This window comes from Deinococcus aerius (genome assembly GCF_002897375.1).
Lineage (GTDB): Bacteria > Deinococcota > Deinococci > Deinococcales > Deinococcaceae > Deinococcus > Deinococcus aerius.
In genome coordinates, this window is the sequence record NZ_BFAG01000022.1 from 1 (window position 1) to 56308 (window position 56308).

Annotated in this window: 50 protein-coding genes and 1 pseudogene (1 of these 51 cut by a window edge); 23 read left to right on the plus strand and 28 right to left on the minus strand. The window is 71.7% G+C overall.

Features of this window, described 5'->3' with window-relative positions; all coding sequences use genetic code 11:
* A pseudogene (locus DAERI_RS20685) lies at positions 1–295 on the minus strand (putative bifunctional diguanylate cyclase/phosphodiesterase); the annotation flags it as partial.
* A 535-nt stretch (positions 296–830) separates the two neighbouring features.
* Here DAERI_RS20685 and DAERI_RS20690 point away from each other — a divergent pair.
* Positions 831–1067 carry a hypothetical protein gene (locus tag DAERI_RS20690; protein WP_103131343.1) on the plus strand — a complete coding sequence of 79 codons (237 nt, stop codon included), beginning with the start codon at positions 831–833 and terminating at the stop codon, positions 1065–1067.
* Between the two features lie 43 nt (positions 1068–1110).
* On the opposite strand, the gene DAERI_RS20695 is transcribed toward DAERI_RS20690, so the two are convergent.
* The 3 genes from DAERI_RS20695 to DAERI_RS20705 all read right to left on the minus strand — a co-directional run bounded on the left by DAERI_RS20695 (position 1111) and on the right by DAERI_RS20705 (position 4816).
* The gene (locus tag DAERI_RS20695) at positions 1111–2415 is read right to left on the minus strand and encodes a hemolysin family protein (RefSeq protein WP_103131344.1); all 1305 of its coding nucleotides are present in this window, start codon (positions 2413–2415) and stop codon (positions 1111–1113) included.
* A gap of 75 nt (positions 2416–2490) precedes the next feature.
* Positions 2491–2820 (minus strand): hypothetical protein, encoded by a 330-nt coding sequence (locus tag DAERI_RS20700; protein WP_103131345.1) that lies wholly within the window; start codon positions 2818–2820, stop codon positions 2491–2493.
* A 46-nt stretch (positions 2821–2866) separates the two neighbouring features.
* Positions 2867–4816, minus strand: coding sequence for a glycosyltransferase (locus tag DAERI_RS20705; protein ID WP_103131346.1), 1950 nt, complete (start codon positions 4814–4816; stop codon positions 2867–2869).
* A gap of 121 nt (positions 4817–4937) precedes the next feature.
* Here DAERI_RS20705 and DAERI_RS20710 point away from each other — a divergent pair, with 121 nt between their 5' ends.
* Positions 4938–5987 (plus strand): Kelch repeat-containing protein, encoded by a 1050-nt coding sequence (locus tag DAERI_RS20710; protein ID WP_103131347.1) that lies wholly within the window; start codon positions 4938–4940, stop codon positions 5985–5987.
* A gap of 92 nt (positions 5988–6079) precedes the next feature.
* Here the strand turns inward: DAERI_RS20710 and DAERI_RS20715 are convergent, their stop codons facing one another.
* Together DAERI_RS20715 and DAERI_RS22505 are read right to left on the minus strand one after the other, a co-directional pair.
* Complete coding sequence (locus DAERI_RS20715; RefSeq protein WP_103131348.1) at positions 6080–6907, minus strand: ion transporter; 828 nt, start codon at positions 6905–6907, stop codon at positions 6080–6082.
* Positions 6835–7152 carry a hypothetical protein gene (locus DAERI_RS22505; protein WP_165794314.1) on the minus strand — a complete coding sequence of 106 codons (318 nt, stop codon included), beginning with the start codon at positions 7150–7152 and terminating at the stop codon, positions 6835–6837. The genes DAERI_RS20715 and DAERI_RS22505 overlap by 73 nt, the downstream gene beginning before the upstream one ends.
* A 454-nt stretch (positions 7153–7606) precedes the next feature.
* Here DAERI_RS22505 and DAERI_RS20720 point away from each other — a divergent pair, with 454 nt between their 5' ends.
* The gene (locus DAERI_RS20720) at positions 7607–8476 is read left to right on the plus strand and encodes a GNAT family N-acetyltransferase (RefSeq protein ID WP_268806667.1); all 870 of its coding nucleotides are present in this window, start codon (positions 7607–7609) and stop codon (positions 8474–8476) included.
* Here the strand turns inward: DAERI_RS20720 and DAERI_RS20725 are convergent.
* Positions 8454–8945 (minus strand): ATP-binding protein, encoded by a 492-nt coding sequence (locus tag DAERI_RS20725; RefSeq protein ID WP_114149468.1) that lies wholly within the window; start codon positions 8943–8945, stop codon positions 8454–8456. The two genes, DAERI_RS20720 and DAERI_RS20725, sit on opposite strands and share 23 nt — an antisense overlap.
* Before the next feature lie 517 nt (positions 8946–9462).
* Here DAERI_RS20725 and DAERI_RS20730 point away from each other — a divergent pair.
* On the plus strand, positions 9463–10350 hold the full coding sequence (locus tag DAERI_RS20730) for a lysophospholipid acyltransferase family protein (RefSeq protein ID WP_103131350.1): 888 nt from the start codon (positions 9463–9465) through the stop codon (positions 10348–10350).
* Between the two features lie 304 nt (positions 10351–10654).
* Here the strand turns inward: DAERI_RS20730 and DAERI_RS20735 are convergent, their stop codons facing one another.
* The gene (locus DAERI_RS20735) at positions 10655–11902 is read right to left on the minus strand and encodes an MFS transporter (RefSeq protein ID WP_103131351.1); all 1248 of its coding nucleotides are present in this window, start codon (positions 11900–11902) and stop codon (positions 10655–10657) included.
* A gap of 30 nt (positions 11903–11932) precedes the next feature.
* On the opposite strand from DAERI_RS20735, the gene DAERI_RS20740 reads away from it, so the two are divergent.
* The 3 genes from DAERI_RS20740 to DAERI_RS22515 all read left to right on the plus strand — a co-directional run bounded on the left by DAERI_RS20740 (position 11933) and on the right by DAERI_RS22515 (position 13018).
* On the plus strand, positions 11933–12580 hold the full coding sequence (locus DAERI_RS20740) for a winged helix-turn-helix domain-containing protein (protein WP_103131352.1): 648 nt from the start codon (positions 11933–11935) through the stop codon (positions 12578–12580).
* A 115-nt stretch (positions 12581–12695) separates the two neighbouring features.
* Entirely contained in the window at positions 12696–12860 is a 165-nt protein-coding gene (locus DAERI_RS22510; RefSeq protein ID WP_165794315.1) for a hypothetical protein, read from the plus strand.
* Positions 12857–13018 carry a hypothetical protein gene (locus DAERI_RS22515; RefSeq protein ID WP_165794316.1) on the plus strand — a complete coding sequence of 54 codons (162 nt, stop codon included), beginning with the start codon at positions 12857–12859 and terminating at the stop codon, positions 13016–13018. Before DAERI_RS22510 ends, DAERI_RS22515 begins: the two co-directional genes overlap by 4 nt.
* A 75-nt stretch (positions 13019–13093) precedes the next feature.
* On the opposite strand, the gene DAERI_RS20745 is transcribed toward DAERI_RS22515, so the two are convergent.
* The gene (locus DAERI_RS20745) at positions 13094–13906 is read right to left on the minus strand and encodes an SDR family NAD(P)-dependent oxidoreductase (protein ID WP_103131353.1); all 813 of its coding nucleotides are present in this window, start codon (positions 13904–13906) and stop codon (positions 13094–13096) included.
* A 146-nt stretch (positions 13907–14052) separates the two neighbouring features.
* On the opposite strand from DAERI_RS20745, the gene DAERI_RS20750 reads away from it, so the two are divergent.
* From DAERI_RS20750 to DAERI_RS20785, 8 genes are all read left to right on the plus strand, one after another.
* A complete protein-coding gene (locus DAERI_RS20750) occupies positions 14053–14718 on the plus strand; it encodes a TetR/AcrR family transcriptional regulator (protein WP_103131354.1) in 666 nt (221 codons plus the stop codon).
* The gene (locus DAERI_RS20755) at positions 14715–16025 is read left to right on the plus strand and encodes an FAD-binding protein (RefSeq protein WP_103131355.1); all 1311 of its coding nucleotides are present in this window, start codon (positions 14715–14717) and stop codon (positions 16023–16025) included. Before DAERI_RS20750 ends, DAERI_RS20755 begins: the two co-directional genes overlap by 4 nt.
* 107 nt (positions 16026–16132) lie before the next feature.
* Positions 16133–16756, plus strand: a complete 624-nt coding sequence (locus DAERI_RS20760; protein ID WP_103131356.1) for an MBL fold metallo-hydrolase — start codon at positions 16133–16135, stop codon at positions 16754–16756.
* A gap of 156 nt (positions 16757–16912) precedes the next feature.
* On the plus strand, positions 16913–18166 hold the full coding sequence (locus DAERI_RS20765) for an ABC transporter substrate-binding protein (RefSeq protein WP_103131357.1): 1254 nt from the start codon (positions 16913–16915) through the stop codon (positions 18164–18166).
* A 73-nt stretch (positions 18167–18239) separates the two neighbouring features.
* On the plus strand, positions 18240–19196 hold the full coding sequence (locus tag DAERI_RS20770) for a carbohydrate ABC transporter permease (protein ID WP_201262807.1): 957 nt from the start codon (positions 18240–18242) through the stop codon (positions 19194–19196).
* Positions 19193–20038, plus strand: coding sequence for a carbohydrate ABC transporter permease (locus DAERI_RS20775; RefSeq protein ID WP_103131358.1), 846 nt, complete (start codon positions 19193–19195; stop codon positions 20036–20038). Before DAERI_RS20770 ends, DAERI_RS20775 begins: the two co-directional genes overlap by 4 nt.
* A complete protein-coding gene (locus DAERI_RS20780) occupies positions 20035–21012 on the plus strand; it encodes a Gfo/Idh/MocA family protein (protein WP_103131359.1) in 978 nt (325 codons plus the stop codon). Before DAERI_RS20775 ends, DAERI_RS20780 begins: the two co-directional genes overlap by 4 nt.
* Complete coding sequence (locus tag DAERI_RS20785) at positions 21009–22010, plus strand: Gfo/Idh/MocA family protein (protein WP_103131360.1); 1002 nt, start codon at positions 21009–21011, stop codon at positions 22008–22010. Before DAERI_RS20780 ends, DAERI_RS20785 begins: the two co-directional genes overlap by 4 nt.
* Here DAERI_RS20785 and DAERI_RS20790 read toward each other — a convergent pair.
* From DAERI_RS20790 to DAERI_RS20820, 7 genes are all read right to left on the minus strand, one after another.
* Complete coding sequence (locus DAERI_RS20790; RefSeq protein ID WP_103131361.1) at positions 22007–22459, minus strand: hypothetical protein; 453 nt, start codon at positions 22457–22459, stop codon at positions 22007–22009. The two genes, DAERI_RS20785 and DAERI_RS20790, sit on opposite strands and share 4 nt — an antisense overlap.
* 461 nt (positions 22460–22920) lie before the next feature.
* Positions 22921–25332: a putative bifunctional diguanylate cyclase/phosphodiesterase gene (locus DAERI_RS20795; protein ID WP_133162090.1), complete on the minus strand. Its 2412-nt coding sequence runs from the start codon at positions 25330–25332 to the stop codon at positions 22921–22923.
* On the minus strand, positions 25322–26143 hold the full coding sequence (locus tag DAERI_RS20800) for an MBL fold metallo-hydrolase (RefSeq protein ID WP_103131363.1): 822 nt from the start codon (positions 26141–26143) through the stop codon (positions 25322–25324). Before DAERI_RS20800 ends, DAERI_RS20795 begins: the two co-directional genes overlap by 11 nt.
* A gap of 237 nt (positions 26144–26380) precedes the next feature.
* Entirely contained in the window at positions 26381–27175 is a 795-nt protein-coding gene (locus DAERI_RS20805) for an MOSC domain-containing protein (protein WP_103131364.1), read from the minus strand.
* Between the two features lie 19 nt (positions 27176–27194).
* Positions 27195–28196: an N-acetylglucosamine kinase gene (locus DAERI_RS20810; RefSeq protein WP_235610497.1), complete on the minus strand. Its 1002-nt coding sequence runs from the start codon at positions 28194–28196 to the stop codon at positions 27195–27197.
* Positions 28193–28912, minus strand: a complete 720-nt coding sequence (locus DAERI_RS20815) for a glucosamine-6-phosphate deaminase (protein ID WP_103131365.1) — start codon at positions 28910–28912, stop codon at positions 28193–28195. The genes DAERI_RS20810 and DAERI_RS20815 overlap by 4 nt, the downstream gene beginning before the upstream one ends.
* Positions 28906–30186: a family 4 glycosyl hydrolase gene (locus DAERI_RS20820; RefSeq protein WP_103131366.1), complete on the minus strand. Its 1281-nt coding sequence runs from the start codon at positions 30184–30186 to the stop codon at positions 28906–28908. The genes DAERI_RS20815 and DAERI_RS20820 overlap by 7 nt, the downstream gene beginning before the upstream one ends.
* A 194-nt stretch (positions 30187–30380) precedes the next feature.
* On the opposite strand from DAERI_RS20820, the gene DAERI_RS20825 reads away from it, so the two are divergent.
* The 5 genes from DAERI_RS20825 (at position 30381) to DAERI_RS20845 (ending at position 37562) form a co-directional block, all read left to right on the plus strand.
* Positions 30381–31421 (plus strand): LacI family DNA-binding transcriptional regulator, encoded by a 1041-nt coding sequence (locus DAERI_RS20825; protein WP_103131367.1) that lies wholly within the window; start codon positions 30381–30383, stop codon positions 31419–31421.
* Positions 31422–31479: 58 nt separating this feature from the next.
* Positions 31480–33123 carry an ABC transporter substrate-binding protein gene (locus DAERI_RS20830; protein WP_165794317.1) on the plus strand — a complete coding sequence of 548 codons (1644 nt, stop codon included), beginning with the start codon at positions 31480–31482 and terminating at the stop codon, positions 33121–33123.
* 300 nt (positions 33124–33423) lie between these two features.
* A complete protein-coding gene (locus DAERI_RS20835) occupies positions 33424–34410 on the plus strand; it encodes an ABC transporter permease (protein ID WP_103131369.1) in 987 nt (328 codons plus the stop codon).
* A gap of 196 nt (positions 34411–34606) precedes the next feature.
* The gene (locus DAERI_RS20840) at positions 34607–36544 is read left to right on the plus strand and encodes a dipeptide/oligopeptide/nickel ABC transporter permease/ATP-binding protein (protein WP_103131370.1); all 1938 of its coding nucleotides are present in this window, start codon (positions 34607–34609) and stop codon (positions 36542–36544) included.
* Positions 36525–37562: an ABC transporter ATP-binding protein gene (locus DAERI_RS20845; RefSeq protein WP_103131371.1), complete on the plus strand. Its 1038-nt coding sequence runs from the start codon at positions 36525–36527 to the stop codon at positions 37560–37562. Before DAERI_RS20840 ends, DAERI_RS20845 begins: the two co-directional genes overlap by 20 nt.
* Positions 37563–37912: 350 nt before the next feature.
* On the opposite strand, the gene DAERI_RS20850 is transcribed toward DAERI_RS20845, so the two are convergent.
* On the minus strand, positions 37913–38491 hold the full coding sequence (locus tag DAERI_RS20850; protein WP_103131372.1) for a Rad52/Rad22 family DNA repair protein: 579 nt from the start codon (positions 38489–38491) through the stop codon (positions 37913–37915).
* A gap of 104 nt (positions 38492–38595) precedes the next feature.
* Here DAERI_RS20850 and DAERI_RS20855 point away from each other — a divergent pair, with 104 nt between their 5' ends.
* Entirely contained in the window at positions 38596–39348 is a 753-nt protein-coding gene (locus tag DAERI_RS20855) for an MBL fold metallo-hydrolase (RefSeq protein ID WP_103131373.1), read from the plus strand.
* A gap of 34 nt (positions 39349–39382) precedes the next feature.
* Here DAERI_RS20855 and DAERI_RS20860 read toward each other — a convergent pair whose 3' ends face one another.
* The 7 genes from DAERI_RS20860 to DAERI_RS20890 all read right to left on the minus strand — a co-directional run bounded on the left by DAERI_RS20860 (position 39383) and on the right by DAERI_RS20890 (position 47471).
* On the minus strand, positions 39383–40669 hold the full coding sequence (locus DAERI_RS20860) for a glycoside hydrolase family 125 protein (RefSeq protein ID WP_165794318.1): 1287 nt from the start codon (positions 40667–40669) through the stop codon (positions 39383–39385).
* Positions 40666–41547, minus strand: coding sequence for a carbohydrate ABC transporter permease (locus DAERI_RS20865; protein ID WP_103131374.1), 882 nt, complete (start codon positions 41545–41547; stop codon positions 40666–40668). The genes DAERI_RS20860 and DAERI_RS20865 overlap by 4 nt, the downstream gene beginning before the upstream one ends.
* Complete coding sequence (locus DAERI_RS20870) at positions 41547–42479, minus strand: carbohydrate ABC transporter permease (protein WP_103131375.1); 933 nt, start codon at positions 42477–42479, stop codon at positions 41547–41549. Before DAERI_RS20870 ends, DAERI_RS20865 begins: the two co-directional genes overlap by 1 nt.
* Complete coding sequence (locus DAERI_RS20875; RefSeq protein ID WP_201262808.1) at positions 42476–43630, minus strand: substrate-binding domain-containing protein; 1155 nt, start codon at positions 43628–43630, stop codon at positions 42476–42478. The genes DAERI_RS20870 and DAERI_RS20875 overlap by 4 nt, the downstream gene beginning before the upstream one ends.
* 9 nt (positions 43631–43639) lie before the next feature.
* On the minus strand, positions 43640–44677 hold the full coding sequence (locus DAERI_RS20880; RefSeq protein WP_165794319.1) for a glycoside hydrolase family 76 protein: 1038 nt from the start codon (positions 44675–44677) through the stop codon (positions 43640–43642).
* On the minus strand, positions 44674–46158 hold the full coding sequence (locus DAERI_RS20885; RefSeq protein WP_103131377.1) for a glycoside hydrolase family 76 protein: 1485 nt from the start codon (positions 46156–46158) through the stop codon (positions 44674–44676). Before DAERI_RS20885 ends, DAERI_RS20880 begins: the two co-directional genes overlap by 4 nt.
* 65 nt (positions 46159–46223) lie before the next feature.
* Complete coding sequence (locus DAERI_RS20890; protein WP_103131378.1) at positions 46224–47471, minus strand: ABC transporter substrate-binding protein; 1248 nt, start codon at positions 47469–47471, stop codon at positions 46224–46226.
* A gap of 375 nt (positions 47472–47846) precedes the next feature.
* Between DAERI_RS20890 and DAERI_RS20895 the strand changes: the two genes are divergently transcribed.
* Complete coding sequence (locus tag DAERI_RS20895) at positions 47847–48092, plus strand: hypothetical protein (protein WP_103131379.1); 246 nt, start codon at positions 47847–47849, stop codon at positions 48090–48092.
* A 22-nt stretch (positions 48093–48114) separates the two neighbouring features.
* On the opposite strand, the gene DAERI_RS20900 is transcribed toward DAERI_RS20895, so the two are convergent.
* A complete protein-coding gene (locus tag DAERI_RS20900; RefSeq protein WP_103131380.1) occupies positions 48115–51255 on the minus strand; it encodes an alpha-mannosidase in 3141 nt (1046 codons plus the stop codon).
* A 153-nt stretch (positions 51256–51408) separates the two neighbouring features.
* Here DAERI_RS20900 and DAERI_RS20905 point away from each other — a divergent pair, with 153 nt between their 5' ends.
* Positions 51409–52653 (plus strand): low temperature requirement protein A, encoded by a 1245-nt coding sequence (locus DAERI_RS20905; RefSeq protein ID WP_103131381.1) that lies wholly within the window; start codon positions 51409–51411, stop codon positions 52651–52653.
* Between the two features lie 266 nt (positions 52654–52919).
* Here the strand turns inward: DAERI_RS20905 and DAERI_RS20910 are convergent, their stop codons facing one another.
* The 3 genes from DAERI_RS20910 to DAERI_RS20920 all read right to left on the minus strand — a co-directional run.
* Positions 52920–54470 carry an FAD-dependent monooxygenase gene (locus DAERI_RS20910; RefSeq protein WP_103131382.1) on the minus strand — a complete coding sequence of 517 codons (1551 nt, stop codon included), beginning with the start codon at positions 54468–54470 and terminating at the stop codon, positions 52920–52922.
* Positions 54467–55093, minus strand: coding sequence for a TetR/AcrR family transcriptional regulator (locus tag DAERI_RS20915; RefSeq protein WP_165794320.1), 627 nt, complete (start codon positions 55091–55093; stop codon positions 54467–54469). Before DAERI_RS20915 ends, DAERI_RS20910 begins: the two co-directional genes overlap by 4 nt.
* Positions 55094–55709: 616 nt before the next feature.
* On the minus strand, positions 55710–56308 hold the 3' portion of the coding sequence (locus DAERI_RS20920; RefSeq protein ID WP_103131384.1) for a class I SAM-dependent methyltransferase. Its footprint extends 226 nt past the window's final position; 599 of the gene's 825 nt are visible here — the last part of the coding sequence; the start codon falls outside the window, past its right edge; the stop codon is at positions 55710–55712.

Below are 56308 nucleotides of genomic sequence, written 5' to 3' on the forward strand. Positions count from 1 at the left end.
CGAGGAAGTAGACGCTGCACGTGAGAATGATGCCCAGGACCACGCGGGGGGTGCTGTCCGGGCGGAGGAAGAGGATCAGTTCGAGCGCGCCGAGGCCCAGGGCGAGCAGGGGGTAGGCCACGCTGTCGAGCAGGTAGGGGGGGCGGCCCAGCGGTTCGAGCACCGCACCCAGGACGAAGGCGAGGATGGCGAAGGGGAGCGCGACGAGCAGGCTGCGCCGCCACCCGTCCTCGTCGGGCACGCCCGGGCCCCGGACCAGCCCGCCCAGCCTTTTCCACCACCGGGACGGGCTCACGCCCCACACTCCCACGGTTGGGTGGGGCACCCGCCTGCCCCGTCCACGAGCGGCCTCCCGGCGAGCATCAGCCCTCCGGCCAGGGGGGGAGAGTGGCGGGGCGGCCGCTTGGCCCCTCCGGCGCGGGCCCGACGCCGCCCGCGGCTCCGGGCCCCCCCAGCGCTCCCTGACCCGCCCGGAGGTGCGGCGCTCGTACCCGCTCGGCGTGACTCACGCCCGAACTATCCCACGGGACCGGCCTGCCCGGGTGTGTTCTTGCCGAGCAGACCTTGCGTTCCTCACGCGCCCGCTGCTGGGAGCTGTTTGCCCGGGTCGATTCGCCTGCCCCGCCGCACTCCTTTGCCTGTGGGCGGGAACATGGCTGCGCTACGGGGAGACCTCCACGGCGGGTCCACAACCGCGCCCGGGTCCGGGGTATCCGGCAGGCGTGGGGGGAGGACTGGCGTGCCGCTCCCCGCCCCGCCTCCACATTCTTGAACGTCCTGCCATCCTCCCCATCCCCGTTCCATTAAGCTGGAGTCACAGGAGGTGCGTCATGACCGACAAGGACAAGAGCCTGGGCGAACGTCTGGGCGACGCCGCCGACGCCGTGAAGCACAAGGTGAACGAGGGGGCCGACCGCGCCCGCGCCGAGGGCCACGACTTCAAGGCCGAGACCAGCGACAATCCGCTGGAACGCGCCGTGGAGAAGGGCAAGGGCATGGTGGACCGGGGCAAGGCCGAGCTGCACGACGCGGCCAGTGAGCAGAAGGCCCGGGACGCGGGGAGCTGAAGGAGAGGGACGCGAGGGGGCGCGGTGCACAGGCCGCGCCCCCTCAGCCGTCCCCCCGGTCCACGGTGGCGATGATGACCTCGGCGGGCGGCGTGACCAGCATCCGGTCGATACGCGGGCCGTCGAGGTCCACCACCTCCAGGGTCCAGCCGTCCACGGCGGCCTGCGAGCCCACCTGGGGGAACTCGCCCAGCACCTCCAGCACGTAGCCCGCCAGGGTGCTGAATTCCTCGTGGTCCAGCCGGGGCAGGGGGAGGGTGTCGCGCAGGTCGTGCATCGGGATGCTGCCGTCCACCAGGAACGTCCCGTCCTCCCGGCGCACGATCATGTCGGCCTCCTCGGGGGTGTCCACGCCCGCCAATTCCTTGAGCAGGTCGGTGGCGGTGAGCAGGCCCGAGAAGGTGCCGTACTCGTCCACGGCGATCGCCAGCCGCTGGTGCCCCTCCTGGGTGACCCGGGCGAGCACGTCCTCGGCCCAGGCGGTCTCGGGCACGTACACCACCGGGCGCACGAGGTCCGCGAGGGCCTCCCCGGTGCGGGAGGCGCGCAGCACATCCACCACGTTGAGTTGCCCGATCACCTCGCCGACCTCATCCACCGCCGGGTAGCGGTCGTGGGGCGAGGCGAGGACCCGCTCCACCACGGCGCCCAGCGGGGCGGTCACGTCGAGTGCGATCACGTCCGCCCGGGGAGTCATCAGGTCGCGCACCCGGCGGTCGTTGAAGCGCAGCACCCGGTCGATGCGCCCTGGCTCGCCCTCCTCCAGGCTGCCGCTCTGGGCGGCCTGCTGCACCAGGGCCTTCACGTCCTCCTCGGTGACCCTTTCCTGCGGCTCGCCGCGGATGCCCAGCAGGAGGAGCAGCCCGCGCGTGGTCGTCTCCAGCAGCCACACCACGGGCCGCACCGCCCGCGAAAGCACCGCGAAGAAGGGGGCGACCCGGGCGGCCAGGCCCTCGGGGTTGCGCAGGGCGATGTTCTTGGGGGCGAGTTCCCCCAGCACGAGCGAGAGGAAGGTCACCAGCAGGACGACGGCGACCGAGGCGGCGGTATCCGCATTCCCCCCGAAGAGGGGCCGCAGGACGGGTTCCAGGTAGCGGGTGAGGTTGCCCCCGGCGAAGACGGCGCTGACCGTGCCGATCAGGGTGATCCCGACCTGCACGGTGGCGAGAAAGGCGCCGGGCCGCTCGGCGAGTTCCAGGGCGCGGGCGGCCCCCCGGTGCCCCGCGGTCGCCTGGGCCTGGAGCCGGGACTTGCGGGCCGAGACCACCCCGAGTTCCGAGCCGGAGAAGAAGCCGTTCACGATCAGCAGCAGCACCAGGATGCCGAATTCGACGAAGGGGTTGCCCACGGGGGGCAGTGTAGGGGAAAGCGTCGCTGGCCTTTGGCGCCCGGCCCGGAGTCTTCAGCCTCCCTGAAGCCCGCCCTACCGCCGCATCTCCAGAGCCACCGTGGGCTTTCTCCCGTTCCCGCCCACCGTGCAGCTTACGGGGATAGGGGCGGCGCCAGCGTCCCCGAGGGTGCGGAGGGTAAAGCTCGCCTCCAGGCCCGTCTGCGTGTAGCCCTCCACCACCCTGTTCCCGATGGTCAGGGTCTGCCGCCGCACCTCGCGCTCGCACAGCATCCTCACGTCCTCCGGCGAAACGGGCCGGGGCCCGAGGGCGGCGTAGAGCCCCACCCCGGCGAGCAAGGCGGCCGCCAACGCCACCAGGACGGTTCGCCACTCCAGCCCGGCCGTGGCCGCTGCGTTGTTCATGGTTTTACTTTACGGGACGGCTAGACATGACTCCCGGCGGTAGAGCTCAGTCCGAGGGCAGCGGCACCCCCGCGTCCTGTTGTCGGCGCAGGATGACCTGCCGGAACAGGGCGATCAGGGCGGGCGCGTGCGTCTCGAAGGCGAAGTCCTCCCGGGCGGCGCGGGCGTTGGCGGTGAGCTGCGCGAGGCGGGGACGGTCCCGCAGTTGTGCGGCGGCGTCCGCGAAGTCGCGGAAGAAGAGGCCGAAGTCGTGCCGCTGCGCGAGGGTCTGCATGGCGACGAGGGAATGGCGGTTGTCGCGCATGATCCAGGGCAGGCCCGCCGCCGCGTAGGTGCCCAGCCGGGCGGGCAGGTTGAGGTCGTCCCAGTTCGCCCGGCGCAGGTCGCCGCCGTTGCGCGAGTCGAAGATCTGGACCCAGCCCGCGTCGTACTGCGACAGCTCACGCACCCAGCCCGCCGGGGTCACGGTGGGGTGCAGGTGCATGTGGCCCGTCTCCAACCCCTCGCGCGACCAGTTGGGGAACCACTCGTGGAACTGCGCCCCGTAGAAGTGGACGTGGATGCCCGCCGCCGCGATCTCCTCCCACGGCACCAGGCCGATGGGCCGCCCCGCGCAGACGGTGTGAATCTGCCCGTCGCGCCCCGAGAGCTTGGGCGCCCACTCGTCCGTCATCCACACCCGGCTGGGCAGGTCGCCGTCGAGGAGGAGGGTGGGCTTGTCCCCGAGGCGGCCCCCGGTGGCGAGCCGGAACCAGTCGCGGTTTTCCGGGCTGATGAACACGTGCCCGTCCGCCCGCTCCAGCACCTCGACCAGGGTGGGCCACAGGCCGTGCTCCAGGCAGATGAAGGGCCCTTCCTTGAAGTGGAAGACGGCGGGAATGTCGGGCAGGGCGCTCAAGATCTGGTGGATAAAGGCGAGGTCCTGCCAGTTGAGGAGCGCGTAGATCACGTCGGGCCGGGCGGCCCAGACCCGCTCGCGCCAGGCGTCGCCCAGGGGCAGCGTCTCGATGTGCCCGAAGGGAAAAGGCCCCGCCGAGTCCCAGGTCTCGGTCTTCGGGAGCCACAGGGCCGAGAGCCGGTGCCCCAGCGCCTCCAGGGCCGTGATCCGCTCGGGATTGAAGCCCAGCGAGCCCACGAGGAGGACGTGCAGGCCGTCCCGGGCGGGGCGGGGGCGCGGCGCGGCGAAGGGGCCGTAGCGTTCCCGCTCGTCCGTGCGCATTCCGCGCGAGGGCTGGAAGTTGAGCCACACGTCCTCCCCCACCCCGTAGTGCGCCCGGTAGCGTGACAGCCCGCCCACAAAGCCCGCGATGATCTTGTGCCGCTGGTCGGGGTGGTCCACCCACTCGCAGGTGAGTTCCCCGGCGTAGGCGAAGCGCGCCCCGTGGTCGAGCAGGCCCCGCCAGAAGTTCAGCTCCAGCCGGTCCGAAACCTCCGCCTCGCGGGGGACCCAGCGCACGGCGTCCTGACGGCGGTGCATGACCTGGACCAGGGCCAGGGGGTTGCCGCTCGGCACCCGCTCGCCCCGCTTCGCCGCCGGGGGGGAGGCGATCACCTCCGCCTCGCGGCCTACGGCCTCCTCACCGCGCAGGGTGGGGCCGTAATTCCAGTACGCCCAGCGCACTCCCCCGTAGGCGAGGTCCACCTCGGGCCGGGCGTCCAGCAGGTCGGCGAGGGTCCCGAGGTGGTCGGGGTAGTACACGTCGTCGGACGGCAGGTAGGCGAGGTAGGGGCCCCGCGCCTCCCGGGTGGCGACGTTCAGGGCGTGCCCCAAGCCGCGGTTGCGCTCAAAGCGGATGAGCCGCACCCGGGGATCGGCCAAGTAGGGCGCGAGCACGTCGGTGGTCTCGTCCGGCGAGCCGTCGTCCAGCACGATGAGTTCCCAGTCGGTCAGCGTCTGGGCGAGGAGGCTCTCGAGGGCGCGCGGCAGGAAGGCCGCCTGCTTGAAGGTGGGCATCAGGACGGAGACCCGGGGCGCGGGGGGCTCAGCGCGCGGCATCGGGCGCTCCGGGACGGGAAGGGGGAACGTTCACCGGGCCAGCATGGCCCAGGAGGGCATTCATCGTCCAGGGCGACTTCGGCGGGCACGCGCCGACGTACACTCGGGCCGGAGGCGATCCATGCGTAACCATCCCGTTCGTCGCCCGCTCGCCGGACTCCTCCTCGCCGCCGGGCTCGCCGTGGCGGGGGGGCTGGCCCTTCAGAAAGACCGCGCTCCCGGAACCGGCCAGTGGTCCACCCGCGCCCCCATTCCCCTGGCCGACGGGGAGGTGGGCGTGGCCGAGGTGGGGGGCCGCATTCACGTGCTCGGCGGCTACAGCGGGAACGGGCGGCTGCACGCCGAGTACGACCCCGGAACAGATACCTGGCGGCTGCGCGCCCCCCTTCCCCGCGCCCTGCACCACGTCGGGGCGGCGGGGCTGGACGGCAAGCTCTACCTCGTCGGGGGGTACGACCACGCGAGCGGGCGGGGGGTGGCGGACGTGTTCGAGTACGACCCCGGGACGGACCGCTGGCGGGCCCGGGCGCCCATGCCCACCGCCCGGGGTGCCCTGGGGGTGGCCGTGCTCGGCGGCAGGCTGTACGCAGTCGGGGGCCGCGACCGGGCGGACACCGGGGCGAACGAGCGGTACGACCCGGCCACGAACACCTGGACGGGCCTCGCGCCGCTGCCCACCCCGCGCGACCACCTCGCGGTCGTGGCGCTGGGCGGGCGGGTTCACGCGGTCGCCGGGCGGCTGGAGACGTACACCCGCAACACGGGCGTCCACGAGGCCTACGACCCCGGGATGAACCGCTGGACCCCCCTCGCCCCGCTGCCCACGCCCCGGAGCGGGGTGGCGGCGGCGGTGCTCGGCGGGCGGCTGTTCGTCCTCGGGGGGGAGGGGACACAGGGCACGTTCCACCAGAACGAGGCCTACGACCCCGGGCGGAACTGCTGGACCCGGATGGCCCCCCTGCCGACCGCTCGGCACGGGACGGGCGCAGCGGTGGTGAACGGGGTCATGTACGTCCCGACCGGTGCGCCCACCCCGGGAGCCTCCCGAACCGCCGTGAACGAGGCGTTCACCTGGAGTCCGGGGGAGGCACCTCTGCCCTGCACGGGGTCAGGTCGTCCCGGAGCGGGGAGGCGCGGGCCAAGCCGAACACCGGGTACGCCCGGCGGTTGACCGAACTCCTCCTGGACGGGAAGGAGCGGCTGAGCCGTGCCGCCGGGGCCTGCCGGAGGGGCGGGCTCATCCCGTCACGCCGCGCGGCCCGGTCAGGGTTCGCCTTCCTCCCCCTCCCGCTTCGGCAGGGCCGCCCGCAGCGCCGCCACCTCCTGCCGCAGGGCCGAGAGTTCCCGGCGCAGGGCGGCGTTCGTCACCTCGCCCTCGCCCCCCTCGGCGTCCTGGTCGCGGCCCACGAAGAAGCTGGCGACAGACGCCGTGATGTAGCCGAAGACCGCGAAGCCGTACAGGGCGAGCAGCCAGGTGAGAAACCGGCCCTCGGCGGTCTTCGGGAAGTAGTCCGAGCCCATCGTCACGAGCACCATCGCCGTCCACCACAGCCAGGGCACGTACCCGGTGAGGCCACTCTCCCGCGCGGGGGGCACGTCCTCGAAGGCGAGCATCCCCGCCGCGCCCACCAGCGCCACGAGCAGCGTGAGCAGCGCGACGTAGCCCACCCCCCGGCGCCGAACGGCCCGCCCCGCGGCGCGGAAGCCCCGGTTGAGGGAGGTCAGGAGCCGCACCAGGTTCAGGGACCGGGTGGCCCGCAGGAGCCGCAGGGCGCGCAGCGCCCGAATCGCCCTCAGCACCCGCAGGGCGGGGAGCAGCAGCGACACGAGCGTGAGCCAGTTCGAGCGCAGGTAGGCCCGCTTGTCGGGCGCCACCGTAAAGGAGAGCAGGAAGTCGAGGACGAACAGCACCCAGATGACGTTGCTCAGGAACTGGAGCCCCGGGGTCAGGCCGCGCGTGAGGTCGAGGACGAGCAGCCCCAGCCACACGAACCCCAGGACCGTCATGGGGCCGTCGGTCAGGCGGTCGAGGTGCCGCAGCAACTCCAGGCGCTCGCGGTGCAGGTTCTCGGCTTCGGGCCGCTGGGACATGGGGGCCACCGTATCAGCCTGGGCGTGCCGGGGCGGCGCCACATCCCGCGGACGCCCGGCGGGAAGGCGCGGGGATCAGCGGTAGCGGGCACCACACCGCCCGCCAGGAGAACAAAATTGAACCGGCGCCGTTCCTGGCGCTCGGGCAGCGGTTGGTGCAGGGCGCCCCTCCGGCCCCGTCTCAGGACCGCGAAGAGCAGCAGCGCGACGACCACCGCGAAGACCACGCCCGCGACGGCGAACATGATCCACCACGACAGGTCCACCCGGTCGGCGCGAGGGCCCAGGGAGAGGCCGCCAGGCAGCGGCCCGGGCAGGTCAGCACGAGCGGCATGGCGGCGCGGCGCGTGCGTCTAGGACACATCCTCAGGAACATCCCCTTCCCTTTTGTCGTACTGTGGTAGAAAAACCGTACGGCTGGCTCCGGCGATTTGTCAACGTGGGTGGGACTTCGGGAACGGGGAGCGTCCTCACCCAGCCTTTAACCGCCGTGGGGAATGCCCGGGGTGGTGAGAACGGTGGACGCCCACCCTGGCCCGCGCCTCCCGCCGCGCCTGGCCCCCGGGCCGAAGCCCGCCAGCCGCCAGGCACACTGGGGGCATGACCGCCCCACGCCCGCAGCTCTCCCCCTCGCTCTACCGCGTCTAAAGCGCGTTCCGGTGCGAGCTGAGCAAGTTCACCAACGCGCAGCGACAGCGCATCCAGAAAGCGGGCCTCACGCCCCAGCAGTTCTCGCTGCTGGTGCTCCTGGGCGCCTCCCGCGACGAGGGGGTGAACATCGGCGCCGCCGCCGAGGAGCTGCACATCGCGCACAACAGCGTGGTCGGGCTGTCGCAGCGGGCCGAGCAGGCGGGGCTGCTCACCCGGGTCTCGGCTGGGGGACGGCGCCAGGGCACCACGCTGCACCTGACCGAGCTGGGGGCGCGCCGTCTGGACGAGGTCACCCGAACGCTCATCACCGAACTCGCCGGGGACCGCCTGCTGCTGGTGGAGACCCTGTCGCGGTGGAACACCGTCCTGGCGGCGCGGGGGCTGGCGCCCGGGGGCGCGGCCCGGGGGGGGGACGCCCGGTACGGGGTGCGCCGGGCCCTGGCGCCGGACAAACCCCTGGTCTGGCACCTGCTGCAACTGTACCTGCACGAACTCAGCCCCCTGCTGAACGCCGTTCCCGACGAGCGGGGGCAGTACGGCTACCCGGCCTTCGACGCCTACTGGGGGGGCGAGGGGCATATTCCGTACCTCTTCCACGCCGAGGAGCGGCCCGCCGGGTTCGCGCTCGTGCGGCGCCGGGCGGACAAGCCCGGGCCCTGGCATGTCCTGGAGGAGTTCTGCGTGCTGCGGCCCTACCAGGGTCAGGGCCTGGGCGCCGCGTTGATCGGCGAGGTGCTGCGCCGGCACCCGGGCCGCTGGTCGGTGGCGTCCCTCCAGCGCAACCCCTTCACCCACCACTTCTGGGAGTACGTGCTGCCGCGCCACGCCGCCGCGCCCCCCGTCAGCGAGCCGGACGAGACGCGGCCGGAGGTCACCCACTTCACCTTCGAGGTGTCTATTCCTGCGGCCCGGGCGTGAGTCCCGGGCCGCGGGCGAACACCACCTCCACGTGGGCGCCCTGCCTGAGTTCGCTGGTCAGGGTGATCTGGCCCCCGTGCTGCTCGACGATCCAGGCGGCGATGGACAGGCCCAGGCCCGGGTCGCGCGCCCGCGCGGGGTCGGCCCGGTAGAACCGCTTGAAGAGGTGCGGCAGGTCCCCGGGCGGGATGCCCGCCCCCTCGTCGCGGACGACCAGCCGGACCCCGGCCCCGCCCGCCTCCAGGCGGCCACCCACACCCGGGGGCGAAACCGCATTGAGTGGAGCGCCGAGCCCGGGGGCGCCAACACCTATCAGGTTCTCTTCAACTTCGAGGGGGGCCCGGGACGGCAATACGGTGGGCGGCACGCCCGCCGCCGCGCCCCGTCCGCGCTCCCGGCGTACACCCAGGCTCACCCGCTCGTCCACGTTCACCGCCCCCTCGGCCAGCAGCGCGGCCCCCAGCACCATGACGGCGGGCAGGAGCCAGAAGCTGGCCCGCTCACGAGGAGTCTTTCCCCCCCAGCACCCGTCGGCGGACCCGCGACCCCTCGCTCCCCGGCGGGCCAGCCCTCACGCTGCCGCCCGCAGTCGCCCTCGGTCTCCCGCCTGGCCTCTGCGATATCGTCGCCGTACCCAATCCCCACGCCGTGCTGAGGGCGGCGCACCTCGGAGGCGGTCTCGACCGTGACCCGGTCAGTGTTGGGAGTCACGTCCTGCCCGACCCCTTGCAGGCGCTTGGGGGCGACGTTCAGGTTGGCGGCCACGCTGCCCCTAATACCGGCTGACGGGTGGGCGACCTCCCGCCTCCCCCGGCGCGGGGCAGCCGTGCTGGCGAGAAGAATGTCAGGCTCGGCGGGAGCGTCCGCGCCGCCGGGAACGCGTTCGGCCGGGACCGGATCACGCGCCCCTCCCGCCCGCGCTCCCGTGGGTCCGCCGCCCACCCGGCGCCCGGATGAGGCATGCTGGGAGCCGCCCGAGGTCTCCGTTGCGTTCTGATCCCCCCCCGCCTCCCACCCTCCACTTCCGGCCCCGCTCGGCGGCGGACTGGCTGCGCTTCGCGGGGTGGGGCCGCGCCCTGCTGTGGCAGTCGGTGCGGGAGGTCAGCCGCCTGCCCGCGAACCTGACGCCGGGGCAGCGGGACGCCGTGCAGAAACGGCTGAGCGCCCGGCTGCTCGGCCACCTGCGGGTGCGCCTGCTGGTGCGGGGCCGCGAGCATGTGGGGCGCGGCCCGTATCTGGTGGCGGCCCTGCACGAGGGCATCGCGGACGTGCTGGCCCTGCTGCACCTGCCGTTGCCCCTGCGGTTCGTCGCGCGGGGGGAAATCTTTACCTGGCCCGGCGTCGGCCCGGCGATTACCCGGCTGGGGCACGTGAGCATCGACCCGGAGAGCGGGTCCGGGGGCTACCGCCACCTGCTCGGGCAGGCGCGGGCGATCACGGCGGGGGGAGAGAGCCTCGTCCTGTTTCCGCAGGGCACCGTGCTGGGCCTGGAGACGGACTTCCAGCGGGGGGCCTTCGCCCTCGCGCGGCACCTGGGCCTGCCGATCCTGCCGGTGGCCCTGACCGGCACCCACCGCGTGTGGGAGCACCCCTTCACCCCGGCGCTGCGCTACGGGCAGCCGGTGGGGCTGCGGGTTCTCCCAGCGGTCACCCGCGAGGAGGTGCGCCGCACGCCCCCCGAGGAACTGCGCGTGGGGCTGCGCCGCCGCCTGAAGAGTGCGGCCCTGGAGCCTGGCCTGCCGCCCCCCCGCCGCTACGACCCGGAGCGCGACGGCTACTGGGACGGCTTCCACTTCGCCATCGACCCGGACTTCCCCCGGGTGTATGACCTCGTGGCGGCCCACCGCCGCGCCCTGGGCGGGGAGACCGCGTGAGGAACGGTCCGGGCTTCGCCTTCGCGCAGAACAGGGCGGCCAGCGCGGCGGCAGAGGGTAGACGAACCCGGTGGGCCGCAGATGAAGGGCGCGCGGACGGGCAAAGCCGCAGGGCAAGAGCCCAAGGGCGAGGAGACCGACGGGCGGCGAGGCAAGACCCGCTGGCCCGCCTGAGCAGGCCTGTCACCCTGGGCCACGCGGGGGGCTTGCGCCGAGACGCTTCGCCTCCGCTCGGCATGACGAGGTTTCTGCGCGCCGTCCCACGATGCCTTCCCGGATGTTCCGAATTCCGAGCCGGTCGGGATTAACCCCTGCCATCTCCCCCGACCACCCCGCGGCCCCGGCCCACGCTCCTCTTCCGCAGCGCCCGCCAGGCGAGCAGCCCGGCGAGCAGGTAGGTCAGCGCGTCCACGTTGATCACCCACGCGCCCACGCGGTCACCCAGCACCCCCGACACACCCATTCCCAGCAGCAGGGTGAGGCCCAGCAGCCCCGAACACGCGCTGAACACCCGCCCGAGGGCCTCCTGGGGCGCGGCCCGCTGGAGGCCCAGGCCCTGCGCCGTGCCGAAGACCGCGAACGGCAGCCCGGCGACGGCGGTGAGGACGACCGCAGGCCAGACCTCCCGGTAGAGAAGCGCGTAGTTGAAAATCGCCACCAGCAACAGGCCGCTTCCCAGCGCGCCGAGGGCCAGCAGGCGCAGGGCGGGCCAGCGGTCGGCGACCCGCGCCACCGCCCAGGCCCCCACGGCGCCGCCGAGCGCCTGGGCCGACATGATCAGGCCGAGCGCCCGCCCGTCCCCGCCCGGGATGTCCCGGACGAAGGGCGCCATCAGCGTGGAGATGAACCCCTCGCCGAACGCGACGACCGCCACGACGACGAAGATCACGCGCAGGGTGGAACTCCCCGCCACGACCGCCAGCCCCTCGCGCCACTCCCGGAGGAAGGCAACCCGTCCGGGCCGGGAGACCCGTTCCGCCGGGGCACCCGCCACCCCCGCGAGCAGCAGGGCCGCCACCACGAACGTCAGCGCGTCAAGGAGGATCACCGCCGGGAAGCCCAGCCGCGCCAGCACCAGGCCCCCCAGCCCCGGGCCGATCAGGCGCGCGAGGTTGTTGTTCAGGGCGTTCAGGCCGCTGGCCTCCCCCAGCCGCTCCCGCCCCACCAGGGTGGGCAGCAGCGCGTTCTCCGCCGGGCCGAGGAACTGGCCGACGCTCGACGCCAGGAAGCCGACCAGGGCCATGAGCGGCCACGGCGCATGCGCGGCGGGCAGGAAGCCCAGCGTGACCACGGCCAGCCCCACGTTCGCCCAGACGAGGACCCGGCGGTAGTCCAGCCGGTCCACCAGGACGCCCGCGAATTGGCCCACCACCACGGGGGGAACGGCCCCCGCCATCAGCACCAGGGCGGTCGCCAGCGTGGAGCCCGTCTCGCCGTACACCTGGACGGGCAGCGCGATGAAGAGCGCCCCGTTCCCGACCCAGGAGACCAGCCCCGCCCACCACACCCGGGCGAAACTGGCCTGAAGGAGCAGCGGGCGGTCGGGAGCCATGCCGCCACGGTGCGGGCTAGGCTACTGCAAATGACACTCCCCGATTCACCCAGCTTCCACCAGGTCACCGACCCCCGACAGGCGGCGATCCTGACGGACCCGGCGGGCAAGGCGTTCTTCGCGCCCTTCCTGGCCCGGGAACGCACGGTGCGGGAGGCCGCCGAGATCGTGGGCTGCGCCCTGAACACCATGCTCTACCGGGTAAGGGTCATGCTGGCAGCGGGACTCCTGAAGGTGGTGGAGGTGAGGCCCCGCGCGGGGCGGGCGATCAAGGTCTACCGCTCGGTCTACGACGCCTATTTCGTGCCGTTCGGCGTCACGCCCTACGCCACGCTGGAGGAGCGGGTGGCCGCGCAGGGCAGGCCGCTGTTCGCCCGCCTGACCTCCGCCTACGCGGCGGCGCTCCACGCCCATGGGCTCTTCGGGAACGCCCTCCTGCTGGGCGAGAACGGGGCAGTCTGGACGACGGACCTGCCGCCCGAGGTCACGCGCGACGGCAGGCCGCTCGTGTTCTCGGACATGACCGTGCATCTGGAGACGGATCAGGCGCACCAGGCGGCGCGGCAACTGTCGGGGGCCTTCCGGGAGGCGATTCAGGCCGAGCAGCAGCAAGCATCCGGGCGGACGAGCGGGTACGTGATGATGGTGGCGCTCATTCCGCTGGACGCCGGGCCGTAGACCAGCGGTTCCTCCCGGAACACCGCCCTCAGTTCCGCAGCCCGCCCAAGTGGTCGTCGAGCTACCGTCCGGGCGGGGGCCCACCCCGCTGACCTGAGCGGTTCTGGAGGACCGCGTGCCGACCACCCTGGAATTCATTGGCAAGGCCATTGTCGAGCGCGGCGGCGAGCGAATCGGGCGGGCGAAGGAAGGCGTCATCGACCTGCGGGAGGTGGGGTACTCGCGCTCCCCTTCGGGTCGGTCTTCGAGCTGGGGCCGCGGGCGGTGCTCGCGGCAGTGAGCGACGACCTCGTGCCGGGGGTGGGACTGGCCCACCAGCAGGGTCCGCGGATGGGCCGCACCCTCTTCCTAAGCAGCCGGGGCAGCCCGCTCGGCGGCGTCCTCGACCTGCACTTCGACCCGGACTCGGGCCGAGTGACCGACTGGGCCACATGCTGATCGCCCTGCTCCTCGCGCTGGGTGTGCTCGCGGCCCCGGCCAGCAGACGCCGGGAAGCAGAGCCGGCCCTCCCCCTCAGCGCGCCCGGTCCTGCGCCCGCCGCACCAGGCCGGGGACGAGGGCGCGCGGCAGGAAGCGGGGCGTGAGCGCGAGAAGCTGGTTGGCCCGGCCCACTACCCGCACGGCCTGCCCGCGCAACATGGCGTCGATCCCCTCGCGGGCCACCTCCCCGGGGCCCGGAATCTCGCGGCCCTGAAGCAGGCGGCTCTCCTCCAGCCGGGCGCGGGCCTGGAACCCCGTCTCGACCGGGCCGGGACAGAGCGCCGTGACGTTCACGCCGCTGCCGCGCACCTCCTCGTTCAGCGCCTCCGAGAGGCTGAGCACGTAGGCCTTGGTGGCGTAATACACGGCCATCAGCGGCCCGGGCATGAAGGCGGCGGTGCTCGCCACGTTCAGCACCCGGCCCCGGCCCCGCGCCACCATGCCGGGCAGGAAGCGGCGGGTCAGGTCGGTCAGGGTCGCCACGTTGACCTGGATCATGTCCCGCGTCTGCCCCGGGTCCAGGGTGATGAACTCGCCGTAGGAGGCGAACCCCGCGTTGTTCACCAGGAAATCGACCGTCAGGCCCAACTCCCCGACCTCGCGCTCCAGCCACTCCCCCGCGTCCGGCAGGGCCAGGTCGAGCGGGACGGGGAAGGCCCGGACCCCGTGCGCCGCCTCCAGCTCCCGAGCGAGGGCCTGAAGCCTGCTCCCCGTGCGCGCCACGAGGATGACGTGAATGCCCCGGGCGGCGAGTTCGCGGGCCAGCGCCTCACCGATGCCGCCACTCGCGCCGGTGACGAGGGCGGTGCGGGCGGAGGACGGGGAGTTGGTCTGCGGCTGAGTCATAGGGGAACCTCCCGGAAGGCGTGCACTTAATGACCTTCGGTTAGTTACTCTTACTTACCGCGGGTCAATCTGTCAAGCCATCCGCCTCCCCGGCTCAACGATTTTCCTGTTTGTCGGCGGCGGAGTTTCTCGGCTATAGTTGACCCGTGGTTATTCATACGCGCGCGCGCACGCCGGAGTCCAAGCTGGAGCGGCGGGGGCGCATCCTCGACGAGGCGCTGGCCCTGTGGCGGGAGCGGCGCTACCCGGACGTGACGCTGGCGGACATCGCGGGGCGGGTCGGCCTGACCAAGCCCGCGCTGTTCGCCTATTTCGCCACCAAGGAGGAGCTGTTCCTGAGCCTGTACGAGCGCCTGCTGGGGGAGTGGTTCGATGCGCTCGACCGGCACCTGCGCCTGGGCGGCACGCACACCCCGCCCAGCCTGGCCCTGCTGCTCGCCACCCTGACCACCGAGCGGCCCGCGCTCGCCCGCCTGATCCCGCTGCTCGCCGGGCTGCTCGAACACAACGTCACCGCGGCCCGGGCGGCGGAACACAAGACCTGGGTGGCCTCGCGCCTGGCGGTGACCGCCCCCCTGCTGGAGGCGGCCCTGCCCGGACTGCCGGGCGGAAGCGGCCCCGCCCTCCTGACCTACACCCAGGCCCTCGTCGCGGGGCTGCAACCCCTGGGCGAGCCCTCCCCCGCCGTGCGCGAGGCGCTGGCGACGACGGGCCTGGGCGCCCTGCACGTGGACTTCGAGGCAGCGCTGGGGGAAAGCCTGACGGCCCTCGTGCGCGGGATGGTCCACCCCGCGGGGGAGGACGGCCGATGACCCGGCAACGCAACTGGGCGGGCAACCTCACGTACCGCGCGGCGAACTGGCACTCCCCCCGCAGCGTGGGGGAGGTGCGGGAACGGGTCCGCCGCGCCGACCGGGTGAAGGTGCTGGGCTCCCGCCATTCCTTCAACGGCATTGCGGACACGGACGGGGCCATGCTCTCGCTGGAACACCTGAACCGCGTCGTGGGACTCGACCGCGAGCGGGGCACGGTGACGGTCGAGGGCGGAATCCGGTACGGGGAACTCAGCCGCTTTCTCCACGGGCAGGGGTACGCGCTGCCCAACCTGGCCTCGCTGCCGCATATCTCGGTGGCGGGCGCGTGCATGACGGCGACGCACGGCTCGGGGGACCGGGTGGGCAACCTCGCCACGGCGGTCTCGGCCCTGGAACTCGTGACGGCGGACGGCGAGGTCGTCGAGGTTTCCCGGGAGGGGAACCCAGAGACCTTCCCGGGCATGGTCGTCGGGCTGGGAGGGCTGGGCATCGTCACTCGGCTGACGCTGGACGTGATGCCCACTTTCGAGATGCGGCAGGACGTGTATGAGGATCTGGCGCTGGAGGTGCTGGAAACCCACTTCGACGCGGTCCTGTCGAGTGCGGACAGCGTGAGCCTCTTCACCGACTGGCGGCGCCCGCGCTTCTACCAGGCCTGGCTCAAGCGCCGCGTGACGGGGCGGGACCCCTTTGGGCCGCCGCGCGAGTGGTTCGGCGCGAGACCCGCCCCGGGGGACCGGCACCCCATCCCCGGCCTCTCGCCCGTGAACTGCACCCCGCAGATGGGCGTGCCCGGACCCTGGCACGAGCGCCTGCCGCACTTCCGCCTGGAGTACACCCCCAGCAGCGGCGAGGAACTGCAAAGCGAATACCTCGTGCCCCGGCAACACGCCCTCGCCGCCTTCCGGGCCATTCACGCTCTAGGCGAGCAGATGGCCCCCATCCTGCAAGTCGCCGAGGTTCGCTCCGTCGCCGCCGACGACCTGTGGATGAGCCCTTTTTACCGGCAGCCCTGCGTCGGCCTCCACTTCACCTGGCGCCGGGACGAGGCGGCGGTCCGGGCCTTCCTCCCGCACCTGGAGGCGGCCCTCGCCCCCCTCGCGGCCCGGCCCCATTGGGGCAAGGTGTTCACGCTCCCCCCCGAGGCCCTGCCCGGCCTGTTCGGGAAGCTGCCGGACTTCCGCCGCCTGCTGGAGGAGTACGACCCGCAGGGCAAGTTCCGCAACGCCTTTCTCGACCGGTACATCTTCGGGGCGGCGAGGCCCGGCGTCCCTGAACTTCTCGCAACCGTCGCGGAAGGGTGAAGGCAGAAGGCCAGGAGGAGCGCCTTCCGTCCCCTGCCCGCCCACTCTCGCTATCGGTCTCTTTCAGGAACCTCCCCCCTCCCCCGCCGGGAATGCCAGACTCAGCCATGCTTGAATACCGCACCTTCGGCGCGAACACCTACCTCCTGCGGACCCCGGAGGGGACCCTCCTGGTGGACAGCGGCCTGAGCCGGACCCGGGAGCAGGTTCTCGCCTGGGCGCGCGAGGAGGGCGTCCGGGCCGTCCTCCTCACCCACCACCACCCCGACCACGCGGGCGGCGCGCGGCACCTGTGGGAGGCACTCGCCCTGCCGATCTACGCCCACCCGCTGGACGTGCCGTACCTGACGGGCGAGGTGCCCCGGCCACCCCTGGGGCTCCCGGTGGTGGGGCGTATCCTGAACTTTCCCGTGCCCCCGGTGCCGCGCGCCGCCCTCCAGACGCTGGAGGAGGGCGACTCGCTGATGGTCTGGGAGGTGGTGCACCTGCCGGGCCACACGCCGGGACAGATCGGCCTGATGCGCGAGGGGGTCCTGATCGCGGCGGACGCTGTCGGCTCGCGGCGGGGCCGGGCCGCCCTGCCCCCCGGCTTCCTGAACGAGGACCAGGAGCAGACCCGCCGCACGGTTCGCAAGATCGCCAACATGGAGCCGCGCGAGGTGTACGTCGGGCACGGCCCCGTTCTCACGGGCGGGGAGGTGCGGGCGCTGGCAGAGCGGCTGGGCGTGTGATGCGAAGGGGCCGGGTCAGACCCCCACTCGCCGCCCTCCTGTTGACCGGGTTGTGACCGCGGAGTATATGTATTCTTAAGCTAGGTCACAATCTTCGCGTTCTGGTCGGCACAGGAGGTCTCATGCCTCCGCCGTGCCCGGTTTGGGGAGGTCTCCATGAAACGTCTGGGTCTGCCGCTTTCCCTCCTGCTCCTGGCCAGCCTGGCCGGGGCGCAGAAGACGACCCTCACCATCGAGAGCTGGCGCAACGACGATCTCAAGGTCTGGCGCGACAGCATCATCCCGGCGTTCGAGAAGCAGTACCCCAATATCCACGTGGTCTTCTCGCCCACCGCCCCCACCGAGTACAACGCGGTGGTGGACGCCAAACTCAAGGCGGGCACGGCGGGCGACCTCATCACCTGCCGCCCCTTCGACAAGAGCCTGGAACTGTATCAGGCGAGGCGGCTCGTCAGCCTGAATAGCCTGCCGGGGCTGAAGAACTTCGACGCCATCGCCAAGGCTGCCTGGTCCACCGATGACGGCAAGACCACCTTCTGCGTGCCGATGGCCTCGGTGATCCACGGCTTCCTGTACAACAAGGCGCTGTTCAAGGAACTCGGGCTGAGCGTGCCCACAACCGAGACGGCGTTCCTGAACACCCTCGCCAAGATCAAGCAAAGCGGCAAGTATGCCCCGCTGGTGATGGGCACCAAGGACCAGTGGGAGTCGGCCACGATGGGCTACCAGAATATCGGCCCGACGCTGTGGGAGGGCGAGAAGGGGCGCAAGGGGCTGATCGCCGGGACGGCGCAGTACAACAAGGGCGGCTTCCTCCAGGCGTTCAACTCGCTGGCGAAGTGGAAGGACTACCTGCCGCAGGGCTACCAGGCGCTCGCCTACCCCGACGCGCAGAACCTGTTCGCGCAGGGGCGCGGGGTGATCTACCCGGCGGGAAGCTGGGACATCGGCACCTTCCGGCAGATGAACCCGAACCTGGACCTGGGTGCGTTCCCGCCGTACTCCATCAACGGCAAGAAGTGCGTGATCGACGATCACCCCGACATCGCCATGGGCATCAACGCGGCGAGCAAGAACCAGGCGGCGGCGCGGACCTTCCTGAACTGGGTGGCGTCCGACGCCTTTGCCAGCCTGTACGCGAACGCGCTGCCCGGCTTCTTCCCGCTGGCGAACGTGAAGTACACGGTGAAGGACCCGGTCGCGCAGGAGTTCCTGAAGTGGCGCTCCCAGTGCGGCAAGAGCTTCCGGTCCTCGTACCAGATTCTCTCGCGCAACGCCAACCCGAACAACGAGAACGACCTGTGGAACGTCTCCTCGCAGGTCCTCAACGGCAGCCTGACCCCCAAGGCCGCCGCCGACCTGGTGCAGAAGAACCTGGCGTCCTGGTACGCGCCGCAGAAGGGCAAGTAGGCCGGCTCATCTCCCGCAAGGCCCGCCCGGTTCGCGCCCGGCCGGGCCTTTTTCCCCATCCGAGGATGACCGCATGGCCCATACTTCCCTGTCCGCCACCTCGTCCTCTGCCCGCGTGAAGCGGCGCCGCCCCTTTCCCTGGCACATCGCCGTCTTTCTCGCGCCCGCCGTGCTGATCTACACCGTGGTGATGATCTACCCCATCCTGTCCTCGCTGTGGCTGTCGTTGAACAACCAGTCGGGGGGAAGGGCGGCCTTCGTCGGGCTGGCGAACTACCAGAAGTTGCTGGGAAGCGAGCTGTACGCGCAGCCCCTGTGGAACGCGCTGCGGAACAACGTCGTGTTCTTCCTGATCCACATGCTCGTGCAGAACCCGGTGGGATTGCTCCTCGCCGTGCTGCTGAGTTTCCGGCTGCGGGGGAGCGCGGTCTACCGCACGCTGCTGTTCACGCCGACGGTGCTGTCGGTGGTCATCATCGGCTTCGCGTGGAAGCTGATCCTGAACCCGGTATGGGGGGTGCAACGCGCGCTGCTGACCCCGTTGGGGCTGGAACACCTCGACCAGCCGTGGCTGGGGTTGCCGAACACGGCCCTGCCCACCCTGTCGCTCATCAGCGTGTGGCAGAACATCGGCATCCCGATGCTGCTGTTCCTCGCCGCGCTCGTCCGCATCCCCGACGAGCTGTACGAGGCCGCGCGGCTGGACGGGGCGGGCGGGTGGACGATCTTCCGGCGCATCCAACTGCCGCTGATCCTGCCCACCGTGGGGATCGTCAGCGTGCTGACCTTCGTGGGGAACTTCAACGCCTTCGACCTGATCTACTCGACCCAGGGCGCGCTCGCCGGGCCGAACTTCGCCTCGGACATCCTGGGGACGCTGTTTTACCGCACCTTCTTCGGCTACCAGCTCCAGTCCGGTGACCCCTACATGGGCGCGGCGGTGGCGGGCGTGATGCTCGCCGTGATCCTGGCGGGGCTGCTCGTGTACCTCGTGGCCTGGCAGCGGCGGATGACGGAGGTGCAGTTGTGACGAGCGCGGGTGTCCCCCTCCTCAACCGCCCCTCGCGGGTGCTCGGCCACCTCGTGCTGATCTTCTACAGCCTGCTGGCGACGCTGCCGACGCTCCTCATCATCGTCAATTCCTTCAAGGACCGGCTGACGATCTTCTCGCACCCCTTCGCGTTGCCGAACGGGGGCACCTTCACGCTGGACGGTTACCGGACGCTGGCGAGTTCGGCCAATTTCCCGCTGTTCTTCCTCAACAGCCTGCTCGTGACGCTGGGGTCGCTCTTCCTCATCCTGCTGGTGAGCAGCATGGCGGCCTTCGCCTTGAGTGAGTACCGCTTCCGGCTCAACACCCTCCTGGGGCTGTACCTGTCGGTCGGGATCATGGTCCCCATCCGGCTCGGCACGGTCGGCATCCTGAACCTGATGGTGGGCCTGCACCTCGTCAACACGCTCTGGGCGCTCATCCTGGTATACACGGCGCAGGGCATCCCGCTCGCGGTCTTCGTGCTGACCTCCTTCATGCGCGGCGTGCCCCGCGACCTGAAGGAGGCCGCACGCATCGACGGGGCGAGCGAGTACCGCATCTACGGCCTGACGCTGCCGCTGATCCGCCCCGCGCTGGGGGCCGTCACGGCGATCTCCATGATCCCGATCTGGAACGACCTGTGGTTCCCGCTGATCCTGGCGCCCGGGGAAAGCACGAAGACCATCGTGCTGGGGGCGAGCGCCTTCCTGGGGCAGTTCGTGAACGACTACAACGCGGTGCTGGCGGCGCTGACCCTCGCCATCGTGCCCGTCGTGGTGCTGTACATCATCTTCTCGCGGCAACTTGTCAGCGGGATCACCGGGGGGGCGCTGAAGTGAGTCGCCTCACGGTCGGTTTGATCGGCACGGGGTTGATGGGGCGGACCCACGCTCGGGGGTGGGGGACACTGCCCGGGGTCCTGACCCACGTGTACGCCCCGGACGAGAGGACTCAGCAGTTCGCCGCCGAGTTCGGCCTTCAGCCCTGCGCGGAACTGGACGAACTGCTGGAGCGGGTGGACATCGTGGACCTCTGCACGCCCACACCGACGCACCGCGACCTCACGGTTCGGGCGGCGCGGGCGGGCCGTCACATCATCTGCGAGAAGCCGCTGGCCCTCACGCTGGACGAGGCGGACGAGATGATTTCGGCGTGTCGGGAATCGGGCGTTCGCCTCTTCGTCGCGCACGTCCTGCGCTTCTTTCCCCAGTACCGGGCGGCATGGGAAAGGGTTCAGGCCGGGGCCATCGGGGAGCCGCGCGTCCTGCGCCTGAGCCGGATCGGTGCGCCCCCCACGCCCGGAAGCTGGTTTCACGACGAGTCGCAGAGCGGCGGCGTGCCCCTCGACCTGATGATTCACGACCTCGACTACGCGCGCTGGGTGGCGGGAGAGGTGGGGACGGTGTACGCGGTCCAGAGCCGCCAGGAGGGACGGGTGATGGTCCAGGCGACCCTCTCGCACCGGGTCGGGGCGATCAGCCTGGTGGAGGGGGGCTGGGCCGCTCCCCAGGGCGTCTTCCGCACGGCCCTCGACCTGGCGGGGACCCTGGGCGTGATCGAGTGGAATTCGGACGCTCCCTCGCCGCTGCGGTCCCACGGTCCCCCGCCCCCTCCCCCATCCCAGGAGGGCGCCTCCCTCCCGGCGCTGGCGGGTGATCCCTACGCCGCGGAACTGGAACACGCCTACCGCGCCATCGGGTCCGGCACCCCTTTCCTCGTCGAGCCGGAGGACGCCCGGGCCGCCCTCGCGCTGAGCCTGGCCGTGCGGCGCAGCCTGGAAACCCGGCAGCCCGTCCCCGTGGAGGACACATGATCCCCGTTCGCCTCGCCCTGCTGGGGGTCGCGCATGTCCACGCGGATGCGTACGCGGCCTGGCTCACCTCTGAGCCCCACGTCCAGCCCCTCGGCTTCAGCGAGGAGGACCCGCACCTCGCCGCCGAGTTCGCGGCCCGGACGGGGTTGGCCCACCTGCCCCTGGAAGGGCTTCTGGGGGCAGGACCGGGGGGCGTCATCGTCTGTAGCGAGACTGCCGTTCACCGCCCGCTCGTCGAGGCCGCCGCGCGGGCCGGGGCGCACGTCCTGTGCGAGAAACCCATCGCCACGACGCTGGAGGACGCCCGGGCGATGGGAGAAGCGTGCGCGCGGGCCGGGGTGGGCTTCCGCACCGCCTTCCCCGTCAGGTTCTCCCCGGCGGTCGGGCAACTTCACGGGATGCTCCGGGCGGGTCTTTTGGGGAACGTCCTCGCCTACAGCGGCGTGAACCACAGCGTCTGCCCCGACCGGGAACGGGGCTGGTTCAGCAATCCACACCTCGCGGGCGGCGGGGCGGGGATGGACCACATCATCCACCTCGCCGACCTGCTGCACCTCTTCGGCGAGCGGGTGGAGGGCGTGTACGCGCGGCTGATCCCCGTGCCGGAGTGGGTCCTCCCGGAACACGCCGGGGTGGACGCGGCGGGGCTGGTGACCCTGAGCCTCGCCTCCGGGGCGGGAGCCACCATCGACTGTTCCTGGAGCCGACCCCGGACCTACCCCCGCTGGGGCCACCTCAAACTGGGCGTGGTCGGCACACAGGGAACACAGAGCCTCGACGCCTTCGCCGAGTCCATCACCGTGACGGGCACGGCGGGACGGCACTGGGTCGGCTACGGTCCCGACCTCAACGCCCTCATGCTGACCGACTTCCTGAGTCTCTGCACGCGCGAGCGGCCCTCACTCGGGGCGGACTGGAACGCGGGATACGAGGCGCTGCGGGTCGTCCTGGCCGCCTACGAGTCGCAGGCTCGGGGGCGGGCGGTGGGCCTGGTCTAGCCCTGGCCGGAACCCACCCCCGCCTGAAGCAGGTGGGCCATGTACCGCTCGGAGAGAAACTGGACGAGGCCGTCGGCCATCTCGGCGGGGTCTGTGGAGAAGGGCTGCGCGAAGGGCTCGGTGACGGTGAACCGGTTGATCTGCGCGCCCTGCACGACGAGTTGCCCCGCGTAGGTGACCGTGAGCGGAACCTGAACCCGGACGACGGGCCGCTTGAGCCCGTCGAGCGGCAGCCGGGCCAGCAGGGCGGCCGTGACGTGGGCGGCCACATCCTCCGGCGCCGGGGCATCGAGCGGCTTGACCGTGACCTCCTGGTAGCCCCGGCCTTCCAGCATGACCTTGATCTGGGCCTGCAACTCGGTGAGGTAGGCCGCGGCCTGGCCCTCCAGCTCCTGCCGGGCGTGGAGAATCCGGGCGAAATCGAGGGCAGAGGGCCTGGTGGCGGTCACGGTCGCAACCTCCCGTCGGGTGGGGTGAGCATGGCTCTCCCAGCATGACGCAGGGCGCGGCCGTGCGGGAGGCCCGGGCATTGAGGAAGGGTTGACGGCCTCTCAAGGCTGCCCCCCAGTTGCCTTAAGGCGGGTTCACCCTGGCCGGGGGTTGTCGGCGGGAGGTCGGCACTGCCGGGTGCGGCGGGGGGCGCCGGAGTCCTGACGGGTTCAATCCGAGCGGATGGGAGAAGGAGACAAGACGGATTCTGCGTTGTGAACGTACATCCCTCGTCCTTGACGTGGTGTGCGGGAACTGAGCGGAATCCGTCTGGGCATCCGGCTTTCCCCGCCGCGGCCCTTGCCGGGGAGCCGGGCCGAGCCAACTCCAGGCCCGCGCACGGGGCAGTGGAACCCTGGGTCCCCGGGCGGGGCGCGGGGCCACCTCGCTTCGCCCAGGATGCCCCGCCTTCTTTCCGGCTCTAGACGGGGACCTCCACCGGACCGGGTGCCGGGACCCCGCGCCCCGCCTCGTGCGCCCGCCACCAGCGCTCGAACTCGGCGGGGGGCAGGGGCCGGGCCAGGAAGTAGCCCTGCACGTAGTCGCACCCCAGGTCGAGGACCCGCTGGCGCTGCCAGGGTTCCTCGACCCCCTCGGCGACCACGGTGAGGCCCAGGTTGTGCGCGAGGCCCGCCACCGCCTGCACGACCCGCGCGGCGCCCACCCCGTCCTGTCCCGCCTCGTCGAGTTCCTGCACGAAGCCGCGGTCCACCTTGAGGGCGCTGATCGGGAGGCGCAGCAGGTAGGCGAGCGCCGAGTGGCCCGTGCCGAAGTCGTCGATGCTGATCCGCACGCCCCAGCCGCCCAGCAGCGCGAGCTGGTGCGCCGTGCGGGCCATGTCCTGAACCAGCAGCCGCTCGGTGATCTCCAGGTCCAGGGCGCTGCCGGGCAGCCCGGCGCTCTCCAGCGCGGCCCGGACCTGGGCGGGAAAGTCCGCCTGGGCGAACTGGGCGGGCGACACGTTCACCGCCACCCGCAGCGGCAGGCCCCCGGCGCGCCACGCGGCGGCCTGGCGGCAGGCCTCCCGCAGCACCCACTCGCCCAGGGGGCCGATCAGGCCCAGGTCCTCGGCGACGGGCACGAAGCGCCGGGGCGGGACCTCGCCGAGTTCGGGATGGGTCCAGCGCAGCAGGGCCTCGGCCCCGACCACCTCGCCCCCGGGGCCGCACTGCGGCTGGTAGTGCAGCCGGAATTCGCCGCGGTCCAGGGCGCCGCGCAGGTGGCGCTCGATCTCCTGGCGCCCGCGCCACTCGGCGTCCAGCTCGGGCGAGAACAGCCGCACCCCGTTCTTGCCCCGCAGCTTGACGTGGTACATCGCGCTGTCCGCGCTGCGCAGCAGGCCCCCCGCGTCGGGCACGTGGTCGGGCCACACGGCCACCCCCACCGAGGCCCCCACGCGGGCGCCCGTGCCCGGCAACGCCAGCGGCGCGGTGAGGGCCGAGAGCAGCGCCTCGCCGACCGGGAGCGCCGCGTCCGCCTCCGCCAGATCGGGGACCACCACCGCGAACTCGTCGCCGCTCAGCCGCGCGACCTGGGCGCCCGCCGGGGCGTTCTCGCGCAGCCGCCGGGCGACCTCGCGCAGCGCGGCGTCCCCGGCCGCGTGCCCCAGCGTGTCGTTGATGTGCTTGAAGCCGTCGAGGTCCACGAACAGCAGGGCCAGCCGGGTGCCCGACGCCCGCGCCCGCCGCACCGCCTCCTCCAGGTGGGCCGTCAGGGCGCGGCGGTTGGGCAGCCCGGTCAGGGGGTCGTGGTGGGCCAGGTGCTCCAGTTCCGCCTCGCGGGCCGTGAGCGCGCGGTGCAGCCGGGCGTTGTCGATGAACATCACGATCTGGCGCACCATCACCAGCACGGTGACCAGGGCCGTGCCCCACAGCACGCCGCTCACCGCGAGCGTCTGCCGCTGGTACAGCGCCAGCAGCAGCGCGAAGGAGGCGAGCAGCGCCAGGTAGGGGGACAGCAGGGTGAGCCTGACCTGCCAGGTGCCCGGGCGGCGGGAGGCTCGCGGCCCCACCCGGACCGCGAAGGCCGCGCCCAGGCCCTCCAGCACGAAGCTCCAGGCCCACAGCGCGTCCACGGGGTGCCCGGTCACGTAGGAACCCGTCTGCGTCAGGTACACGAAGATGAAGTCGCCGATGATGTTCAGCCCCAGCCCCAGGGCGAAGAACACCTCGTGGGCGCGCAGGCGCTGGTGGCGAAAGACCGCGAGCAGCAGCAGGCTCAGCAGGAAGAGGTCGAGGACCGGGTAGGTCAGCGAGACGAGCCGCGAGACGAGCGGTTCGGAGGCGTCCCCCGCGATGCCCGCCAGAAAGAGCTGCCAGGAAAAGACGCCGACGGCGCCCACCACGATCAGGCTGTCCAGGGCCAGCCGGGCGGTCCTCAGGCCCAGCAGCGGCAGCCGGGCGAGCAGCACGAAGGCCGCCCCCTGCAGGAGGTAGGCGAGGAAATACAGGCCGTCCGCGAAGGAGGGAAAGGGCGGCACCCGGACGATCAGTTCGAGGTACGCCCAGGAGCCCTCGGCCGCGAAGCGCACCAGGGCGTGGGCGAGCAGCCACGCGAACGCCACCCGCAGCGGCCCCGTGCTGCGCGCGAAGAGCTGCCCCACCGCCACCAGGAACAGGCCGACGACGAGCAGGTAGTGCAGGTCCGAGAACCACTCGCGCCACTCGGCACCGCCCCAGCCGAACACCAGCCAGGCGCTGTGCAGCCCCGCGGCCACGATGAGCAGCCCCAGGGTGGGGCGCAGCGCGGGGGGAAGAGCAGGAGCCACCATCGGCGTCCCACTGTGCCCCGCCGGTTGTGACAGGGTTCTGACGGTGCCGGGGCTACCCCTCACGCCGGAAGAAGAGCATTTCCCCCACCCGCAGCATCTTCTGGGGCCGATCGGGGTTCAGCCGGTACAGGTACGACACGAACTGCCCCGGGTCGGCCCCGTTCCCCGCGAAGAGGTCGTAATGGGTCGGCACCACCAGGCCGACATCCAGCGCCTGGGCCAGCTCCGCCGCCTCGCGGATATTCATATTCCCGACGATGCCCTGCCGCGTGCGGAAGTAGTCGCGCCCGTTGATGGGGAGGAAGGCCACGTCGATCCGCCAGCGCGACAGCGTCTCGGTCAGGCCGTCCCAGACCACCGTGTCACCCGCGTGGTAGACCGTCACGCCGTTCCACTCGATCACGTAGCCCAGGAAGGCGTGGCCGCGCCCGGCCCCCTCCAGCTCGGTGTGGGCGCTGGGGACCGGCGTGACCGTGGCGCCGAGGTCCGCAAACGGCTCACCCGCGCGGGCATGCCGCCACCGGGACGCGTCGATTCCGGCCCGGCGGGGGTCACAGGTGTACGGACCCGCGAAGCGTGCCTGCGGTGAGGCCTGGGCCAGCGGGCACAGGGTGTCCGGGTCGAAGTGATCGACGTGTTCGTGCGTGACGAGCACGAGGTCCGCATTCGTCACCTCCCCCGGCGGGACGGGCGGCGGAAACAGGCGCTCCAGATGCCCGCCCCCGCCGTCCGAGTCGGTGAGGTACGGGTCGATGTAGATGACCCCGCCCGGCCCCCGGATGGCGACGCCGACCTGCCCCAGGCCGTAAAAGGCCAGGCTGTTTTCGCCAACTTGAAGGTGGTTGATCCGTTCGATCAGGCGAGGTTGGGGCATAGCTGTCCATTGTGCCCGAAGCGGTGAAAGGGCGACGTGGGGCCGGGCGGTGAGCAGCGCGCAGGCCAGCGGCCCCAAGAACGCTCCGACACCAGTGAAAGAGGACCCCTCACCCCGCTGCTTCGCAGCGCCCCTCTCCCCTGGGGAGAGGGGTCACAAAGCTCCTCCCCGGGGAGCAGCTTGGGTGAAGGGTCTTTTCGACAGGCCCCGTTCTTCCGCCAAAGGCTCGACCGCCCCTCAAAGGCCCCTCAGCACGGTGACCGCGTCGCCCAGCGCCACCTCACCCTGAGCGGCGTGGACGAGATTCTGCCCGAACTCGATGAGACGGCCCCGTCGGCGGTAGCCCGCCAAGGTCCGCAGCGGCTCCCCCCCCATGCGCCCCTCCGTGATGTTGAGGACGCTGCACCGCGCGCACGGTTCCACCACGTCGAACTCCAGATCGCCGACCCGGATGCGCCCCCAGCCGTCCTCCTCGTAGGCCGCGCCCCCGCGCACGACGAGGTTGGGGCGGAACCGCTCGGGGGTCACGGGCTCACGCAGCCGGGTGTTCAGGTCCGCGACCGACGCCTCGGAGACGAGGTGCAGCGGGTTGCCGTCCACGAAGCTGATGCGCGCCGTGCCGAAGCGCGGGTTCATGCGCCGCTCGGCCCCGTCGGGGAAGTAGACCAGGGCGGCGGGCAGGCCGAGGTAGGCGCTCCACCAGGCGTTCGCCTCCCCACCGACCTCCAGGGCCTGCACGGGCTGGCGGAAGAGGTGGACCAGGCGCGGCGGCCCGCCCGGCTCGCGGGGCACCCCCAGGGGCGGCATCCCCGGCGCCGCGACGCGCAACCCCCCCGGCTCCAACTCCACCCCGACGCGGTCCATGCGCGGAAAGTCCCGCCCGGTCACCTGCCGCCCGCCGCCGTCCACGACCATCCAGCGGCGGTCGAGGGCCAGGCCGAAGAGTTCCACCCTCGCGCGGTCCAGCGCCACACCGCGCGCCGACTTGATGGGATAGGTGTACAGGCCGGAGAGGGTCAGGGGGGTGGACATGGGCGCGGTCTCCGGGGCGTCAGGTGCGGAACAGGGTGTCCGGGGGCAGGGTCGCGGCGAGGGCCGCGCGCCAATCGTGGAGCCTTTCCCCCGCAGGATGTCCCGCGTGGGCCGCCCGCAGCGCGAGGAGGATGGCGCCCAGGGCGGGCTCGAGACCGCCCTCACCCGGCACGGCGCCCGGCTCGCCCCCGCGCACCCGCGTGAGCAGCGCGTCCCGCAGCAGGGATGAGGGGTGACGCATCACGCCGCCCGCCGCGTATAAAGCGAAGGCTTTGCCGCCCAGACCCAACCGCCGGGCGGCCACGAGGGCGTAGTCCCCCAGGGCCGCGCCGTGCCGCTCCACCAGCGCCCGCGCGGTCACGTCTCCCGCCGCCGCCGCATCGAGCAGCACCCGCGCGAGGCGGCCCACCCGGCCCGGCGGGCGGCGGTCCCGGCGGGTGAAGGCGTGCAGCAGCGCCCCCACGTTCGGCAGGCGGTAGGTCGCCAGCACCCGCTCCGTCAACAGGGTCGGCGGGTCGAGGCCGAGTTCCGCCCGGTACACGGCGCGCAGGGTCATCCTCCCCAGGTCCTCGGCCCCCCCGGGTTCCTGCCAGAAGCCCGTGTGCCAGGTCTTCCCGCCTGACGCGGCGGCGATCCCCGCGCCCGTGCCGCAGGCGACCATCACGCCGTTCCCGTCCGGGGAGGCGGCGTGCAGGGCGCCCAGCGCGTCGTTCACCACCCGGCGCTCGGTCCCCCAGCCGCGCGACTCCAGCTCGGCCCCCAGCAGCGCGAAGTCCTCCGGCCAGTCGGCCCCCGTCGCGCTCAGGACGGCGGCGCGAAGCCCGGCGGTGTGGGCGTCCGCCATCCTGATCGCCCCCAGCGCCGCCCGGTCGATGGCCGCCAGCGCGTCCCGTTTGGACACGTAGATGTTGCCGCGCCCCCCACGCCCCCAGCCCAGCACGCGCCCCGAGGTGTCGGCCACCAGGGCCACCGTCTTGGTGTTGCCCGCGTCGATCCCCAGGACAAGGTCGGGAAGGCTCATGGGAAGGCCCGACCCTGCGCCCCGCCCCAGGCGGCGCGGTCGGCGAGGACGGTGGTGTTCGCGCCCTGAAGCCACGACGCGGGCACCTCCGGCGTCGGCGGCTCCCGCAGCGCGCGGGCGAGGATGTCCCGCTTGTGCGACCCGCTCACCAGGAGAATGATCCGTCTCGCGGACAGGATCACGTCCATCCCCGCCGTCAGCGCCCGGGACGGCACGGGCAGGTCGCCCCAGTACGCGGCGTTGCTCGCCAGGCTCGCGGGTGTGAGTGTCACCACCCGGGTCCGCGCGCCCGGCCCGCACAGCGGCTCGTTGAAGCCCAGGTGCCCGTTCGGCCCCAGCCCCAGGACGGCGAGGTCGATGCCGCTGAGGGCCGCCACCTCCGACTCATAGCGACGGCAAGCCTCGTCCGGGTCCGGCGCGTCCCCCAGCCGCACGACCTGTTTCACGCCCAGCGGCTCCACGAAGGAGCGGCGCATCCAGCCCCACAGCGAGCGCGGGTCGTCCTCGCCCACGCCCAGGTACTCGTCGAGCTGCACGGCGGTGAGGCGCGAGGCGTCGAGCCCCCGCAGGGCGAGTTCCGCGTACGTCGCCATCGGGGTATGGCCGGTGGCGACCAGGACGGAGAGGTTGGGCTTCTCGCGCAGCGCGTCCCCGATGAGATCGGCGGCGCGTTCGGCGAGCACCTCCGCGTCCCCCAGCACCTCCACCCCTACCACAGCCGCTCCGGCAGGTACGCGCGGTGCGCCCGGGCGAGGTCGTCATACAGCGCCTCGGCCAGGGGCAGCGTGCGGACGAGGGGGTTACTCACCAGGGCGCGCAGGGCGTCCCGGCGCGAGCCGCACCACCCCGCGTCCGCCGCCAGCCCCTGATACTCGCCGAGCGCGTGCAGCAGGCCCCGCACCGGGGCGGGCACCCGGAAGCCCGACAGTGGCCGCGCCCCCCGGCGGTCCACCAGGCACGGCACCTCCACCACCTGCCCGTCGGGGAAGTCCTGAATGGCGCCGCGGTTCACCACGTTGCACGGCCACACCTCGCCGCGGTCGTTGAACAGGGCGTCCATCACGTCCACGGCAAGTTCCAACTCGAAGAGGCCGCCGCGCGAGCGGGCCGGGTCGAGGGTGGGGTTCTCCGAATCCACCTGCTCGCGGTAGTGCGCCCAGTAGTCGGGCACCTCGGCGAGGATGTCCTGGGCGCGGGTGGTGGGCCGGGCGCGCAGCTCGCGCAGCATGTCCTCCTCGTAGAAGTAGTACCTCATGTACGAGGCGGGGATGGACCCCACCGTGACAGCGAGGTGCAGGAGGCGGCGCGACCAGGGGTCCGTGACGCCCTCTAAGGCCCGCTCCAGCCGCGGCAGCAGCGCCTCCCCGTCATACCTCGCCTCCACGCTCCAGCAGGCGTGATTCAGGCCGACCATGGTGGCCTCCACCCGGCGGGGGTCGAGGCCCGCCATCCTCGCCAGTTCGAGCGGGAAGACGATGGGGCCCTCGCACAGCGAGATGACGGGCACCTCCGAGTGGTCGGCCACTCCCTGCGCGACGATGTTCACGGGGTTGGTGTAGTTGAACAAGGTGGCCCCCGGGCACAGCCGCGCCATGTCCTCCACCAGGCCGCGCGTGACGTGCAGCGCCCGCAGGGCCATGAACAAGCCCCCCGCCCCCTGCGTCTCCTGCCCGATGGCGCCGCGCGCAAGGGGAAGCCGCTCGTCGAGCGCCCGCGCCTCGAAGCCGCCGGGCCGGAAGCTCGACAGCACCCCGTCGCAGTCGGGGAGCGCGCGTGCCCGGTCGGTGGTGGCCGTGACCCGCAGGTCGGCACCCTGAGCCTCGATCATCCGCTCCGCCAGCCGCCGCACGAGGCCCAGCCGCTCCTCGTCGAGGTCCACCAGGACGATCTCCGACCCGGCGAAGTTGGCCGACTGCCGGATGAACGACGCCACCGTACCCGGCGCGCGGGTGCTGCCGCCGCCGATGTAGGCGAGTTTGACGCGGGCCATAGGGTTTCGCCGCCATGCTACCGCGTTGGCCGCCGGGAGCGAGGCGGGCGGGAAGCGGGGACGCCTTGACACCACCCACTCGAAGGCTTACTTTATCGCTAAAGTTAAACTCATCTTTACGCGGAGTCCCTGGCAGGCCTTCCCTGTCCGCCCCCTTTGCCCGCCTTCACGTCACGTCCCATCCGGGAGCGCGCATGACGGAATCGGCCCCACCCTCCCCCAGCTCCCCGTTCCCCGCGCCGGTCACCCTGGCGGACATCGCCCGCCTGGCGGGGGTGTCGCGCATGACGGCCTCCAACGTCGTCAACGGCAAGCCGGGCATGACCGAGGCCACCCGGCAGCGGGTGCTGCGGGCGGTCGAGCAGACCGGATACGTGGCGAACCCGGCGGCGCGCCGGCTGGCGGGGCGGCGCACCAACCTGATCGGGGTGATCGCGCCGCGCTACGGGGTGCCCTACGTCAACGAGGTCCTGCACGGCGCGGTCGCCGCCGCCGAGGACGCGGGCATGAACCTGGCGGTCTTCACCACCGCGGGCAGCGCGGCCCTGGAGCGCGAGCGGGCGGCGCTGCTGCGGACCCTGGCCGACGGGGTGCTGCTCATCCTGCCCAGCGGGGACGAACACGAGGTGTTCCGGGACGCGGTGCCGGTGGTCACGGCGGGGTCGCTGAGCCCCTTCAGCGTGCGGGGGGACAATGTCCACGGCGGGCGCCTCGTCGCGCGGCACCTGCTGGAGTTGGGGCACCGCCGGGTCGCGTACATCCGCGGGCCGCAGGAGGGCGGGGTCTACCAGCAGGAGTCCCAGGCGCGCGAGCGCGGCTTCCTGGAGGAGCTGCGGGGGGGCGGGGTGAACGTGCCCGACGAATACCTGGCCCCGGGCGACTTCAGCGAGGCGGGGGGGGAGCGTGCCGCGCGGGCGCTGCTGGCCCTGCCCCAGCCGCCCACCGCGATCTTCGCCTCCAACGACTCGGCGGCCCTGGGGGTGCTGCGCGCCGCCGAGGCGCTGGGGCTGCGGGTGCCTGACGACCTCTCGGTGGTGGGCTACGACGACGTGGGGGCCGCCGCCCGGACCCGCCCGCCGCTGACCACCGTGCGCCAGCCGCTGCCCGAGATGGGCGCGGCGGCGGTGCGGATGCTGCTCGCCCTCGTGCGCGGCACCCGGCCCACGCCGCCGCCCCCCTTTCCCACCACCCTCGCCCTGCGCGACTCCACCGGGCCACCCTCCCCGTCCCGCTGACCACCCGCCCCCCCTGCCCTCTCGCCCGGCCCCGCGCCGGAGACTGCCGAGGTTCCCCATGAAGCCAGTGTCCCGCCTTGCCGCCCCCCTCGCCCTGCTCACCGCCGCGCTGGGCGCCTACGCCCTCGCGCAGCAGCCCACGACCACCTTCACGGTCGTGCGCTCGTCGCAGTGGGGGGCACAGAACCTCAACCCCTTCACGCCGGGGGACCAGCACCTCCAGGCGACGAACTCGGCCATCTACGAGACGCTGTTCTACGTCAACGGCCTGAATGGCAAGGTCACCAACGTCCTGGGCACGGGGTACACCTGGAGCAAGGACAACAAGACCCTGACGGTCACCACCCGCCCCGGCGTGAAGTGGCACGACGGCCAGGCCTTCAGCGCGAACGACGTGGCCTTTACCTTCAACTACCTCAAGCAGTACCCGGCGCTCGACCTCAGCGGCCTGTGGAAAAACGGCCTGACGAGCGTGAAGGCGAGTGGCCCCGGCACCGTGACCTTCACCTTCGCCCGCGCCAACACGCCGATCTTCTTCTACCTGGCGGGGACGCCCATCGTGCCCCAGCACCTGTGGAGCCAGATCAAGGACCCGCTGACCTACACCAACTCCAAGCCGGTGGGCACCGGTCCCTTCACCTTCGACGCCTACAGCCTCCAGGCGGTGCGGGTGCTGAAAAATCCCAACTACTGGATGAGGGGCCAGCCCTACGTGGACGCGGTGGTGTGGCGCGCGACCAACGGCAACGACGCCGCGCTGCTGCAACTCCTCAAGGGCGAGGCCGACTACGGCTACGTCGGCATTCCTGACCCCAAGGGCGGCTACGCGGCCAAGGGGCCGAACTACAGCTACTGGTGGCCGACCAACAACTCCAACTTCCTGTACTTCAACACCACCAAGGCGCCCTTCAGCGACCCCGCCTTCCGCCGCGCCGTCGCCACCGCGATCAACACCAGGGACGTGGCCCTCAAGGCCTACTCGGGCGTTCTGGCCGCCGCGCCCGCCAGCGCCGTGATTCCCGCCCAGCAGGCGCAGTGGCTCCCCGCCTCGATGAAGGGCCTGACCCCCAAGTACGACCCCGCCGCCGCCGACCGGGCGCTCACCGCTGCCGGGTACCGGAAGAACGCGCAGGGCCAACGCCTGGGCAAGGACGGGAGGCCCCTGCCCACCTTCAAGATCCTGGTGGGGGCGGGCTGGACCGACTTCATCACGATGGCGCAGGTCGTGGGGGACAACCTCAAGAAGGTGGGCATCAACACCTCCATCGACCAGCAGACCTGGAGCTCCTACTCGGGCGGGCTCCAGACCGCGACCTACGACATGGGCATCAGTTGGGGCTGGGGCAACGGCCCGACGCCCTACTACCTGTTCTACTCCTCGTTCTCGCCCGAACTCAGCGCGCCGGTGGGCAAGACGGCGCCCTCGAACCTGTCGCGCTACACCAACCCGGCCCTCACCCAGGCCCTCGCCCGCTTCCGCGCCACCAGCGACCCCGCCGCGCAGAAGCAGGCCGTCGCCACCATGGTGAGCACGGTCATGAAGGACATGCCGTGGGTGCCGCTGACCGACCGCGCCCAGTTCTCGCTGTACAACACCAGCCGGTTCACGAACTTCCCGACCGCGCAAAACCCTTACAACGACGGCAGCCCCGACGACGTGCCCGGCGCGCGGCTGATGTACCTCAACGTCAAGCCCAAGTAGGGCGCGCCCCGGCGGGTTGAGGAGGTAGGGGTATGCTTCCCCCTCTCCCCACGTGGGAGAGGGCCTGGCGCAGCCAGGGGTGAGGGGGCGACGGGGTGAGCGCAAATGCGGGCCACACGGCCTGCCCCTCCTTCCCGCCGCGCCGCAGGGCGTGCCCGCTCACCCCCACCCAGCCTCCCCCCTCAAGGGGGAGGAGCAAAAAGACCTTCCCGACCTGACCTCGCTTTGCCGCGCGCCGCATTTCCCCGGGTGGGACTGGGACCACTCCCGTCCCACCCCCCGTCTTCAGGAGGCCCCCCCGTGCCCTACCTCCTCCGCAAGTTCGGCATCCTGCTGTTCACCCTGTGGGTGGCATTGACCCTCAACTTCATCCTGCCGCGCCTGGTGCCGGGCGACCCCATCGGCGCGATGATCGCCAAGTACCAGGGGCGGCTCGACCCGCAGGCGGTCACGGCGCTCACCAAGGCGTACGGGCTCGACAACCAGGGCACCCTGATCGAGCAGTATTTCGGGTACCTCGGGCGGATGCTGCGCGGCGACTTCGGGCGCTCCATCGGGCAGTTTCCGACCCCGGTGAGCGACATCATCGGGCAGGCGGCGCCGTGGACCATCGGGCTCATCGGCGTGACGACCATCCTGTCGTTCCTGATCGGCAGCGCCTTCGGGCTGTACTCGGCGTGGCGGCGGGGGGGCCGGGTGGCCGACGCCCTGCCGCCCCTTGCCCTCTTCCTGAACTCGATGCCGTACTTCTGGTTCGCGCTGCTGCTGCTCTACCTCTTCGCGTACAAGCAGAGCCTCTTTCCCCTGGGCAACAACCTCGACCCCTTCCTGACGCCCTGGACACCGCAGTGGTGGTCCTCGCTGCTGCGGCACGCGGTGTTGCCCGCGCTCACCATCATCGTGACGGCGGCGGGCGGCTGGCTGATCACCATGCGGAACAACGTGATGAACGTGATGGGGGAAGACTACCTCGCCTTCGCGCGGGCCAAGGGGCTCTCCGAGGGCCGCATCCTGAACCGCTACGTGCTGAGGAATGCGCTGCTCCCCAGTTTCACCGCCTTCGGCATCGCGCTGGGCTTCGTGGTGGGCGGGGCGATCTTCGTGGAGACGGTGTTCTCCTACCCCGGCCTGGGGCTGTACCTGTACCAGGCGGTCGTGGGGCTCGACTATCCCCTCATGCAGGAGATCTTCCTGTTCATCGCCTTGGCGGTGCTGGTCGCCAACTTCATCGTGGACGCGCTGTACGCGGTGCTTGACCCGCGTGTTCGGGACGGGAGGACGACATGAATATCCTTCCGAACCATGGCGCGTCTTCTCGATATTTTCCCAACCATGACGGGGCGGGGGGCGCCCAGGCACGAATGAGCGGGCCGCCCCGCCCGGCGAAGACGTTGCGGACGCGAGGAGGAACGACATTCGAATTCCAGGACTTGGCGTTCGTCCGGGCGCTGTTCTCGAACGGATGGAAATGGGGGGCATTCGAATGACCGTCATTCCGGTCAACCGCACGCCCAGGCCACGCTTCAACGTGGGCGGCCTGCGCTTCGTGCTGCGCTCGCCGCAGGCCGCGGCGGGGGCGGCCATCCTGCTGATCCTGCTGCTGATGGGCCTTCTGGCCCCGCTGCTGACGCGCTATGACCCGACCTCGCTGGAGTTCGGCACCTGGCTCAAGCCCTCGGCGGCGCATCCCCTGGGGACCACCGCCCTGGGGCAGGACATCCTGGCGCAACTGCTGTATGGGGCGCGGCTCACGCTGCTGATCGGCTTCGTCTCGGGCCTGGTGGCGACCGCCATCGGCACGGCGGCCGGAATCGCCGCCGCCTACTTCGGCGGGCGCACCGACGAGATCATCAACACCGTCATCAACGCCTTCCTGGTGCTGCCGGGCCTGCCCCTCTTGATCGTCGTGGGCGCTTTCCTGCGGGGGGGCGGGGTCTGGTCGATCATCCTGGTCATCGCCTTTACCGGCTGGGCCTTCGGGGCACGGGTGCTGCGCGGGCAGGCCCTGGCGCTGCGTGGGCGAGACTTCGTGCAGGCCGCCATCGCCACCGGGGAGGGGCCGGGCCGCATCATCTTCGCGGAGATGCTGCCCAACCTCGCCGGGCTCATCGCCGCCAACTTCTTCTCCACCGCGCTGTACGCCGTGCTTTCGGAGGCGGGCCTCTCCTTCCTGGGCGTGGGCGACGTGAGCAAGATCACCTGGGGCACCATGCTGTACTGGGCGCAGGCCAACCAGGCGCTCCTCCAGGGCGCGTGGTGGTGGATCGTGCCGCCGGGCCTGGGCATCGCGCTGCTGGGCACGGCCTTCGCGCTGCTGAACTTCGGCATCGACGAGATCACCAACCCCAGGGCCAACCACGCGAACAAGGCGACGAAGGTGCTGCGGCGCGGGAAGGCCCCGCAGGCCGTGGCGCCCCAGCCGGACGGCCCGCTCCTCTCCATCCGGCACCTCGACGCGGGATACGTCACCCCGAGAGGCCCGGTGCGGGCGGTGCGGGACGTGTCCCTGGACGTGAGGCCAGGTGAATTCGTGGGCCTGGCGGGCGAGTCGGGGTGCGGCAAGTCCACCCTGGCCTTCGCGGCGACCCGGCTCCTCGACCCGCCCGGCGCGGTGTTCGGCGGCGAGGCCGTGCTGGGCGGCAAAGACCTCCTCGCCATGAACCCCGAGGAACTGCGGCGGGTGCGCTGGAAGGAGTACAGCCTCGTCTTCCAGGCGAGCATGAACATCCTCAACCCGGTCATCAAGGTTCGGGAGCAGGTGTACGACGCCATGCAGGCGCACGGGGTGAAGGACAAGGAGAAACTGGAGGCGCGGGCGCGGGAGCTCTTCCGCCTCGTCGGCATCCGGGAAAGCTACCTCGACGCCTACCCGCATCAACTGTCGGGCGGGATGAAGCAGCGGGTGGTGATCGCCATTGCGCTCGCCCTGGAGCCCAAGCTCGTCGTGATGGACGAGCCGACGACCGCGCTCGACGTGGTGGTGCAGCGGCAAATCCTTCAGGAGATCGACGAGGTGCGGCGCGAGCTGGGCATCGCCATCATCTTCATCACCCACGACCTCTCGCTGCTCGTGGAGATGAGTGACCGCATCGCCATCATGTACGCCGGGGAGATCGTGGAGGAGGCCCCGGCGCGCGAGATTTACGCGCACCCCAAGCACCCCTACACCCGGCGGCTGATGACCGCCTTCCCGCCCCTCTCGGGCGAGCGCGAGCGGCGTGAGGGCATTCCGGGCCGCCCGCCGCCGCTGAGCCTGGAGTTGAGCGGCTGCCCCTTCTTCGACCGCTGCCCGGCGCGGATGCCGGGCCTGTGCGACGTGAAGAAGCCCGCCAACGTGGAGGTCGAGGCCGGGCACCGGGTCGCCTGCTTCCTGCATTCGCCCGCCGTGAAGGAGGAGGGCCATGCTCTCGCCAGCGACTGACGGGCGAATGAATGTGGGGACCGCCCTGGAGGTGCGGGGGCTCACCAAGGTGTTCAAGGTGGGCCGCGCGGGCAAGAGCGTCACCGCCGTCAACCACGTGGACCTCACCATCGGGCGCGGCGAGGTGCTGGGCCTGGTGGGCGAGTCGGGCTCGGGCAAGAGCACCATCGCCCGGCTGATCGGCCACCTCCACGAGCCGACCTCGGGCACCATGCGCCTGGCGGGCGAGGAGGTGCCGCTGCGGATGGGCGGGGCGCGGCTCCGGCGGTTTCGCAAGCATGTGCAGATGATCTTTCAGGACCCCTACGGCAGCCTGAATGGCCTGCACACGGTGGGCTACATCCTGTCGCGCCCGCTGAGGATTCACGGGCTGGCGCAGGGGCGGGACGTTTCGGAACAGGTGGGCGCCCTGCTCGAACGGGTGGGCCTCTCGCCCGGCGCGAGCTACGCCGCCAAGAAGCCGCACGAGCTGTCGGGCGGGCAGCGGCAGCGGGTGGTGATCGCCCGGGCGCTCGCCGCGCGCCCCGAACTCATCCTCGCGGACGAGCCGACGAGCGCGCTGGACGTGTCCATCCGGCTCGACATCATGAACCTGCTCCTCGACCTGCGCGACCAGGAGGGGCTCTCGATGCTCTTCATCACCCACGACCTCGCGGGAGCGCGCTACATGGCCGACCGCATCGCGGTGATGTACACCGGGCACATCGTGGAGGTCGGCCCGGCGGACCGGGTGATCGACCACCCGCAGATGCCGTACACGCGGCTGCTGAAGTCGGCGGCCCCCAAGCCCGAGGCGGGCCTGCATCCCGAGCGCGTCGAGGCGCGCGGCGAGGTGCCCGACCTCACCAACCTGCCGCCCGGCTGCCCCTTCGAGCCGAGGTGTCCGCATGCCCGGCCCGTGTGCCGCGAGGGGTTGCCGAGGATGTACGACGTGGGGCCGGGGCACCAGGCCCGCTGCATCCTGCACGACCCGGCGTTGGCGGCCCAGCCCCCCCTCCATCCCGGGGTGACGGCATGAGCGAGGTGGGCACCGCGCGTACATCCGGCTTTCCCGCCGACTTCGCCCGGGGCGCTGTGCCCGGGAACGGGCCAGGGACGGCGACGCGGACCGCGACCGCCAGCAGGAGGACCTGGCTCTGGGAATAGCCCCCGGCTGAACGCCTACCGCTTCCCGGGGGCAGGGCACCGGCCTGAACACCTGCGAGGCGCCCCTCCTCGCCGCAGCCGCAGGTCGCGCCTGTTCACCCCCTTTCGGGAAAGGGGGAGTCGGGGAGGAGCCGCCCCCGGGACGACGTGGACATCCAATGCCTTACCGCATGTTCCGGGGTCGATCACCTCATGGACTCCCTCCCCGGGCGGGAAAGACCGTCAGGAGGTCCGGGCCGCCGCGTCCAGCGCCGCCTTGACGTGGCGGTACACCTCGCGCAGCCTCGCCACGTCCTGCGGCAGGCCCGCGCGCAGGGCGTCGAGCGCCCCGATCACGTGCGAGGCCCCGGTCACCCGCTCGTCTTCTGGCAGCGCCCAGTCCGGCAGTTTCGGGGGCTCGACCGGCGCGCGTCTCGCCTCGTCCCAGGCGACCCAGGCGCGGGGCAGGTCGTACAGGTAGCGGCCCACGCCGAAATGCACGGCGCAGCGTTTGAGGGCGTCGCTCGCCGCCGCCTTCAGGGTGCCCGCCTCCCCCTCCCCGGCCTCGCCCACGTCGCTGCGGGTCAGGCCCAGCACGGTCAGGCGGCCCCGGGCGGTGGGCGGGGTGCCGGGAAAGAGCTTCACGTCAAAGGTCCAGTCGCCCGGACAAACGGCGTCCAGGCGCTCCATCACCGTGCGCGCGTCCACGAACGCCACCATCAGCGCCGAGGACCGGTCGCGGCTGAACGCCTGGGGTTTCCAGGAGACGCGCTGCGACGGGAAGGGCGCGGCGAGCTGCTCCCTCAGTTGCTGGTAGGACACGCCCGCAGGCTAGCGAACGCCGCCGTGGCAGACAGGTCACCGGGAACGAATGCGGGGAGGCCCGGAAGAGTGCAGCGCCGCCCCATTCCTGTTACTTTCCGGGTATGCCCGCGCCCCTGCAACTCAGCGAACACGTCTACGCCCTGCCCCTCGAGGCGACGTTGATGGGCAGCCCCACCACGATCTTCCCCGCCCTGATCCTCGGCGGGGCGAGGGGCGCCACGCTGGTGGACACCGGCATCCCCGGCATGCAGGACGCCCTCCGCGACGCGCTGGGGGCCCTGGGGCTGGGCTGGGGGGACGTGCGGCGGATCATCGTGACCCACCACGACCTCGACCATATTGGGTCGCTGCCCGCGGTGGTGGCCGCCACCGGCGCCGAGGTGCTGGCGCTGGACGCCGAGGTGCCCTATGTCCAGGGCGACCGGCCCGGCCAGAAGCAGCCCACGCCGCAGATGCTCGCCAGCATGCCGCCCGAGATGGTGGCCGTCTTTGCCAACCCGCCCCGGGCCGCCGTGACCCGCCCGCTGCACGACGGCGAGGTGCTGGACCTGGCGGGCGGCGTGCGGGTGGTGGCGACCCCGGGGCATACGGTGGGCCACCTCAGCCTCTTCGTGGTGCAAGACGGGGTGCTGATCTCCGGCGACGCCCTGACGAGCAGCGGGGGCCAGCTTCACGGCCCGATGGAGCGGGCGACCCCCGACATGGGGCAGGCGCGGGAAAGCGTGCGGAAGCTCGCCGGGCTCCCCGTCACCGCCGTGCTGACCTACCACGGCGGCCCCGTGCGGGAGGACGCGGCGGGGCAACTGGCGCGGGTGGCGGGGGAGGGCCGTGGAGCGGGCACCACCGCCCCGTGAGGCGTTCCTCCCGTGCCCCCCCGCTGATCTCCCGTCAGCCCCTCACCGCCGGGGTCTGGGTCAGGGCGACGTGGCGCAGCACGAGTTCCGCGTACAGGCTGTTCGCCCAGCCGAACCACGGGCGGGTGAAGGTCGCCGGATCGTCCGGGTCGAAGGACTCGTGCATCAGCCCTGTACCCGCGGTCGTCTCCGTCAGCGTCCGCACGAGGCGGGCCCGCTCGTCCGGGTCGGTCGCGGTCAATCCCTGGATGGCGAGCGCGATGGGCCAGATATATCCGGCGGGGGTGTGCGGACTGCCCACCCCGCTCGCGTGCGTGCCCGAGAAGAAGGACGGGTTGGCCGGGCTCAGCACGAAGCGGCGCGTGTTCCGGTACGTGGGGTCGTGGGCCGGGCGGTAGCCCAGGTAGGGAATCGAGAGCAGGCTGGGCACGTTCGCGTCGTCCATCAGGAGGTGGCGGCCCAGGCCGTCCGTCTCGTAGGCGTACATCCGCCCGAACTCGGGGTGGTTCACCACGCCGAACGTCTCGATCCCCGCCTCGATGTCGCCCTGCAGGGCAAAGGCTTCACGCTCGGTGTCCTCGTCGCCCCAGACCTCCCCCGCCACCCGCGCCAGGTGGGCAAGTTCCACGCAGGCCATCATGTTACCGGGCAGGTTGTAGTTGTAGGTGCAGGCGTCGTCGCTGGGGCGGAAGGCGGACCAGACCATGCCGGTGTGGCCGACCGGGTTCCCGAGCCCGCCGCTGGGCAGGTTGTCGGTGGGCAGCACGGGGTTCGGGCGCCAGAAGTGGTAGGGGCTGCACTCGGCGTGGCGCTGCTCGCACCGCAGGGTGGCGAGGATCAGGCGGGCGGCCTCCCGGAACTCGCCGTGCAGGGGGGCCGTGTCCCCCGTCGCCCGCCAGTAGGCGTGCGCGAGCCGGATCGGGTAGCACAGCGAGTCGATCTCGAACTTGCGCTCCCAGACGAGCGGGTGGGCGGGGGGCTCGTCCTCGTGGCCCGGGCCGCGCGGCTCGGCGTTGAAGGCGTTGGCGTAGGGGTCGAGCAGAATGCAGCGGGCCTGCGCCCGGATCAGCCCCGCGATCATCTCCCGCAGCTCGGGGTCGTGCGCCGCCAGCTCCACGTAGGGCCACACCTGCGCCGCGCTGTCCCGCAGCCACATCGCCGGAATATCGCCCGTGATGACGAAGGTGGTGCCGTCGGGCCGCCGCGTGATCGTGGTCTCCAGCGTATGGGGCAGGCAGCCCGCGAAGACCCCCGCCACGTCGGGCTGATCGGGCAGCAGGCGCCGGACCTCCCGGACGAGCCCTTCGAGCGCCCCCCTCACTTCGTCCCCGTAAAGGCGATGGACTGGGTGAAGTACCGCTGCGCGAAGACAAAGACGAGCAACACCGGCAGCGACACGACGACCGAGGCGGCCATCAGCGGCCCGTAGTCGGTGTTGTGGTTGAAGCTGAAGGACTGGAGCCCCATCTGAACGGTCGCCATATTCGGATCATTGAACACGATCAGCGGCCACAGGAAGAGGTTCCACCCCGCCTGGAAGGTGAAGATGCCCAGCGTCGCCAGCGCGGGGCGGCACAGCGGCAGGTAGATGCGCCAGAAGATCAGGAACTCCGAGGCCCCGTCCACCCGCGCCGCGTCCACGAGGTCGTCGGGCAGGGTGCGGAAGAACTGCCGCATGAAGAACACCGCGAAGGCCCCCGCCGCCCCCGGCAGGACCACCGCCCAGTAGGAGTTCAGCAGGCCGTAGCCTCCCCGCCCCAGCAGGTCGTTGCCGCCCGCGAGCGGAAAGGTCCGCAGAATGATGAAGCTGGGAATCAGCGTGATGATCCCCGGCACGAGGAGCGAGGCGAGCTTCATGCGGAACAGCGCCTCCCGCCCCGGAAAGCGCAGCCGGGCGAAGGCGTAGCCCGCGAGCGACCCCAGGAAGAGGTTGGCGAGGACGCCGAGCGTCGCCATCACGAACGAGTTGTAGAAGTACCGCCCGAAGGGGACCGTTGTGAACGCCTTGACGTAATGCTCGAAGGTGACCGTCTGCGGCCACCACTGGATCGGGTCGCGGAAGATGTCCGCGTTGGGCTTGAGGGACGTGACGAGCATCCAGTAGAAGGGCATCGCCATGATGACCGCGACGAGGATGAGCATCCCGTAGAACAGCACGTCGCTCAGAACGCCGAGGGGCCTGACCCGTCTTCGCAGCATCACGTCACCCCCGAGTCGCGGTTGAGCCGCAGGTTGAGCAGGCTGATGACCAGGATGGCAAGGGCGAGGACGAAGGCCTGCGCCGAGGCGTACCCCATCTGAAGCTGGGTGAAGCCGTTCTGGTAGATCTGGTACACCGCCGTCGTCGTCGCGTAGCCGGGACCGCCCTGGGTCATCACGTAGGCCTGGTCGAACAGTTGGAAGGCGCCGATCAGGGTCATGAACGTGACGAAGAAGGTCGTGGCGCGCAGGGTCGGCACGGTGATGTGGCGGAACTGCTGCCAGGGGGTCGCGCCGTCGAGGGCCGCCGCCTCGTAGAGGTACTTGGGCACTCCGGCCAGTCCGGCGAGGTAGATGATGATGTTCCCCCCCAGCCCCTGCCACAGGGTCACGAACACGATGGCGTACATCGCCGTGTCCGAGTTGGCGAGCCAGGCGGGCCCCTGGATGCCGAACACGCCGAGGACCTGATTCACCACCCCGTAGTCGCGCTGGAGCATCCACGACCACACCGTGGCGCCCGCGACGCTCGACGTGACGGCGGGCAGGTAGAAGAGGGTGCGGAAGAAGACCATGCCGGGCTTGCGGCGGTTGAGCGCCAGCGCGAGGCCGAGCGAGATCGCGATCATGCTCGGCACGTACAGCAGCGCGTAGAAGCCGACGTTGCGGACCCCCAGCCAGAACAGGTTGTCGGTGAGGAGCCGCTGGTAGTTCGCCAACCCCACCCAGCGCACCGGCGTGAGGATGTCGTAGCGCGAGAAGCTCAGCACGAACGCGAACAGCACGGGCGCGACCGTGAAGATCAGGAAAAGCCCCATCGCGGGCGAGATGAAGAGCGCGGCGGCGCGGGCCTCGGCGCGCAGCAGGCGGGACTTGCGCCGCGCGGGCTGAGGCTGGCCGGTGACCGGGGTGGTCGTCTTTTGCAATGTCACGGGGACGGCTCCTTCCTGGGAGGGGGGGCGGTCGAGCGGCCCGGCACGATCTCAAAGGCCACGGGGTTGCGCAGCGGGACCTCCTGCCCCTCCAGCCGCGTCACGGCGAGGTCCACCGCCCGGCGCCCCATCGCCTCCTGGTCCTGGCGGACGTGGGTGAAGAGCGGGCCGTCCAGCGGGTCGGCGGGCGAGTCGAAACAGGCGACGCTGACCTCCTCGGGGACGCGGCGGCCGAGGGCCCGCAGGGTGTGGGTCACCGCGAGCGCCAGGGTGTACTCGGCCACCAGGAACGCGGTGACGCCCGAGGCCGCCGCGATAAAGGCCTCCAGCCGGGCCACGTCAATCCGCACGTTCTCGGGGCGCAGGTGCAGGGGCAGGCTGCTCTCCAGCGCGTGCAGGGCGAGTTCGGGGCGCGCAGGGAGCCCCGCCGCCTCCAGCGCCGCGCGGTAGCCCGCGAAGCGGTCCTCCAGCGAGGAGGTGTTCTCGATGGGCGGGGAGACGAAGGCGACCCCGCGGTGGCCGAGGTCGAGCAGGAAGCGGGTCAGCGCCGCCGCCGCGCTCACGTTGTCGGTCGCCACGCTGGGGGCGGGGATGCCGCGCAGGTAACGGTCCACCAGGACGACGGGAAAGCCGTCCAGCACCGCCTGAAGCAGCACGGGGTTGTAGTGTTCGCCGTGGACCGGGAAGACGATCAGGGCCTGCGCGCCCGCCCGCATCAGGGCGGAAACGCCCGCCTCCTCCGCCCCGCGCTCGCCGTACGTGCGGCGCAGCAGCAGGCTGTGCCCGCGCGAGGTGCAGGCCGCCTCCACCCCGCGCACGAGGTCCAGGCCGTACGCCTCCGCGAAGTCGGGGAGCAGCAGCCCCAGGGTGGACGCCCCCACCACGCTGCCCGGCGCGGCGAGCCCCAGGTCGGCCCGCACCCGGTCGAGGTCGGGCAGGGTCGCGCTGACGAAGGTGCCCCTCCCCCGCGCCCGCTCCACGATCCCCGCCCGGGCGAGCAGGTCCAGGGCCCGCCGGGTCGTGATGCGGCTCACCGAGAAGCGCCGCGCGAGTTCGAGTTCGCCCGGCACCCGGCTCCCCGCGCGCAACTGCCCCCGGCGCACGTCCTCCAGGAGTTCGGCCATCACGTTGGCGTAGAGCAGGCCCGTCATGCGTTCACCCTACGTCCCAACCCGCGAGGACGCCCGCTTGGCCGCCACGCTCTCCAGCAGCATCACGCCGCTCAGCGCCGCGCTGAGGTCCAGGGGGAGGGTCGGCGTCTCGGCCCAGTCGGGGCCGTTCAGCCTGTAGAGGGGTGAGACATGGCGCGCGGCCACGCCCGCGTTCTCCGACAGGAACGCCCCCACTTCCCCCGCACTCCCCGCATCCTCCCGGGCGAGCAGGCCGAGGGAGCGGACGAGGATGCCCTTGAAGAGGCCGCCGTCCCCGGTGCCCTCGGCGGGAAGGACCGGGCCGTATCTTCTCATCGCCGCCATCGCCGTCCGCCGCGCGAGGTCGAGGGCCGCGCCGTCTCCAGTGACCCGCCACACTGCCACGCCCGCGCCGATCACCGTGCCCTCGTTGTAGGTGAAGGCCCAGTCGCGGTCGATGCGGCCCGGCTCCTCGCGGCCCACGCCGTCCCAGACCTCACCCGCCCCGGGGTCGATGAGGTGTGCCTCCAGCCAGCGCAGGACCGCGAGGGCGAAGTCGAGGTGTTCGCGCTCGCCCAGCCGCTCGTACAGCCGCGCCCCCAGGATCACCGCAGGGGCGTTGGCGGGCGTGTTCTTGTAGTCGAGTTGCGTCTTGCGCCACGCGACGCCCCCGCCCTCGTGCCCGTTCCAGCCGCCGCGAATGTCGTCCCAGAGGGAGAGGCTGTCGTCCAGAAAGCGCGTGTTGGAGGTCGCCCCGTGCAGCCGCAGCAGCGCGAGCGCCATCCACAGCATGTCGTCGTAATAGTCGTTGTGCAGGCTCCCGTGGTTGCCCCGCCGCACCCCCTCGACCAACTCGGCAGCCCGGGTGAGATGTGCCGGGTTGCCGTCCCGCTCGTAGGCGTCCACCAGCGTGTCGAGCGCGTGCGCCTGCCACCAGTAGTGAAAGGGGTCCTCGGGGCGCACCAGGCGGGGGGGCAGGCAGACCCGGTAGAGCGCGGCCTCCCCGTCCCAGAAGTGGGTGTTCAGGGCCGCCTGCGCCTCCCGGGCGGCGTCCGTCCAGCGGGTCACGGCGGGGCCTCCAGGGTGAGCGAGTCGAGGTTGAGCCAGCCGTAGCTCTCGGGCCCGAAGAAGACGGTGAGCCGCGACGGCCCCTGCGGCAGGGTGACGCTCGTGCTCACCGTGCCCCAGGCGTTCCAGTTCGGCGTGGCGGGGAAGTTCACCAGCCGCCCCGCGCCGTTGAGGACGAGTTGCCGCGAGGCGTTTCCGCCGCCCGCCCCGTACCGCAGGGTGACCCGGTAGGTGCCCGCCCGCGGGGCGTTCACGTCGAAGGCCACCCCCTGCCCGAACGAGCGGAAGTTGTTGACGTACCCGCGCCCCGAGTAGCCCGGCGCCCGGCTCGCCGCATCCACCCCGAGTTTCTGCGCGTTCTCGGCCTCGTAGCGCCCGTCCTTCCAGGGGATGCGGGCGGGTTGGGCGCCCGCGTTCAGCACGGCGGCGACGGCGGACCCGGCGGTGAGGCTCTGGATGGGGTCGGCGGAGGGAACGGCATCCCACGCAGTCCCGACGAGCCCGTCCGCCCGCCTGGCGTTCCAGGCGCTCGCCCCCTGGTCCCGCAGCGCCGCGAGGTACACCCCGCCGCCCGGCTCCCCGGCGAGCCGTTTCAGCGCGCGCACCGTCACGCCCTTGAAGCCGCCGCCGTCGTTCGCGCCCTCGTCCAGAAAAATCCCGTTCTGGGTGAGGTTCCCCAGCGCCCAGTCCATCGCCGTCTTCGCGTCCCTCAGATAGGCGTCGTCGCCCGTCGCGTCCCGCAGGGCCAGCGCGGCGAGGACGAAGTTGCCGAAGTTGTACGTGAAGTCCCAGGTGATGACGGTGCCGTTCCCCTCGCCCTCGACGTGGTCGTACACGCGCGGGCCGTCCACGAGGCGGGATTTGACCCAGGCGTAGGCGGCCTTGGCGCGGTCGAGGTACTTCGCGTCGCCGGTCGCCTGGTACAGCCGCACGCTCGTGTTGACATAAGGGGCGTTCGTGGCGACGTTCTTCTGGTCGCGCACCGAGCGCCTCCACCACAGGCCCCCGCCGTAGCGGTCGTCCCAGTCCTCCCAGATGCGGTCGGCGAGTTCGCCGGAGGTGTCGAGGTACCGCCGCTCGCCGGTCAGGCCGTAGGCGCGGATCGCCGCCTGCGCCCACCAGCCCAGGTCGTCGTTGTAGTCGTTCGGAAAGGTGGGGAACTCATTCGTGAAGCCGTCCCACACGTCCCCGATCATGGTCTTGTAACCCGCGTCCCCGGTCGCCCCGTAGGCGTCCATCACGAGGTCGAAGAGCTGCGCCTCCCACCAGAAGTCGGAGTACAGGCCGCCGACGGGCCCCACGCCGTGTTCCGGGTGGGTCCTCCGGTCGGAATAGGTGTAGAAGTAGCCCTTCTCCGGGTCCCAGTAGGCGCGGACAAAGGCCTGCATCATCGCCCGCGGGTCGGAGGGGGTGGGGGTGAAGGCCCGGGCCGCCCCGAGACTCAGGGCGGCCAGCAGGAGGAGGAGGGGGAGTCTGGACATGAACGCTCCGGGAGGCGGGGCCTTGGCGCTGGGCGGGCCCCGCCCCTCTCATCAGGGGTTGGCCATCAGGGGTTGGCGTTGTCGCGCAGAATGCGGTCGCCCGCCTCCTGGGCCTTGCGCAGGGTGGTGCGCGCGTCCTGCTTGCCCTCCAGGAAGAGTTGCAGGTTCGGGATGAGCGCGTTGCCCTCCATGGGCGGGTAGCCGGGCACGGGCGGGCGGATGCGCGCGAACTTCAGCGTGTCGGTCATGGGCTTCCAGAAGGGGTCGTTCTGGAAGTAGGGGTCGTTCACGGCCTTCAGGTTGCCGGGGATGTTGTTGCTCGTCTTGCCCCACAGCAGGGCGTTTTTCGGATCGGCCAGCCACCACTTCACGAAGGTCCAGGCCGCGTCCTTGTTGCGCGACGCCTGCGGGATGGCGAGGCCGAAACCGCCCATCACGGAGCCGCGCGCGCCCGTAGGCCCGGCGGGCGGCGGGACGATCCCGAAGTCGAGGTCCTTGCCGTACTTGCGGTAGCCGTCGATGCTCCAGGGGCCGGTGTAGATCATCGCCGCCTTGCCGGTCACGAAGGGGTCCTGCGCGTTCGCCTCGCCCTGCCCGAAGCCGAGTTCGTAGACCTTGTTCTTGTTGATCATCCGGTCCCAGAAGCTCAGGACACTCAGGCCCGCCGGGCTGTTGAAGTTCGTCCGCGTCCCGTCGGGCGTCAGCATGGAGCCGCCCGCCTGCTGGAGGTACATGTTGAAGAGCCCGGGGTCGTTCATCAGGAAGCCCGAGCGCACCAGCTTGCCGTTCGCGTCGCGCTTGGTGAGCTTGATCGCCGCCTGTTCGAGCTGCGCCCAGGTGCGCGGGGGCTGCACGCCCGCCTCGGCCAGCAGCTTCTTGTTGTAGAAGATGGCGCGGGCGTCCACCGTCAGCGGCAGGCCGTAGATCTTGCCCCCGTACGAGAGTTCCTTGACCGCCTCGGGGTAGAAGTCGCGGATGTTCACCCGGTCGCGCGTGAGGTAGCTGTCGATGGGCGCGAGGACGTTCTTGGGGGCGTAGAGCGCGGTGCGGAAACGGTCCCAGACGATGACATCGGGCACCTGCCCCGAGGTCGCGGCGGTCAGGAACTTCGTGATGATGTCCTGCTGGGGCACGTAGCGCACGCGCACGGCGCCCTGCGAGGCGTTGAAGGCGTTCACCATCGTGTTGATCTGGCGTTCGCCGTCGCCCGTCCAGTCGCCCCAGAGGGTGATCGTGGTCTGCGCGGCGGCCCGGGGCGCGAGCAGCGCGGCGGCGGTCAGGCCGAGGGTGAGCGTGCGGGAGCAAAACCTCATAGGGGAACCTCCACGGCGTGAGAGGACGATAGGCGGGCGGCGAGTCAGGCCATCACACCTCCGGGGCGGGGCGCTTCCGGCACCGCCGAACGCTGGGACTTGTTGGTATAGGAAGTGTAGTTTCGACCGGACATGACATGTCAATAAGACAAGTGGGACGGCTGGAGACGGCCACCCTTCCCCCCGATCTGTCCTGCTCAAGAGCGGTGGACGGAAGAAGACCCCTCACCCCGCTGCTTCGCAGCGCCCCTCTCCCCCTGGTAGAGGGGTCAGAAAAGCCCTCTCCCTGGGGAGAGGGTTGGGTGAGGGGTCCTCCCCACCGGGTCTGTTCTTCTGTCAACTGCTTCGGGGGTACGATCAAAAGAGGAGCGGTCTATGCCCGGAGCCGAGAAGGTCAAGGTCACCCTCACCCGGCAAACGCGGGACCGTGTTCGTGATCTCGTCCGCCAGGGCGCGGTGAAAGATGCCAGCGCCTTTATCGAGCAGGCGGTGGAGGAGGCCCTGCGCGCCCACAAGCTGCGGCAACTCGCGCTCGAACTGGAGGCGTTCGAGGACCCGGACCACCGGGCAGCGGTCGCGCGCCTGGGCGACGAAGGGCTGGAGGACATTCAGGTGGGCTGACGCGGGGCCAACCCCTCCATCGTCAGGGCAGCCGCGCCTCCTGCTCGCGCAGCGTCACGACCCGGTAGGGGGTGTACTCCCGGGCCGGTTCCCCGTCCGGCTCCTCCAGAAAGTTGACCCTGCTCCAGCCCGCCACACCGAGGGCGTTGGCGAGGTCGAGCGTTCCCCGGTCCCCGTGCGCGTCGTACAGCCGCACGACCACCCCATCCGTGTCCTCGGCCAGTTTCAGGGCGCCGAGGCGGAGATTGCTGTCCGTCACCGCCAGCAGCCGGGCGGTGGGGGGCTGACTTCCACCTTCCCGACCTGAATGGAAAGCGAGGAGCGGGGCGTTCAGGCTGTGCGCCTCCCGCACCGTGCCGTTTCGCCAGTCCCCGGTGTGGGGGTACAGGGCGTAGGTGAAGGTGTGCCGCCCCTCGTCGCCGATCGGGTCGGGCCAGACGGGGGAACGGAGCAGGCTGAGGCCCAACACGTTCCCGAGGCTGGAATGGCCGTACTTGCCGTCGTTCAAGAGGCTCACCCCGTAGCGGCCCTCGCTCAGGTCGGCCCAGCGGTGGGCGGGCTTCTCGAACTGGGCGGCGTCCCAACTGGTGTTCGTGTGCGTAGGGCGGGTGACCGTGCCGTAGGCCGTCTCGAAGCTGGCATGCGGGCTGCGGACGTTCAGCGGCATCAGCGCCCGCAGGAAGGTGCGGCGCCCGTGCCAGTCCACCTCGGTGTGGATGTCCAGGCGGGGGCTGCCCCGGCGCAGCTCGTAGGTCTGGATAATCGTGCTCTCCCCGTGGCGGCGCACCACCCGCACGGCCTGGCGCAGTTCACCGGGCAGACGTTGGGGCGGCTCGGCGGCCAGAAGCTCCTCGCCCTCCCCCGCGTAGTCGGCGTCCACCTCCCAGGCGTCCCACTCGCGGGGAAGGTCGACGTAGGCCCAGAGCTGATTCCCCCGGTCGGCGAGGGCCTCGCGCCCAGCCCGCAGGTCGTACAGGGAGGAGAGGGTGCCGTCCGGGGCGACCACGACGCGCAGCAGGCCATTGTCGAGCACGAGGTCGCTGCCCGGATTCTCTACCTCACCCGCCGGAGCGTCCGCGTTCGAAACCGTCAGGGTGAGATACCCCAGGCCCGGCACCGTCACGTCGCCCTGCACGTAGAGCCTGCCCCCGTGGAACTCGCTGCGGACGGGCTGACCGCCCTGGGTCTGGAGGGTGAGGGGACGGTCAGCGTCCAGAACGACATTCAGCGGAACGTCCTCCAGGGTCAGGTTCCACACCACCACGCGGTCCCTCCCGGCGACGGCGTCGGTCAGGGCACCCAACGCGGCGTCGCGGATGCCCCTGGCCGTCTCCAGCGCCCCCGAGAGTTCCCGCACGGCGTCGTCGTACACGGCCTTCACGCTCGATCCCGGCAGGATGTCGTGGAACTGGTTGCGCAGGAGCGTCTGCCACGCCCCCGTCAGGACCTCGCGGGGATAGGCCGCGCCCAGCAGGCGGGTCGCCAGGACGCTCGCGGCCTCCGCCTCCCCCAGGGTGTGTTCGGCGCGGCGGTTGAGCCCCTTCACCCGGCCCTGGGTGGTGTACGTCCCCCGGTGGAGTTCCAGGTACTGCTCGCCCACCCACACGGGAAGGGGCGCCGGGTCCACCCCGTCGTAGAAATCCGCCACCCGGGTCATGTGCAGCCGGGGCAGCCCCGGGAAGTCGCGCAACCGGGCGTAGCGGTCGAGCATCTCGGCGGTCGGGCCGCCGCCCCCGTCCCCCCAGCCGAAGGAGAACAACGAGGCGCCGTGCGTGCGCTTGCCCCGGAAGTTCTGCCAGGTCTGAAGCACGTCGAGCGCGGCGACGCTGCCGTTGTACCCGTGCGCGGGCGAGGGGTTGAGGAAGGAGTGCGAGAGGACCCGCGTGCCGTCGATCCCCTCCCAGCGGTACAGGTCGTGGGGGAAGGTATTCGTCTCGTTCCAGTTCAGTTTGGTCGTGAAGAAGTACCCCAGATCGCCCTGCCGCAGAAACTGCGGGAGGTTGGCCGCGTAGCCGAAGGTGTCCGGCAGCCAGCACACCCGCGCCCGCCGCCCGAAGTGCCGCTCGAAGTACCGCTGCCCGTACAGCAGTTGCCGCGCCCAGGACTCGCCCGAGATCAGGTTGCCGTCCGGCTCGACCCACATGCCCCCGACGATGTCCCAGCGCCCCTCGGCCACCCGCTCCTGGACGCGCGCGAACAGTTCCGGGTCATCCTCCCGGACGAACTCGTAGAGCTGGGCGGTGGACTGGTTGAAGGTGCAGTCGGGGTAACGGTCCATCAGGCTCAGGACGGTGGAGAAGGTGCGCCGGGCCTTGCGCCGGGTTTCACTCAGCGGCCACAGCCAGGCGAGGTCGATGTGGGCGTGTCCGGTGAGCGCGAGGGCGCCCTCCGCCGGGTACTGTTCGCGCAGGTCTGCCAGTCCCCGGGTCAGCATCTCCCGGGCCGCCCGAAGCCGTGGTCGCCATTCCTCGGGGTACGGCGGCACATCCGGGCGCCCGAACTCCCACTCGTCCCAGATGGAGGCGATCTGGGCGGCCTGCGCCTCCTGCTGCACGGCGCGGGCGAGGTACTCGGCGCTGTCCGCCCTCGGCAGGGGAATCTCCCGGAAGGTCCGGTCGAGGAGGTCGGCCAGCCGGTCGGCAACCGCCACCTTGCCTCCCCTCAGCAGGTGCGTGGCCGCGTCGTGGGCGGCGAGCAGGTCCTCGTGCAGGGCGCGCACGTCCCCGTCGGGCAGGACGAGGAGGGCGGTCCCCAGCACGGGCTGCCGAACGGGGCTCCCGAACAGGCCCTTGGGGCTGGCCTGGACCTCGACCGTCAGGGGCTCGCCGCCCTGCGCCGCGATCGGGTACTCGCGGTGGTAGGGGTTGAGGCCGCCCACTGGCCTGCCGTTCACGCTCAGCAGGCCCTCGCCGCCCACGTCGAGGCGCAGGGCGACGGGCTGACCCGCCCACTCGGGCGGGACGCGGGCGCCGAAGTGCAGGGTGACCGGAAAGGCGCGGGAGGGCCAGGGCTCCCCCACCCGGATGGGCACGGGACTCCCCGACCCGTGGGCCAAGAAACTTCCCTCCCCCAGGTCCAGCCGGGCGGCGTCGCGCCAGGCTCCGAGTTCGTGGAGGCGTCGTTCGAGGCGGGTGAGGAGTTGCGCGGTCGTGACGTGGCTCATGGCGGGTTCCTTCTCTCTGGGCGGGGGGAGGGTCAGGGCGGCCGAACGAGGGCCGGGGGCCCCCCGGTTGTACCACCGGATCGGGGCGGCGGGGGCAGCCCGGGACCAGGCTCAGCCGGAGAGATCAAGGCTGAGCTTGGTGCACACTGGGGCATGCGGCGGTCATCTTTCCTGGGCGGCGGCTTCGTGCGGGTCGCCGGAAGTGCCGAGCGCGGCGGGCGGCACGCGAGCTGGCTGGAGCTGTTCTTCGACCTGGTGTTCGTCGTCGCGGTGGGCAACCTGGGGCGCCTGCTGCTGGAGGACCCCCGCCCGGGCGGGGTGCTGACCTTTCTCGGCCTCTTCGTGCCGGTGTGGTGGGCCTGGATCGGCATCAGCTACTGGGTGGACCAGTTCGAGCTGCCCGAGGTCGCCGGGCGCCTGCTGATGTTCGGCCAGCTCGCGCTGTCCCTGGGGCTGGCCGTCGGGCTGCCCCGGGTGGTGGAGGGCGAGCCCGCGCTCTTCGCCGGGTCGTACCTCGGGATGCGCCTCACGCTGACGCTGCTGTACCTCTGGGCGTGGCGGGCGCTGCCCGAGGGGCGGGAACTGAACGCCAAGTACACGCTCAGTTTCGCCCTGGGCACGGCGCTGTGGGCCCTGTCGCTGCTCCTGCCCCTGCCCGAGCGGTACGTGGTGTGGGGCGTGGCGCTCGCCCTGGAGATCGCCGCGACGATCTGGGCGTACGTCAGCACCCGGGAGCTGCCCCGGCAGGTCTCGCACATGGACGAGCGGTTCGGCCTCTTCACGATCATCGTGCTGGGGGAGTCGGTCCTCGCCGTGGCGACGGGCGGCGAGCATGTCCAGGGGTGGCCGAGCGCCGTCGTGGCCGCCTGCGGCCTGGCCCTCGCCTTCGCCGTCTGGTGGCTGTACTTCGACTACGCCGACGACAGCGTGATCAACCGGGCCATCCGGGGCGGCACCCGGGCGCTGTACCTGAGCTTCGTGTACGGCTACACGCACCTGCTGGTCTTCGCCTCCATCGTGGCGGCCTCCATCGGGCTGGAGCGCGCCTTCGAGGACGTGACCCACGGCCACCTGGGGGGCCCCACCCGGCTGCTGCTGGGCGGGGGGCTGGCCCTCTTCCTCGCGGCGGTCAGCGTGGTGCAGTGGGCCGGGCCGTGCCGCCTGCCCGCCCGGATTCTGGGCGCCCGCGCGCTGACGGGCGGCCTGGTGGGGCTGCTGGCCCTGCTCGGGGATGGATTACCCGCGCTGGCGGCGCTACTGCTGCTCACCGCCCTCGTCCTGGCCCTCGTGGTGTACGAACACCTCAGCCTGCGGGGGGAGCGCGCCGGGCAGGCTTCGCCCGCTGGCGGGGACGCAACTCCCCCCGCGTCCGCCGATACAGGCCGCAGGGCACCCTGAATGCGGGGGATTGGGGACGGACGGGCCTTTCCCGCAGGCCCGCAGCTTTCGGCTGCGTCAAGGTCCCTGTCCGGTTTCCGCACCAAACCTTGACAGAAGCCTCCTAAAGTAGGGCCATCCCACATAGACCGGCCGGGTGAAGCCGGAGGGTTGCCCCCGCCCCAGGGACGAGGCGAGGGGCTTGATTCTTTGTTTCCAGTCGTCAGCGCGGCAGGGATACGTGGGGCAGGTGGAGCTTCGCCGATTCCCCGAAGCGGCGCAGGCCGTCAGTGCGCGAGGACCGGGACGGGCGCGGGCGACGCCTGAACTTCCCTCGTCAGCCACCGGGCGGCGTAGGCGTCGAGCGCGCGGACCTCCAGCCGCGGCGCCGCCAGCCCCACGTACCCGTCGGGCCGCACGAGGTAGGCCGCGCAGGGCTCCAGCCCCGCACGCCGGGCTGCCGCGCCGTAGGGAAAGACGTGCAGGGGAACGCCCCACCGCTCACACCAGGCCAGGAGTTCCGGGTCGGCGCCGCCGTAGGCGTGGACCTGCCAGGAGAGCGACTTCAGGGCGTCGAAGTTGCTGCCGCCCCGGTGCGGCACCCAGGGCAGGCGGTCGCCGCCCCGGACCTTCCCGGCGTGCCCCACGCTCAGCGGGCTGTCCGGGTAGTGCAGCCGCGTCTGCGAGATCGTGAGGAACAGCAGGCGCCGCACCGCCCCGAAGCGGGCGAGGACCGGGAGCAGCGTGGGCACGACCCCCAGCCGGAACGCGCGGGCCGCGGCGCCGTGCCCCACGACCCCGGTGAAGACCCGGTCGGTGGTGTTCACCAGGGAGACCGCGAAGGGGCGGCGCTCGGGCTCGTAGGTGTCCAGGAGTTCGGCGTTCCCGCCGCGCAGGACCCCGGCGAGCTTCCAGGCGAGGTTCGCCGCGTCCCCCAGGCCGGTGTTCATGCCCTGCCCGCCGACGGGGGTGTGCACGTGCGCCGCGTCCCCCAGCACAAAGGCGCGCCCGGCGCGGAAGTGGTCGGCGACCCGGTGGTGCACCCGGTACGTGCTGAACCAGTGGAGCTGCCCCACCCGGGCGAGGCCATCCGCCTCAATCCGCGGCCGGACGAGGTCGAAGGTGGCGTCCTCGGGCGTGCCGGGGGGAAGCTGGCCGACGACGCGGTGGCGGCGCGGCTCGGGCATGGGGAAGAAGGCCAGGAAGTCGTCGCCCGAGAGGACGAGGTTGACATCGCCCTCCCGGACCTTGCCGCCCAGCTCCACGTCGGCGACGTAGAACCGCTGCTCGTAGGTGCCGCCGGACAGGGGGACGCCCACGACGTGCCGGACCAGACTGCGCGCGCCGTCGCAGCCCGCGATGTAGGAGGCCCGGACGGTCTCCACCCGCCCCTCCCGTTCCAGGGTCGCGGTCACGCCGCCTTCGTCCCCGGTGAAGCCCGTCACCTCCGTCTCCCAGTCCACCCGCACGCCGAGCGCGGCGAGGTGCTGGGCGAGCATCTCTTCGTTCTGGTCCTGGGTCAGGATGTACAGGTAGGGGTGCGGCGTGAGGTCGTCGCCAATGCCGCGAAAGCGCACCGCGCCCCGCAGGTCGCCGCGCACGAACAGGTTCAGGCGGTCGAAGTGCCGCCCGCGGGCGAGGGCCTCCTCCCCCAGGCCGAGCTGGTCGTAGAACTCCAGGGTGCGGGCCTGCACGGCGATGGCGCGCGTCTCCCGCACCGGGCCGCTCCGGGGGTCGGCGACGCGCACGCGCACCCCCAGACGGGTGAGCCACAGGGCGAGGAAGAGGCCGGTCGGGCCCGCGCCGGAGATCAGGACTTCCGTTGTGGCGGTCGTCATGGAGCTTCTCCTTTCACGCTGACGGTGCGGAGGAAGAGGTCGATCAGGGTGGCGAGCGCGGCCTCCCCGGGGGGCTGGGGGGGCGCGTCGCCGAACAGGCCGTCGAGGGCCACGAAGCTCATCACGGGTCCCACGAACATGCGGGCGCTGAGGTGGGGGTCGGGGGCGTAGATCAGGCCGCGCCCGTGCGCCTCCCGGAGCAGCCCCTCGGTGACCCCGAGCAGCCGGGCGGGGAACGCCTCGCGGAGGGTGGCGCGCAGCTCGGGCAGGTGGATCGCCTCGCCGATCAGCAGCCGCAGCAGGGCCAGCGCGTCGGGCTCCAGCAGATGCCCGGTGACGGCCCCGGCAAAGGCGAGCAGGCGGGCGCGCAGCTCGGGCAGGGTGGCGGGCGGGTCCTGCACGCGGCCGCCCAGGTCCAGGGCGCTCAGCTCCTGCGCGACGGTCGCGGCGAGCAGCTCGGACTTGCCCCGGTAGTAGGCGTAGAGGGTCTGCTTACTGACGCTGGCGGCCTCGGTGATGGCGTCGGTACTCGTGCGCGCGTAGCCCTGGGAGAGAAACAGGGTGCGCGCGGCAGTGAGGATCTGCTGCCGTTTGGCGCGGGCACGGGGCGTTTCGGGGGCCAAACCTCCTCCAATCAAACCGTACGGTTCGGTTTGATTCTGCGCCCTGGCTTGGGGTCTGTCAAGGCCAGGAGGGACGGGCTTCTGCGCGGAGGCGGGCAGCCGTCCCTCAGCGTGTCGCGGTGGGTGGGTCCTCGGGAGGGGCGTCGCCGGACATCTCGGGGCAACTCGTCCCGGCGGCGTGGCCGGAAGACCCCTTTCACCCTCGCGGGGGACCGATTCTGACCGGGGCCGTCGTGCCGCGGCTCCCGGGCGGGGCCACATCAGGGCGATCCCCGCCCGGTTGTCGGGGCGTCTGCTTCCAGCCTCTTTGCGGAGCGGGCGGAGGCGCCACGACCCGCGGGGTCAGGCGCACCCGCTCTCCCCACGCGGGAACGGTCCAGCATGACGGTGGATCGGGGGGTGGGACGGCTTCTACCGGGCTCTCCCACCCATCCACCTGCGGCCCCCCGTGCTGGCCCCAGGCTGGTTCCCTGCGTGGCCCACGCGCGCGGCGGGCTCGGAACCGGGTCCCTCCAGTGTGCCCCGCCCGGGGATGACGCGCCATCTCAGGCGTGCCCTGGCCTTATTGGTCAAAGCTTAATGCAGGCGGCGGGCTCACCTTTTCGCGGGGCGACGGTCAGGCGCGGATGGCCTCCACACGCAGCAATTCCGAGTCCAGCCGGGTGGTGCCGTCGGTCGCCTGGTTGTGCCCGGCCCAGTGCGCCTCCAGCTCGGCGCGCAGGGCCGCCTGGCCGCCCTCATCCAGCGACGCGAAGGCGCGGTTGGTGGGGCCGTAGTAGGTGCGGAAGAACTCGACGACCTCGGCGGGGCCGAAGGGGTAGACGAAGGGATACGCGACCCGCTCGAAGCGCACTTCCCGCACACCGGAGCCCAGGCGTTCGCGCACGGTCGCCTCGTCCCCCCACAGCATGGGCGAGGGCATCAGGGGGGAGGGCGGCACGTGGCGGCCCATGAGCCTGAACATGCCGCCGATGAAGCCCCCGGGTGTCCAGTTGCCCATCACGATGCGCCCGCCGGGCCGACACACCCGCAGCAACTCGGCCGCCACGCGGTCGGGGCGGGGGGCGAAGATCGCGCCGAAGAGGCTGCTCACCACGTCGAAGCTCGCGTCCGGGTATGGCAGGTCCTCGGCGTCGCCCTCGTCGAAGCGGGCGGGGAGACCCTCGGCGGTGGCCCGTTTCCGCGCCTGCTCGATCAGGTTGGCGGCGATATCCA

Coding starts and splice junctions, on each gene's coding strand:
- DAERI_RS20690 (WP_103131343.1), top strand. CDS start 831: ATGACCGACAAGGACAAGAGCCTGGGCGAACGTCTGGGCGACGCCGCC.
- DAERI_RS20700 (WP_103131345.1), bottom strand. CDS start 2,820: ATGAACAACGCAGCGGCCACGGCCGGGCTGGAGTGGCGAACCGTCCTG.
- DAERI_RS20705 (WP_103131346.1), bottom strand. CDS start 4,816: ATGCCGCGCGCTGAGCCCCCCGCGCCCCGGGTCTCCGTCCTGATGCCC.
- DAERI_RS20710 (WP_103131347.1), top strand. CDS start 4,938: ATGCGTAACCATCCCGTTCGTCGCCCGCTCGCCGGACTCCTCCTCGCC.
- DAERI_RS20715 (WP_103131348.1), bottom strand. CDS start 6,907: ATGTCCCAGCGGCCCGAAGCCGAGAACCTGCACCGCGAGCGCCTGGAG.
- DAERI_RS22505 (WP_165794314.1), bottom strand. CDS start 7,152: ATGTTCGCCGTCGCGGGCGTGGTCTTCGCGGTGGTCGTCGCGCTGCTG.
- DAERI_RS20725 (WP_114149468.1), bottom strand. CDS start 8,945: ATGGTGCTGGGGGCCGCGCTGCTGGCCGAGGGGGCGGTGAACGTGGAC.
- DAERI_RS20735 (WP_103131351.1), bottom strand. CDS start 11,902: ATGGCTCCCGACCGCCCGCTGCTCCTTCAGGCCAGTTTCGCCCGGGTG.
- DAERI_RS20740 (WP_103131352.1), top strand. CDS start 11,933: ATGACACTCCCCGATTCACCCAGCTTCCACCAGGTCACCGACCCCCGA.
- DAERI_RS20745 (WP_103131353.1), bottom strand. CDS start 13,906: ATGACTCAGCCGCAGACCAACTCCCCGTCCTCCGCCCGCACCGCCCTC.
- DAERI_RS20755 (WP_103131355.1), top strand. CDS start 14,715: ATGACCCGGCAACGCAACTGGGCGGGCAACCTCACGTACCGCGCGGCG.
- DAERI_RS20760 (WP_103131356.1), top strand. CDS start 16,133: ATGCTTGAATACCGCACCTTCGGCGCGAACACCTACCTCCTGCGGACC.
- DAERI_RS20765 (WP_103131357.1), top strand. CDS start 16,913: ATGAAACGTCTGGGTCTGCCGCTTTCCCTCCTGCTCCTGGCCAGCCTG.
- DAERI_RS20770 (WP_201262807.1), top strand. CDS start 18,240: ATGGCCCATACTTCCCTGTCCGCCACCTCGTCCTCTGCCCGCGTGAAG.
- DAERI_RS20785 (WP_103131360.1), top strand. CDS start 21,009: ATGATCCCCGTTCGCCTCGCCCTGCTGGGGGTCGCGCATGTCCACGCG.
- DAERI_RS20800 (WP_103131363.1), bottom strand. CDS start 26,143: ATGCCCCAACCTCGCCTGATCGAACGGATCAACCACCTTCAAGTTGGC.
- DAERI_RS20805 (WP_103131364.1), bottom strand. CDS start 27,175: ATGTCCACCCCCCTGACCCTCTCCGGCCTGTACACCTATCCCATCAAG.
- DAERI_RS20810 (WP_235610497.1), bottom strand. CDS start 28,196: ATGAGCCTTCCCGACCTTGTCCTGGGGATCGACGCGGGCAACACCAAG.
- DAERI_RS20820 (WP_103131366.1), bottom strand. CDS start 30,186: ATGGCCCGCGTCAAACTCGCCTACATCGGCGGCGGCAGCACCCGCGCG.
- DAERI_RS20825 (WP_103131367.1), top strand. CDS start 30,381: ATGACGGAATCGGCCCCACCCTCCCCCAGCTCCCCGTTCCCCGCGCCG.
- DAERI_RS20830 (WP_165794317.1), top strand. CDS start 31,480: ATGAAGCCAGTGTCCCGCCTTGCCGCCCCCCTCGCCCTGCTCACCGCC.
- DAERI_RS20840 (WP_103131370.1), top strand. CDS start 34,607: ATGACCGTCATTCCGGTCAACCGCACGCCCAGGCCACGCTTCAACGTG.
- DAERI_RS20845 (WP_103131371.1), top strand. CDS start 36,525: ATGCTCTCGCCAGCGACTGACGGGCGAATGAATGTGGGGACCGCCCTG.
- DAERI_RS20855 (WP_103131373.1), top strand. CDS start 38,596: ATGCCCGCGCCCCTGCAACTCAGCGAACACGTCTACGCCCTGCCCCTC.
- DAERI_RS20865 (WP_103131374.1), bottom strand. CDS start 41,547: ATGCTGCGAAGACGGGTCAGGCCCCTCGGCGTTCTGAGCGACGTGCTG.
- DAERI_RS20875 (WP_201262808.1), bottom strand. CDS start 43,630: ATGACGGGCCTGCTCTACGCCAACGTGATGGCCGAACTCCTGGAGGAC.
- DAERI_RS20885 (WP_103131377.1), bottom strand. CDS start 46,158: ATGTCCAGACTCCCCCTCCTCCTCCTGCTGGCCGCCCTGAGTCTCGGG.
- DAERI_RS20890 (WP_103131378.1), bottom strand. CDS start 47,471: ATGAGGTTTTGCTCCCGCACGCTCACCCTCGGCCTGACCGCCGCCGCG.
- DAERI_RS20895 (WP_103131379.1), top strand. CDS start 47,847: ATGCCCGGAGCCGAGAAGGTCAAGGTCACCCTCACCCGGCAAACGCGG.
- DAERI_RS20900 (WP_103131380.1), bottom strand. CDS start 51,255: ATGAGCCACGTCACGACCGCGCAACTCCTCACCCGCCTCGAACGACGC.
- DAERI_RS20905 (WP_103131381.1), top strand. CDS start 51,409: ATGCGGCGGTCATCTTTCCTGGGCGGCGGCTTCGTGCGGGTCGCCGGA.
- DAERI_RS20910 (WP_103131382.1), bottom strand. CDS start 54,470: ATGACGACCGCCACAACGGAAGTCCTGATCTCCGGCGCGGGCCCGACC.